Here is a 55,020-nt window from a genome sequence, read left to right as displayed (position 1 = left end):
ATACATCCCGCCTCCTTGTTTCTCCTTTGGTTTGGGAGGCGGTTTAGGCGCCCTAGTGGCGCCTTTTTTACGTTCAAAATGAGCTATGTCCTCTGCACTGCCATGACCCTGACCATGCAGGAACAAGATTAGAAGATCAGTTTCCGGGGTATTCAGCAATGACGTGGTCTGTGCCTGCTTTGGACAAGCCGATTACCTTATAAGCGTCATGTTTCCCGTCCACTTCCATTCCTGGGGAGCCGGCCGGCATGCCAGGAACGGCGATCCCGAGAAGGTCGTCACGTTTGCTCATCGCAATGATTTGCTCGGCGGGCACGTGACCTTCAACAAACTTTCCATTGATCATTGCTGTGTGGCAGGACGAGAGTCGTGGAGCAACACCGAGATCCTGCTTGACCGCGCTCATGTTGGTTTCTACATGATCAACGACGGTGAAGCCGTTAGCTTCAAGGTGCTGGATCCACTTCTTGCAGCATCCACAGTTAGCGTCACGATGGACGTCGATCGTCAGCGACTCTGCTGCATGACCAGCTGAACTGATAAACAGAGCCGCAAATGCAGCGAGGCGAAGTGCCCGACCGGGACGAAGAAAGTTATTTCGCATGGGTATGTTCCTTCCCATCAGCGTGGGTATGAGTTTTTGGCTGAGTGGCCGGAGTTTCAGGGGCGTCATGTGAAGCCTCCACAACCTGAGGATGGGCGTGTTCGGTACTTTCATCCTGAGAAGGCGCTGCGGCCGCCTCATGGGCATGAGCGCTGTTTCTCTCGCCATGATGGTCGCCTGCTTCGGCTATCTCTTCGGCTGCACTCGCGTCATGATGCCCCGCGACAACGCCTTTTTGGCCCTCATGCTGGCCTTCATGGTTATGCATTTTGCTCTCACCGCCACCGTGTTGATGACCACCGCTGCTGGTTGCTAGAGCTTTGTATTGCTCTGCATCCAATGAAGGCAGTTGCTGGAGAAAAGCGACCATTCCCCATATGTAGGGATCGGCCATGCTTTTACCCCAAGCGGGCATGCCTGTGGATTTGATTCCATGCTTGATGATCCAGAAAGCTGCGGCAGGGTTTCCATCAACGCCCAGTTTTGAAAGATTCGGAGGTGCAGGGTAAAGGCTATTACTTAACTCGGTTCCTGCAATACCCGGAGCCAGATGGCAACCGATGCACATAGAGTTGTAGTTGCCAGCACCTGCGCGGATGAGAGCTTCTTCGCTCAGGTCGGGGACTTTAATGTCGCGTGAGCGCACTTCGATCGAGCGATCCCGAGCGGTGGAAAGTAGCGCGTAAACGGGATCGGAATGTGGTTCATCCGCCCCAACATTGATCACACCAAAATAAACCACGCCGGCACCTGTTATTGCGGCAACCACCCCGGCAGCAGTCAATGTTTTCAATGTTCTTTTCATGTCAGGCCCTCAAAACCACATCCGAATACCGGCGACAAACCGGGCCTCGTTGGCATCCTCTCCTTCATCGCTGGCCAGATCTGCCGTATTGCCGTAGGAGCGGCTCCAGCTAACACCAATGTAAGGGGCAAATTGGCGAACAATCTCATAACGCAATCGGAGCCCTACTTCGGTGTTTGCCAATCCAGACCCAATGCCGCGCTGGGGATCATTTTTTCCGTAAAAATTGGCTTCGGCCGTCGGCTGCAAGATCAGGCGATTGGTCAGCAGAATGTCGTAGTCGCCTTCCAATCGAGCAGCGGTTTGACCGTTCTCACCGATGTAGGCGGTCGCTTCGGCTTCAAAGTTATAGAGGGCCATGCCCTGAATACCGAGCGCTCCCCAAGTTTGTGGTGACCCGGGTTTGAAGTCTTGTCGTACGCCGGTGACGACATCCCACCATGGACCGATGGAGTGCCCCCAAAGTGCTGAGAGTTCAGCGTTTTCCGTTACGCCATTGGTACGTTCGCCTTCCGAGCGCAACCACAGTCGGTCAACGTCACCGCCGATCCATCCTTTTGCATCCCAGGCCAATGCACTACCGTTGTCAGCATCCTGGTACTCAAATTTATCCAGCAGCATGAAGGAATTTAGTTTTTTGTCGTGGACACCATGACCAGCGACATCTGGAAAGGCGGCTGCACGGTCAGCGTCGGTAAGTACGGGGACTGGGGTTCGACTGGTGGTAGTCGCCCCTCCATCCATACTTTCCATTCCGTCCATTTGCCCGTCATCCATACTCATCTTGCTGTGATCCATAGCCCCCATCTTGCTATGGTCCATAGCTCCGATTGAGCCGTGGTCCATCTTGGAGTGATCCATCTCTTCAGCGGCGTGAACCACGACAAAGAAAGCAGGACTGGTAGAGACTGCCAGTGCTATCAACGTTGGGCGTAAAAACTTACTGGTCATGATCTCAATCTGCCTTTTTGGTTTTTTGGTCATGATCCATCGACTCATGGCTCATCTTGCTGTGATCCATTGACCCGTGATCGGGCTTTGACTCGTTTGTCGCAGTTGGAGGCTTGCTCGTTGCTTCCGCAGGAGTAGCAGGTGAATGAACACTACTATCTTCGACTGCCAGCGCCACGGACGAGAGTCCACCCATCAAGCCGACGGCAAAGAGGCAACCGACCAGCGATTTACGATTTAGGTATGTGCTCACAGATCGTCTCCTTTACTCATCAACCCGTACTTCACGGAACATGCCCATTTCCATATGGAAAAGCAGGTGGCAGTGATAGGCCCAGCGACCTAAGGCATCGGCGGTGACTCGATAGCTGCGCTTGGTACCTGGTGGCATGTCGATTGTGTGCTTGCGCACCATGAACTTGCCGTTCTCATCTTCAAGGTCGCTCCACATGCCGTGAAGGTGGATGGGGTGGGTCATCATGGTGTCGTTCACCAGGGTGATACGCAGACGCTCCCCATACTTCAGACGAAGCGGCTCGGCGTCAGAGAATTTGATGCCGTTGAAGGACCACGAAAACTTCTCCATGTGACCGGTCAGATGAAGCTCAATGGTGCGATTGGGCTCGCGACCGTCAGGGTCTTGGAAGGTGCTTTTCAGGTCTGAGTAGGTGAGCACTCGACGACCATTGTTTCGTAACCCGATGCCTGGATCGTTTAGCTTGGGCGTTGGGTTCATGGCTTGCATGTCAACCAACGGGTTGTTGGTTTCGGACGCTGGGTGAGTTTGCATTTCGCCACCCATACCGCCCATCCCTGCCATCTTGCTGTGGTCCATGCCAGCCATGTTGGACATGTCGCCTTTGTCCATTCCCGCCATCTTGCTGTGGTCCATGCCGGCCATGTTGGACATGTCGCCTTTGTCCATTCCCGCCATCTTGCTGTGGTCCATACCGGCCATGTTAGTCATGTCACCGCTGTCCATGCCGGTCATCCCGGTCATGTCACTTTGGTCCATTCCCGCCATTTTGCTGTGGTCCATGCCCGCCATGCCTGACATGTCACCTTGTTTCATATCGCCGCCGCCCATACCAGCCATGCTGCCATGGTCCATGCCCGCCATACCGCCCATACCCATGTCATCCATGGTCAAAAGCGGCCGAGGATCGATCGCAGGTACCTGTGCCTTTAATCCTTCGCGAACTGCCAAGGTTCCACGTGCATAACCGGTTCTATCCATGGACTGGGCGAAGATTGTGTAAGCTTCTTCGCTGGCAGGTTCTACGATCACGTCATACGTTTCTGCCACGGCGATGCGGAATTCATCGACGCTGACTGGTTCGACATGTTGGCCGTCAGCCGCCACAACGGTCATTTTCAAACCAGGGATGCGGACGTCGAAATAGCTCATAGCTGAGCCGTTGATAAAGCGCAGGCGCAGCTTCTCGCCCGGCTTGAAAATACCGGTCCAGTTACCGTTAGGCGCCTGGCCATTCATGAGATAGGTGTAAGTATCCCCACTGACGTCTGCGAGATCAGTGGGGTTCATTTTCATTTCAGCCCACATCTTCCGGTCGGCCACGGCAGCAGACCAACCTTGCTTGCTGACGTCGTCGATAAAGTCGCCCACGGTACGTTTGTGGTGATTGTAGTAGTCCGATTGCTTCTTGAGCTTGGCCATGACGCGACTAGGATCTTCATCGGTCCAGTCAGTCAACATCACCACATAATCGCGGTTGTATTGAAAAGGTTCAGGCTCTTTCGAGTCGATGACGATTGGACCGTAAACGCCTGCCTGCTCCTGCAAACCAGAGTGGCTGTGGTACCAGTACGTACCGTTCTGATGCACCTTGAATTTGTACTCGTACATGCCATCGGGCGCGATGCCATGGAAACTCAAACCCGGTACACCGTCCATATTGGCGGGCAGAATGATCCCGTGCCAATGAATGGAGGTGTCTTGGTCTAGGCGATTTTTCACACGCAGTGTGACCGTCTCGCCTTCGCGCCAGCGCAGCAAAGGTCCGGGCAACGAACCATTGATGGTCATGGCTGTGCGCGGCGAGCCAGTTATGTTTACAGGGGTTTCACCAATAAACAGATCAAATTCGTTACCGGTGAGAACGCTCGGCAGACCAGGACTGGTCACTGCCCATACAGGAGTGCGCCACAGACCCAGGCCGCCGAGAATGCCACCAGCGGCCAGGCCTTTAACGAATGTCCGCCTAGAGGTTTTGGAATGCATGCCGTTTATGTCCGATCAGTCAAAAGGGAAGCCGTGCGAAACAACCAATGAGTTGCTCAAACAGGTGAAGGCACTCTCTCGGGGGGTGTAATGAGCCCGAATGAGCTCGCTCGCCGTCACTAAAAACGAGTTCTTACGGCAAGCGAGCTCAGAAATTGCCACATTTGAACCACCACAGTGATTACATTTCTGTCAGCTTGGGAGCGCAGCAAGCTATTCAGCAATTCTTGTGGTCCGTCGATTTGGCTTGGCTTTCTGCGATGGGAGGTTGGGTGCTTTGCTTTTGGGCTACTTGATACGATTCCATTGAATTATTCCTAGCCGCTTCCATACGTGCGAACGCCCGGTCACCACCGCCTTCAGCCATTGCCAAAGAAGAGACGGTCAGGGCTGCGATGACGAACAAAGTTTTGATGGGGTTCATTTGAATTTCCTCGGATGAGTATTGGTAACCCCCGAATCCACATCAAGTGATGATTCTTAGGGGTGAGCTTAAGGCTCAATAGGACTATAAGACTCATCCCCTGTCAGGAACCTTAGGTGAATATTACAGTTGTGTCAGGTTGCGATATTTCTCTTGAGGAACACGCTATTTAATCCGTAAGGTCTCGATCTTCCAGCGTCACACCGCTATTTACTGAGTATCAGTTTGAGGTGCGTGACTTTGTAAGTTTCCGTTAACTTTCAAGGGGAAGATGTTTTTTTAGTTTCTTTACTGGAACTGCATATCTGAACCTGGATGCACCGCGTCAACACTTAAGTGTTCGATGTTCATGGGAAATAGTAGCGCTACTGAGGGTGATTTAGCGTGAGTATTAATTTTGAGAAAGCGCTTGGCTTCGCAGAAAGAGCGTTAATTTATCGTAGTCAAAGAGCTGAGATCCTGAGTAACAATATCGCAAACGCTGATACGCCGAACTTCAAGGCCCGAGACTTAGATTTTTCTACTGTGCTTGCAAGCCAGACAACAGAAACTCCTGCTACTCCGTTTTATTTGAAAACAACAAATGTAAAACACGTTACCGAAAAAGAATCAGCAGGTGATATTTACGGAGGTGCGTTGCTTTACAGCACACCAGCTCAACCTGCCATTGATCAAAATACTGTCGATCAGCAGGTCGAGGTCGCAAAATACACAGAAAATGGAATACGTTTCGACGCCGCTTTTACTCGGTTGAATGGAGCATTCAAAGGTTTGCTCAAAGCTCTGCGAGGTGATTAGTAGCGCAAGGGCTTGCGAGCGGTAATTGTGGCCGACGCGGCTGCTTCGGTACTCCCTGAGGGTTCACCAAGGGGAGCCCCCTGCATACGGGGCTCTGACTAGGGGCAGGTGTCAGCATTCAAGCGCTGATCTGAGAAGGAAAACCTAACGCCTCGACAGCTTTACGAATCTGCTCTGGGCTTTCGCTGCTTTCAACACTCACCTTACCGGCTGACCGATCCACGGAAACCGTAGCTTCGTTGTCCAGTGACTGAATCGCTTTGGTAATTTTGCTGACGCAACTGCCGCAACCAATGCCTGATACATCTAAGACGAACATGGTTATTCCTCTCGTGCTGAGCGGTCTCTTTTCACCGCACCGACAGCATCAACGTTGACACGATGGCAAGGTCAATAGTTATCTGTTTCGGGTTGTGAGCGTCATTCATGGGTAATTGCACAGTCTGGACCACCCTTTTGCATTTGACCTAACCAGCCATTTGCATCGGATTCGACCAGTACGCTTCTTGGCCATGACCGGCAGAGAACGGCCAAAACCGGACGCTCATCACGAACGTCTGAAGCTTGAAAGCCTGACTGACAGGCCAACACGCACAGCACCTATTAACCCTGCCTTCGCAACCCCTTCTCCAGTTGGTCTCGCCAAAACCCTAGCTCTATAGGGCGGCTTTCCAAACGCCAAGATTAGGAGTAATGTAATACTGACTACATATTAAATAGCTATCTCTACATGAAAAATTGGCTGACTCTGATTCTTGGCTTACCCACCGCTAATGCCACCGAACGCATGCGGGCTTGGCGCGCTTTGAAAGCTTCAGGTGCGGCAGTTTTGCGCGATGGTGCTTACCTGCTGCCTGATACCGGTGTCTGTCGTGAAGCGTTAGCGTCTGTCGAACGCGACATCCTGGCCATCAACGGCACCGCTTACGTCTTGCCCGTCGTCGATTCTCACGGTGAGCGCTTTGTCGAGCTGTTCGACCGTAGCGAGGACTACACCAAGCTACGCACTGAGATCGAAGCATGCCGTGCACAGCTCAATGCTGAGAACGCACTGGCCACCACCAAGCAGATTCGCAAGCTGCGCAAAGCCTACGAACAACTGGTCAACATCGATTACTTTCCAGGTAAGCCGAAGCAGCAAATTAATTTGGCTTTGCAGGAGCTAGAGACAGCGGTTAGCAGGGCCCTGTCTCCGGATGAGCCACACAGCAGCAACCAAACAATAACGACACTCTATGTTGATGATTATCAGGGACGCGTCTGGGCAACACGCAAGCGTCCCTGGGTCGACCGACTGGCGTGTGCCTGGCTCATTCGTCGCTTCATTGACGCGCAAGCTCAGATCCTCTGGCTGAACACGCCACAGGACTGTCCAGTCGGTGCCCTGGGTTTTGATTTCGATGACGCAACCTTCAGCCATGTTGGTAACCGCGTCACCTTCGAAACCCTACAAGCCAGTTTTGAGCTTCAAGAGCCCGGCCTAAACCGTATCGCCGCATTGGTGCACTACCTCGATATCGGAGGTATCCAGCCGGTGGAGGCTGCCGGTATCGAACGGGTGCTGGCAGGGCTACGTGAAACCATTACCCATGACGACCATCTGCTGGCAGCTGCAAGTGCCATCTTCGATGGCCTGCTCGCCGGGTTCGTGAAAGAGGAGCAACCCAATGAGTAAGGTTTTGGCACCAGAGGTTGAAGAGGATATGTCGAGGCCTGAACCGATTAGTCTGCGTGAGGCGTTCTGGTTCTGGCTGAAGCTCGGCTTCATCAGTTTCGGCGGGCCAGCCGGACAGATCTCGATCATGCACCAGGAGCTGGTGGAACGGCGACGCTGGATTTCCGAGCGCAGATTCCTGCATGCCCTCAATTACTGCATGTTGTTGCCTGGGCCTGAAGCTCAGCAGTTAGCAACCTACATTGGCTGGCTAATGCATCGAACCTGGGGCGGAGTTATTGCGGGTGCTTTGTTTGTACTGCCCTCACTTTTCATCCTGATCGCTCTTTCGTGGATGTATATCGCCTTTGGCGATGTCCCCGCGGTGGCCGGACTTTTCTATGGGATCAAACCCGCCGTAACGGCCATCGTGGTGCAGGCGGCACATAGAATCGGCTCTCGGGCATTGAAGAACAATTGGCTGTGGGCAATAGCGGCGGCTTCATTTACCGCGATCTTTGCATTCAATGTTCCGTTCCCGCTGATCGTCTTGGGGGCCGCGTTAATCGGCTATGTCGGAGGTCGCCTGGCTCCCGAGAAGTTCAGAGCTGGGGGGCATAGCGCCGCCAAAAAGTCCTTCGGCCCAGCCTTGATCGATGACGACACTCCGTCCCCGGAACATGCCCGGTTCAGCTGGTTGAAATTGGCATCGCTCGCACTGATCGGCGCCGTGCTATGGGCTTTGCCGATGGGGATTTTGACCGCCCTCTTTGGTTGGGAAGGAACCTTGACCCAGATGAGCTGGTTCTTTACCAAGGCGGCATTACTGACCTTTGGCGGAGCCTACGCAGTGCTCCCATACGTCTACCAAGGCGCGGTCGGTCACTATGGCTGGCTAACCCCGACGCAGATGATCGACGGGCTGGCTCTGGGGGAAACCACGCCAGGGCCGCTGATCATGGTGGTGGCTTTCGTCGGCTTTGTCGGGGCCTATGTCTTGCAAGTATTCGGTGCCGATCAAGTATTTCTGGCGGGAGCTGTGGCCGCCGCCCTAGTGACCTGGTTCACCTTTCTACCATCGTTCCTGTTCATCCTCGCGGGTGGCCCGCTGGTGGAGTCGACCCACAACGAACTCAAGTTCACGGCACCCCTTACCGCCATTACGGCGGCGGTGGTGGGAGTTATCCTCAATCTGGCGTGTTTCTTCGGCTATCACGTACTTTGGCCGAAAGGCTTCAGCGGTAACCTGGACTGGCCCTCCGCGTTGATCGCGATTGCTGCGGCGATTGCCTTGTTCCGCTTCAAGCGAGGCGTCATTCAGGTACTGATGGCCTGCGCGCTCGTCGGGTTGGCTGTGCATTTGCTGCGCTAGAAAGCATGAATTGATTAGCAATCTTTGGCGGGCATTGGGCTCGCCTGACCACCCAGCCTATTGAGCTAGGCAGGAGGTGTTCCATGAGGTGGATTACCCGTGAACGACCCAAGATCGATCGGGTTGCTTGTCCTTGGCTGATCACTCGCTTTATCGATCCACAGGCCGAGTTCTTGTACGTACCCAGCGGTGATGTGCTGCGGATTGCAGCTGAGAAAGATGCGACACCCTACGACATTCCGGGCGTAGAGCTTACCCATGAGGGTGAGTTGTGCAGCTTCGACGCGTTTGTGAAGAAGTACCAGCTCAATGAGCCCGCCTTGCAGCAGCTCGCGAAGATCGTGCGGGGAGCAGATACCTCTCGTCTGGATCTGACGCCACAATCGGCTGGGCTGTACGCCATCTCACTGGGGCTGTCGCAGCGATATTCCGATGATCATGAAATGCTTTCGCATGGACTGATCCTGTACGACGCGCTTTATGCCTGGTGCAAGGAATGCCAAGGTGAATCGCACAACTGGCCTCCTCAAATGTAAAGAGACCAGCTCGCACTGAAGCCCAGCCTAGCGCTGGGCTTTTGCCGTTTAGTGGCAGTGGTAGTCGTTCGTTTTATGGTTGCGATGGCAACCTTTTGAATCAGTACCACCACTATGCGCGAAGGCAGCAGCGGACGAAATCGAAAGTAAAGCGGCGATCAAAAGGGCAGACAGTTTCATCAGGGCTTGCTCCATGCTCATGTTTTTATACTCGTGAGACCTCTCACGCCTTGCAGAGTATGGCCAATTGCCTTCATCGAGCAAGCAACTTCCTCGCTGTTTCCCTGACATTCGATGAAAGGCTGAGTGCCTATTTCTTGAGCTGTCCCCGCCTCTAGTTTAGGATGTTGTGATATCCCCCTAGGGAGGATATAAGAACATCTATAAACGAGAAACTCGTTGCTCTCTTTCTTCGAGAAATGCTCGACAATCTAGTGGTCACACGCCTCTCCATGTGAGATTTCTCATGCTGAAAATCCTAGCCAACCGCACCTACCGTCATCTCTTTCTCGCCCAAGTAATCGCGCTCGTAGGGACTGGACTCGCCACCGTCGCGCTGGGGCTACTGGCATTCGATCTTGCGGGCGCCCAAGCGGGCGCCGTCCTCGGTACAGCCTTGGCGATTAAAATGACGGCCTACATCGGCGTGGCGCCGATTGCCGCCGCTTTTGCAGAACGCCTACCCCGTCGAGCGATGCTGGTCTCGCTGGATTTGATACGTGCCGTGGTTGCACTGGCGTTGCCGTTCGTGACCGAAGTCTGGCAAATCTATGTGCTGATTTTCGTCCTTCAGTCCGCCTCGGCAGCGTTCACTCCGACGTTCCAGGCGACCATTCCAGACATACTGCCGGATGAGGACGATTACACCCGCGCCTTGTCGCTATCACGTCTCGCCTACGATCTTGAAAGTGTCGCCAGCCCAATGCTCGCCGCCGCGTTGCTGACCGTGATCAGCTTCCATAACCTGTTCGCCGGCACCGTCATCGGGTTCCTTGCCTCAGCGGCCTTGGTCGCCACAGTACTCCTGCCAAAGGCGAAACCGACGCCACGACGCAGCATCTACGAACGAACCACTCGTGGCCTGCGCATATTCCTGGCCACTCCTCGCTTGCGGGGGCTGCTGGCTCTCAATCTGACGGTAGCGGCTGCTAGTGCAATGGTCATCGTCAACACCGTAGTGCTGGTGCAGTCGCGCTTCGCTCTGCCTCAGAGTTCTACGGCATTAGCGCTGGCTGCGTTTGGTGGCGGCTCGATGGTCGCTGCCCTGGTCTTGCCTCGATTGTTGAAAAACATCAAAGACCGAACGGCCATGCTGTTTGGCGGAGGCATATTGGTCGCAGGCTTAGCGGTTGGCATCAACCTGACCACCTACAACTTTCTGCTGCCGCTGTGGATGGTGCTTGGGGTGGGCTACTCCTTGGCCCAGACTCCGAGCGGTCGACTGTTGCGTCGCTCTGCACATGCCGAAGATCGCCCGGCGTTGTTTGCCGCCCAATTTGCGCTATCCCATGCCTGCTGGTTGATTACCTACCCATTGGCGGGATGGCTGGGTGCCAACATCAGCCTCACGGCCTCGTTTGTTGGGCTCGTTGTCGTGGCAGGTAGCGCATTGGCGGTCAGCATCGTGATCTGGCGTCCGGCCCATGATCAAGAGAGTATCAGGCACAGCCATGAGAATCTGTCGGATGACCATACTCACCTGGACGGACACAGCGGCACCGATCATGAACATCCATATGTCATTGATGATCAACATCGTCGCTGGCCGAATAGGTAACCGCGTCAACACCTGCTTTAAGGCTGCTCCAGGCAAACTGCATGATTGGCCGCCAAAATCTGAAGAGACCAGCTCGCCCTGAAAGTCAGCCTGGAGCAGGCCGGTTCCTCGAAGCACTGCCGTGGGAGTACTGCGTGCTGCAAAGCAACGGCAGATATGCACTCCATCGCTCAATCCAGAATTCACGGATCGACTTGAACATGCCGGCTGATCGGTATGTTATTATGTAACTATAAAAATCAATGAGTGATGCCGCCTTGCCTCGCCTCTCTTCCCTTTTGCCCGCCGTGACCCTGACTTGGTTGGTGGCCGCCTCGGCCTTCGCCGAACCCCGTGTTCTAACCAGCATCAAACCGCTGCAACTCATTGCTGCGGCCGTGCAGGACGGTGTCGGGACACCTGATGTGTTACTACCAGCCGGTGCTTCACCTCACCATTACACGTTACGTCCTTCGGACTTGCGTCAGGTAAAAGAAGCAGACCTGGTTTACTGGATCGGGCCAGACTTGGAGGGCTTTCTGCCTACCGTACTTGAGGGCCGAAAGGGCAAGAGCGTGGCTGTGCAGGACATGCAGGGGCTGCACCTAAGGCATTTTGGCGAGGAGCATCGACATGACGACGAGCCTGTCGGAGATCAATCTGAGGGGCATGATGCAAAAGAGCAGGCAACAGAATTGCAGGTCGATAATCATGACCAACTTCATCGACCCGGTGCACTGGATGCCCACCTCTGGCTGAGACCTGAGAATGCACGGTTGATCGCCAAACACATGGCTTCGGATCTGGCTCTTGTCGATCCAGGCAATGCCGCTCGCTACCAAGCAAATCTGGATGCCTTCGAGCAACGCTTAAAAACCCTCGATATCAAACTAAAAGCGCGCCTCAAGCCGCTGGAAGGCAAACCGTTCTTCGTCTTCCACCAGGCTTTCGACTACTTTGAGGAGGCCTACGGATTGCAGCACACTGGAGTTTTCGCAATCAACGCCGAGGTCCCGCCTGGTGCACGCCACGTCGCAGAGATGCGAGAGCGCCTCAAGGCTGCTGGACCTACCTGTATATTTAGCGAACCACCCATGCGTCCACGTCTGGCGCAAACCTTGAGCGATGGCCTGCCAGTGCATTTTGCCGAACTAGATGCGCTGGGCTTTGGTCTAAAACCCTTGTCCAACAACTACGAGCAATTGCTGATGAATCTCAGCGATGGTCTTGCTGGGTGTCTTGATCAACTTTGAAATGGAATTATGCATACGATTGAGCCGAACTGGATGATGATCGGCACAATATTTCGGGCCATAGGTCATCGCCTTTTCAGTGAAGATACGCATCTATGGCTTTGATGGGATTGCCAGACATGTCCTGCGTCAGCTTCTGCGCGGCCTCAATCTCTTGTGGCGTCATTGAAGCGGTAATCCTATCGCGCTCTTCTAACGCAATGCTGTCAGGAGCGCTCGCGGCCGCCAGGCTAAAGAGCGCATAAGCTACCACGTGATTCTGCGGCACCCCATAACCATTGGCGTATAGCACTCCGAGGTTGGATCGAGCGAGGGCTGCCCCCTGCTCGGCAGCGAGGCGATACCACTTGATGGCCTCCTTGAAGTCCTGCGGCACGCCTTTGCCCTGGACGTACATCATTCCGAGGTTGGATTGTGCGGCAGCGTTGCCCTGTTCAGCTAAAGGTCGCCATTCACGTAAAGCGGCGGTGAAATCTCCTCGCTGAAAAGCCGAGAAACCTTCATCGAAACCTGCATAGACCGTGTTCAGAACACCAAGCAGCACAAGGTAAACTGGTACATGGCGGGCGTGCATGGCGAATCCTGATTTTGTCTTGGAGCACTATCGATAATCCTAGCAAAGAATCCACCCGTCACCTTTAAGCCATGATCCGTATACCTACTTAAGGGATGTGCTGGCGTGGCCTCCTCTACCGCGAGCGAGTGAAATTGAAGAATTGCCGCCGCATAAGTGCGAACCACAAGGGCGGCCCAAGGTTGCCGTGCGCTCAGGTACTACTAAATTGAGGTTTTTGGCCAGACCAGTAAATTCGGTTCATGGGCGAGTGCCTTTCCCTTAGCGGCCGAGTCAAAGTTCAACTATGACGCCATACTTTTACCGAGGAAATCAGGAGAATGGCGGCGAGCAACGGGAGGAGATATGTTGTCGGGATCAGACCTAGTAATTGCCCGCCGATGAATGTTCCTATGATGGAACCCGCTGCCATGACCAGTATGAATGGCCGTTGAGCGCGGATTATCGAAAAGCTCTGGTCGCGGCTGTATCGCGTGAAACCCACAATCATTGTGGGCAGGCTCACAGCAAGTGAAAGACTGCCAGCGAGCTTGATGTCAGCACCGAATAGTAGAACGATTGTGGGTATTAACAACTCACCGCCAGCAACCCCCATCAATGCAGCAACTACTCCGATACCGAAGCCAACCACGATCCCGACTATAGCCAGTGTCTCGCCTTGAAGCAGGGCGACCCCAGTTGCGCTTGCCTCATGGCCGAACAGCAAAGCAACAGCGATGCCTACGAGCAGCACTGCCAAAACGCGGTACAAGGTTTTACTCTTGAGCTTGGTTGCCCATCCCGCTCCAAACCAAGCACCCGCAAGGCTTCCAGCCAGAAGCGTGACGATGATGTCCCACCGTTCAAAGACCGCAGAGTAGGGAACGCTGAATGCGCGAAATGGAAGAGCTGTGGCTACCACCACGAGGCTCATGGCCTTGTTGAGAATGACAGCCTCCAACGCACCGAAACCAAACAATCCGATGAGTAGTGGCAGCCTGAACTCTGCGCCACCCAAGCCAATCAGCCCACCTAGGGCACCGATAATAGTGCCGCTACCAAATACTATTGGTTTGTTTTTTTCTCTACTTGAGGTCATTGCTCATTTTTCTTTTCAGCGCCCTGAAACTACAAAGCTAGACTAGGATCTTTCCTGGTCCTTCTGCCAAGCTAGATAAGTGTTCACTGGAGGGCGTCGGCTGAAGTGTTGCCGTAGCCCATCAAACAAAGAGTTCGCCAACGCTTGCTGATGGCGTGCGCTGACTAACCGCTGGCAGTCCTGTGCGTTAGGGATGGTCTGAAGTAGCCATGTATTTCCCCGGCATACCACCTAGCGCAACTTTTAAACTCGCCAAATGATCAAAAAACAATCAATTCGACGAGTATTTCTTACGTTTTCGCCACCCGGACCCCACTCCGGTGGCCATTTCCCGCATTACAGGCGCACCTCTCCTGCATTCGTCAGTAAATGTCGGCGCGCCATCCACAGGTTCGACAGAGCGAACAGTGTCACCAGTTGCGCCGTGTTTTTGGCCAAGCCGCGAAAGCGCACCTTGGTGTAACCGAACTGGCGCTTGATTACCCGGAACGGATGCTCGACCTTGGCGCGCACCTGAGCCTTGGCCTTTTCAATCTTGCGCTTGGCTTTGTACAGCACGCTGCGCTTATCGAGTTTTTTGTAGGTGCTGCGGCGTGCCGCCACCTGCCAGATAACTTCACGTCCTTCATGCTCGGGCCGCTTTTCGACACCGGTGTAGCCTGCATCGGCGCAGACCACGTTTTCGTCGCCATGCAGCAATTTGTCCACCTGGGTGACATCCGCCACATTGGCCGCCGTGCCCACTACGCTGTGCACCAGACCCGATTCGTCATCGGCGCCGATGTGGGCCTTCATGCCAAAATAATACTGGTTTCCCTTCTTGGTCTGGTGCATTTCCGGGTCGCGCTTGCCGTCCTTGTTCTTGGTCGAACTGGGCGCATTGATCAGCGTTGCATCGACGATGGTGCCCTGGCGCAGCGACAGGCCGCGGTCGCCCAGATAGCCATTGATGACAGCGAGGATGCCGGCCGCCAGCTCGTGTTTCTCCAGCAAGCGGCGGAAGTTGAGAATGGTGGTTTCGTCGGGGATGCGCTCCAGGTTCAGCCCGGCAAACTGGCGCAGGATCGTGGTTTCGTACAGCGCTTCCTCCATCGCTGGATCGCTGTAGCCGAACCAGTTCTGCAGCAGATGCACACGCAGCATCGCCATCAACGGGTAGGCCGGACGGCCACCTTCACCTTTCGGATAATGTGGCTCGATCAAAGCAATCAAGCCCTTCCACGGCACCACCCGATCCATCTCGATCAGGAACAACTCCTTGCGGGTTTGCTTGCGCTTGCCAGCGTACTCGGCGTCGGCGAAGGTCATCTGCTTCATCGGGAAACTCGGTGGGTGGGGTCGCGGTATTTTGCCAAATCAGAAAGTCTTTTTCAGAGTTTCCCTAGGCTGACAAGCCAAGCGCTGGATCGCAACCATCCATCACCTTATCCAGCTAGATCTGCCTCCTCCAATAAGTGCCGCACAAATCCCGGCGGGTGCAGATTTCCGGGAGGTTTGCGCCAGATCAGTTGGAGACGCTTTTCAAGCCCCGGGATGGGAAGAGCTACCAGCGCGCCACTGCGAACTTCGTCTTGTACTGCGGAAGCCATCACCAACGACACGCCGAGTCCCGCCCTCACTGCTTGTTTGACTGCCTCGGTGCTGCCTAGCTGCATACCGCTGCGAGGCACGCCCAGTTCGCCAAAGTATTCGGTCAGAAGCCGTCCGGTACCGCTACCCGGTTCACCTCCCAGCATCGGCAGGTCCACCAGACGATCACGTTCTATGCACCCTGCTTCAGCCAGCGCATGGTCGGGGCTGACGATAAGCACCAGCGGCTCGACCCGCCAGAGGCGGTGTTCGAAGTCGGGGTGAGGTAGCCACCATTCCATGATCGCGGCGTCGAGCTGGCCCGCCAGTAGCTGGTCGGCCACATCCGGGTTGGCGGCGATGCGCAGATCCACCTCGCCCCTCTCATTTGCGGTCGTCAGATAGTTGCGCACGAATGGCTGGAGAAGGTAGGTGCCGATGTTGGAGCTGGCCCCGACGCGCTCACGATTGCCATGCAGGGCTTCTAGCGCCCGGGCGTGCATGTCGAGCAAGGCGGTCGCATGCGGCATGAAGGCCAGCGCCCGTGTGGTAGGCTGGCAGCCGCTACGACTGCGCTGCACCAGCGTTACGCCGACCTGCTCTTCAAGCTTCTGCAAGTGCTGCGACACCGTCGGCTGGGCCAGCCCCAACGCCCTCGCCGCGCTCTGAAAACTGCCTGTTTGAACGATCGCTACCAGGCTCTTCAGCCAGACCGGATTCAACATGCGGCAGGCTCGGCCTTGGGCAGACGGTTCGCAGCGTTGATTGGGCGCGCACCTGCCAATACCTGGATGATGTTCTGCGCTGCACAACGTTCAATCTCCAGGCGCACCGCGCGCACTGCCGACCCTATGTGCGGAGTGAACAGCGTATTCGGATGCGCGAGCAGCGCAGGATCGATCAGCCGCGGCCGGTCCGCGCGAGCCCAGTCTTCCATTTCGAATACATCCGCCGCATACCCGCCGAGCTGGCCTCGCTCAAGCGCCGCGAGCACGGCGGCTTCATCCACTACCGAACCACGACAGGGGTTTACAAGCAGAGCGCCCGGCCGTACGAGGGCAAGCAGCTCGGCGTTGACCAGATGCTGGGTATCGGCATTCAAGGGAAGCGCCAGCAGGATGAAGTCCGAGCTGGCGAAGAGTTCGCTGCACGCCACCTGGCGCAGGCCGAGCCGTTGCTCGGTTTGTGTATCCAGAGCCTTCGCCTCGTGGTACTGCAGGGTCGCGCCCCATCCCTGCAAGCGATCAGCCATGGCCAGTCCGATGGCGCCCATGCCAAGGATGCCGACCGTAGCGTTATCCAGCCCCGTGCCGTAGAACTGTGGTTGCCAGCCCTGGAACTCGCCAGAGCGGACGAACGCATCTGCTGCCCGCAGATGCCGCCCCAGCCCCACCGCCAGTCCGATCGCCAGCTCGGCAGTCGGGACCGTCAACAGATCAGGCACGAAGGTCAGCCAGACCCCGCGGGCAGTACAGGCGTCCACATCGAAATTGTCGAAGCCCTTGAGCGCGCAGCCGACTACACGCAGCTCAGGGCAGGCTTGAAGAAAGTCTGCATCGACCCGATCGGGCATGAACGCCATCATCGCCTGAGCATCGCGGCAGCGGCGCAGAATTTCCTCGCGCGTCAGCGTGCTGTCGGTCTGGTTGGTCATCAGCTCGCAATGTGGCGCCAGCAGTTGCAGGATCTCATCGTGTACTCGGTGAGTTATAACGAGTTTCGGCAGCATGGTTTGTCCTATTTGAAACGTTTGCGCAGCACGCCACTGAAGGCGTCTACTAGCGTGACCATGGCCAGGATGACCAGCAGGATTGCTGCAACCTCCTGGTACTGCATGATGCGCAGCGAGCCCATGAGTTCGAAGCCGATACCGCCGGCGCCAACCATGCCCATCACGGTGGAGGCGCGAAAGTTGTATTCCCAGCGGTAGATCGCCACGTCGGCGAACTGCGGCGTCACCTGTGGCAAAACCGCGTGCAGCAGCACTTGCATCGGCGTAGCCCCCGCCGCCCGAGCGGCTTCCACCGGCGCTTCGTCGACGTGCTCGATGGCCTCGGCGAAGAACTTGCCGACCATGCCGACCGAATGCAGACCCAGGGCAAGCACGCCCGGCAAGGCGCCGAACCCTACGGCTGCAACGAAGATGATGCCCATGATCAGCTCCGGCACCGACCGCAGGGCATTGAGCAGCACCCGGGCAACACCGAACACAAGGGGGTGCGGCGCCGTATTGCGCGCTGCAACGAAGGCCACCACCAGCGAGAACACCACTGCGATGGCCGTACCGGCGATGCTCATCGCCAAGGTGTCGATCAAGGGGCGAATCCAGCTTCGATAGCCCGAAAAGTCTGGCGGCATGGCCTCGCCTGCCAGGGTCGCGATGGAGGGCAGCCCGTTCAGCAGCGTGGTGGCATCGAGCAGCCCCACGTACCAGCAGGCCAACAGCACCACTCCGAATACAATCGCCACCTGCCCCAGCTGGCGCCACCAACCGAGGCCGAAGCCTCGAAGGATGTGCTCGCGTTGCTCTGCAGGCAGCGCCTGCACGTCGTAATGAGTAGACATATCGGTGCTCACATCGTGGCGAAGTCGAGGCCGAGCAGCGATCCCATGTTGCGGATCACATCGTAGTCGGCGTCGGTGATTGGCGCGAAGGCCTCGGCCTTGAAGTTGCGCAGCACTTCGGGATCGTCGATACCGACGAATACATCCCGCACCTTGGTTTTCAGCTCGGGGCTCAGGTTCGAGCGCATCGCCCAGGGGTACTGGGGGTATTCGCCGCTGTAACCAAGTACTTTCACCTTGCTCGGATCGATTAGGCCACGTTCGGCTACGTGATTGAAAATTACCTCCGACAGCCCACCCGCATCGGCGTTGCCGTTCGCCACGTTGACGGCAACGGCGTCATGCGTGCCCACAAAATGTTGTTCGTAGTCCTGCCCACCCGTCAAATCGGCCGTCTCAAGAAGCACGGTTTTGGGAATCAAATGGCTGGACGTCGATGCCCGGTCACCATAGGCCATCTTCTTGCCCTTAAGGTCGGCATACTCATTCACGCCTGACGCCACATTGGCGATAATCACCGAGCGATAGGTCGGCTTGCCGTCGATGACCATGGCAGCGAAGGGCTCGATGTCGCTTTTGCTTTTGGCCATGACGTAGGACAGCGGACCGAAATACGCCAGGTCGATACGGCCAAAGCGCATCGCCTCAATCATCGAGGAATAGTCGGTGGTTACGATCAGCTGCACCTTCTTGTCCAGATGCTCTTCCAGATAATCCTTCAGCGGCTGGTTACGCTTGATCAGCTCGGAGGCGTTTTCGTCCGGCAGCAGGGCAACCTTTAGCACATCCGGATCGGCATCGGCCGCTAGGGCGGACAAACTTGAAACAGCGGACAGCAAGCAAGTCAATAAGAGCGCGGATAAGCGTTTCATCGGGACATCTCCAGTGAAGGTTCGAGCATGACAGGTGGTTCAGCCGGAGCATTCGCTGGCTGAGTCGTAGAGCGGCCTGCATAGATGCGCTCAAGCTGCGCATCGGTGAGTTCCGAGGGCGCGGCATCGAAAACGATCTGAGAATCGGCCAGCCCGACGACGCGATCGGCGAAGCGGCGGGCATATTCGAGTTGATGCAGCGAAACGATGGCGGTGATGCCGTCTTCCTTGCAGATGTCGCGCAGCAATCCGAGAACACGGACCGAAGTGGCCGGGTCGAGACTGGCTACCGGCTCATCGGCCAGAATGATCGCCGGCTGTTGCGCTAGCGCACGCGCGATGCCTACCCGCTGCTGCTGGCCACCGGACAGTTTGTCCACCCGGCTTAGCGCCTTGTCTGCCAGACCGACCCGAGCGAGGCAACTGAGCGCAATCTCCTGATCGGCACGCGGCAGAGGAAACAGCGAGCGGAGCGTGTTGTGAAAGGCCAGCCGACCGGTAAGCACATTAGCCAGTGCGCTTTGACGTTCGATTAGCTGGTGGTGCTGAAAGATCATGGCGGTACGCCGACGATGCTGACGCAAGGCCGAGCCGCTGCCGAGTTCACCGAGTTCGCTGGTGACACTGCCGCCAGTGGGCGTGACGAGTCGATTGAGACTACGGAGCAAGGTCGACTTGCCTGCGCCCGAGAGACCAAGCAGCACGGTGAACTCACCACGCCGAAATGCAATCGAGGTATCGCGTAGGGCTGTCACGCCGCCTGGATAGACGACGCTCAACCGGTCGACCCGCAGCACGGCGTCCTGTATCGGATGGGGCGTCATTTGATCACCTTTCGCAATATTGCTGGCCGCACAATTGCGGTTCGCGATGCAAAGGGTAGAAATTCCTTGTTACCGCACTGCTTCTAAAGGATGACATTTCGATGAATACTTCGAATCTGCCGTAGCGGGGCGGCAAGCGAAGCCGTGGAAGAACGGGCGCAACGTAGCGTCTTTCTTCACGCGGGATACAGGAGGCTTTGATTGATACTGCTGCGGATTCGCTACAGTAACGTTGGGCCAGAACGTAATGCCATCCAAGCAAGAGAGCGCACACTAGCGGACTATAGGAGACATTCTATTCTTGCCCGTCGATTGACCTAGGCCGTTATGTGGCTGGTCGAAACCTTCAGGTGCCGCCCAACTAGACGTCTGTTGTCGCGCCCAGCTTAATGCTAGGGAAACTCTGAAGAAGACTTCCAGATTTTGGCAAAATACCCGGATTCCACCCACCGAGTTTCCCGATGAAGCAGATGACCTTCGCCGACGCCGAGTACGCCGGTAAGCGCAAACAAACCCGCAAAGAGTTGTTCCTGATCGAGATGGATCGGGTGGTGCCGTGGAAGGGTTTGATTGCCTTGATCGAGCCGCATTATCCCAAGGGTGAAGGCGGTCGTCCGGCCTATCCGCTGATGGCGATGCTGCGCGTGCACCTGATGCAAAACTGGTTCGGTTACAGCGATCCAGCGATGGAAGAGGCGCTGTACGAGACCACCATCCTGCGCCAGTTCGCGGGGCTGAGCTTGGAGCGTATCCCCGATGAAACCACCATCCTCAACTTCCGTCGTTTGCTGGAGAAGCACGAACTAGCCGCCGGCATCTTGGCTGTCATCAATGGCTATCTGGGCGACCGAGGGCTGTCGCTGCGCCAAGGCACGATCGTCGATGCCACGCTGATCAATGCGCCGAGTTCGACCAAGAACAAGGACGGTAAGCGCGACCCGGAAATGCATCAGACCAAGAAGGGTAACCAGTACTGTGTGTCACGAACACAGGTCAGATGACCTGTGCTGCTGTGCCGAAGATGGAAGTAGGCCTTCCGAAGTCGGCTTGCAGGAGCGGACTTCAAACCACCCGGTGCTGCTGCATCCAAAAGGTGTGGTGGTGAGCGACCGAGGAAAAGTCATCCCTGAGGATGGCAGGTGAGTATGGAGAAGATGAGCGAAAGCAAACCGTCCGATGACGCATCGTTATGCCCAAGGTGCTGCCGAAACTGAGGTGGAGTACTGGCTTCAGGACAAGTCGGGGCGTTACCTGCTTACGGACCCGATGGCAGCCGGTGTATAGGCGGCATGATCTTCATACAGGCTTTGGTACGGAACGTGAGAACCTTGTTCCAGATGCGAAGGAAAATGACAAATGGCCAACACCATGAGGAAGAATACCGATGCTGGAACGAGGGGCGGAGCCTCCCGTAGTAGCGATGAAGCCTCTGTAATGGAGGTGGAGCGAAGGGGCGGCGTTATCCGGCCGACGAGCGTTGCCAACCTCCGGGGATGAGTGGCGTGAGCTCGGCGAAACCTTATGACATAGCGAAACGCACGGTATGGGACGCCTACCAGCAGGTCAGGGCCAACCGCGGTGCTGCCGGCATCGACGATGAAACCATCGCCGATTTCGAGCGGGATCTGTCTAAGAATCTCTACAAGCTGTGGAATCGGATGTCGTCGGGGTCGTACTTCCCGCCTCCGGTCAAGCAAGTAGAAATTCCCAAGGCATCGGGAGGCACGCGCAAGCTGGGAGTGCCCACGGTTGGTGATCGTGTCGCGCAAACCGTGGTCAAGCTTCTCATCGAGCCGGAGCTGGACTCGATCTTCCACTCGGACTCCTATGGGTACCGGCCGGGACGATCAGCGAAGCAGGCGGTGGCGATCACGCGTGAGCGCTGCTGGCGATACGACTGGGTGGTGGAGTTTGATATCAAGGCAGCCTTCGATCAGATCAATCATGGGTTGCTGATGAAGGCGGTGCGCCTGCACATCAAGGAGGACTGGATACTTCTGTACATCGAGCGGTGGCTGGTTGCGCCGTTCGAAACGGATCACGGTATGCGCGTCCGACGCGAACGCGGCACCCCGCAAGGTGGAGTGATCAGTCCCCTCCTGATGAATCTGTTCATGCACTATGCCTTCGACACCTGGATGCAACGTACCAGCCCCAACTGCCCGTTTGCCCGCTACGCCGATGATGCGGTGGTGCACTGCCGCAGTCGAAAGCAAGCGGAGTACGTGATGCGCTCCATTGCTTCACGGCTGGCTGCCTGTGGCTTGACGATGCACCCCGAGAAATCGAAGGTCGTGTACTGCAAGGACAGTAACCGTCGCGCAGGTTATCCGCATGTGAGCTTTACCTTCCTCGGCTTCACCTTTAGGCCGAGGAAGGCGCTCAGCAAACAAGACCAGCTCTTCACGAGCTTCCTTCCGGGAGCGAGTGCGGATGCCTTAAAGCGGATGCGGCAAGCGGTACGCAGGTGGCGACTCAATCGCCAAACCCACGTGACGCTGGTCGACGTGGCTCGGCTCTACAATCCAGTGATACAGGGGTGGTCGCAATACTATGGCTCGTTCTATCGGACAGCCATGCTTGGCATCTTCCAGCACATTGACCGCGCGCTTGAACGCTGGGCCCGACGAAAATACAAGGCTCTTCATAGGCGCAAGCGGCGCATTAGCCAATGGCTGGACAAGATGCGGACTGTGGTACCCCGGCTGTTTCATCACTGGCGAGTGACCGGGCAGCAAGGTTGGATAACGGGAGCCGTATGACGCGAGAGTGTCACGTACGGTTCTGCGAGCGGCTGCGGGGGCAGTTCCCGCGGCCGACTCACCACTTCGGCATGAAGGCGCACATCGGTGTCGATGATGAGTCGGGCTTGGTGCACAGCGTGGTGGGCACGGCGGCCAACGTGGCCGATGTCACCCAGGTCGATAAGCTGCTGCACGGCGATGAGAACATGGTCGGTGCCGACGCGGGTTACACCGGCGTCGAGAAACGCCCTGAACATGAAGGCCGGGGGGTCATCTGGCAGATCGCCGCCCGCCGTAGTACTTACAAGAAGCTTGATAAGCGCAGTGCTTTGTACAAAGCCAAGCGCAAGATTGAGAAGGCCAAGGCTCAGGTACGAGCCAAGGTCGAGCATCCGTTCCGGGTGATCAAGCGCCAGTTCGGTTATGTGAAGGTGCGCTTCCGTGGTCTGGCGAAGAACACGGCGCAACTGATGACGCTGTTCGCGCTGTCGAACCTGTGGATGGCGCGCCGACATTTACTGGCGAATGCAGGAGAGGTGCGCCTGTAATGTGGAAAATGGCTGCCGCGAGGTGCTCGCGGCGGCTAAAAACACAGAAATAAGCGGGTGATCTGAGCGTTTTTGATCGATTTGCCGCTTTTAAAATCGGCAGGGGCTGAAGTCAGCCAGAAATACACAACTACTTCAGACCATCCTTAGAGATGAATCCAGTTTCAACCAGGATTGACGGTACGTCTGGCGACTTAAGTACGGCAAAGCCCGCCTGCTCCACACGCTTCTGGTGCAAAGTGGTGATGCCCGCCAAACTTCTCAGTACGGAGTGGCCCAGTTCCAGGCTCGTTGCGACTGTAGCGCTCATCGACATGTCGAGAATCACTCCTGCCAGCATGGGGTCCTTATCTTTGAGTGCGAGGCTTTTGGTCGTACCGAGTAACTCGGCGCCGTTCTCCTTCTGCGCGAGCCAGCGCGCAGTAGTGGACGTGGCTCCACCTTCCGATAGCGCATAGATCGACGCTCCGGAGGCCGTGCGCCGAGGCGCGGCGTCCGCGTGTATGGAAATGAAGATATCGGCATTGTGTTGGCGAGCAATCTCCACCCGCTTGCGTAACGGTACGTAAACATCGCTGTCGCGTACGAGTCGCACGGTAAACCCCTTTTCCCGCTCGATCCGTTTGGCCAACTGCCGAGCAATTGACAGCACCACATCTTTTTCCCGCTCGCCATTGGCCCCGACTGCTCCAGGGTCTTTACCGCCATGCCCTGGGTCTACCACGACGATGATGTCGCGCTTTGGATGAGCCGAATCATTAAGCACAACCTGCGGTGCAGCCGGCTGTATTGCCGGGGATGCCGAGTTGGAAATATCCAGCACTAAGCGATGCCCCTGTGCCTGTTCAGGTGCCAGCATGAAGGTATTCAACTGCACGGGACCTATCAGGTCCAGGACAATCCGCGTTCCTGTACCTTGAGGCCCTGAACGTATAGCGCGGATTGGCATGTTACCCAGTTGCAGTTTGCTCAAATCAAAGGCAAGGCTGGTTCCCATCAGATCGAGAATCAACCGATCCGGCGCCGTCAGGGAGAAGGTCTTGTACTGTGCTGGACCACTTAGGTCTAGCACCAGCCGAAGCTTGTCGTCGGTGTTCCATAGCCGAACATTTAGGACTTGTGCGGCTTGTAAGCCCAAAGGTAAAGCAAAGGCAAAACCGGCCAAAAATAGATTGAGTAATGAACGTCTGTGCATCTCGTTTACCGTTTTTGGGGAGAGTCCTTTCTCTGCCATTCAGATTAAGAACCGTAGAGCTTGCAGAGCGGCAAGGTGTCCCGGATAAAACCAGTAGCCCCATTGCCGCACCGGCCAGACGTTGAAGGTGAACTTCTGATGCAGCAGCCAGAGTCCGATCAGCGGAGCGGCAAATGCAGTGCTCAAGGCCAGCAATGAGTGAATTTCAAGATCCATAGCCCTGGTCACGATGCTACTGCGGGTGTTGCTCAACAGGCATAGAACTGCTGGCAGCAACCAAAGAGCACCGGGCCTCTTGATCGCTAACAAGACAGCCGCAGGAACGAGCGCGCCGTATAGCCCGTACATCAACGGGTCATCCAGCACGTAGGCAATCGCGGCAGCCATCAAGGCCATAGCGCTGCTCAACAAGGTGCGATGTTGCCATCCCCAGGCAATCACCAGCCCCAATGCCAGGGTAACCAACACGTTGAATGATCCCGAGGTGCTGATATAGCGATAAGGCACTTCTGAAATGGCGGCGAACACCAGCATCAAGGCGAGGTAGCGTCCATTCGCGGCAGTCAGTAATTCGCCCGGTTTGGAGCGCGCCACGTTGGCAGCAATGGCGACACAGAACAGCGGAAAGGAAAGCCGCCCCAGAATGAACAGATTGCTCATCTCCGGCCACACCAACCGCAAGTGATCGATGACCATGGTCAGCATCGCCAGCCACTTGATCAGATCCAGGCTACTGCTTCGGCTCTTGAGTGAGGAATGCTGGGTTGTATGAGCAGTCGTCATGTCCACCCCAGTGTGACGGCGGTCAGCAAGAGATAACGCACGCCCTTGGCCATGGTGACGATCAGCAGGAAACTCCAGAATGGCTCGCGCATGACTCCGGCGACGACCGTCAGCGGATCGCCAATGATGGGCACCCAGCTCAGCAGCAACGACCAGCGCCCGTAGCGCAGGTAAGACTGCTGGGCCTTTTCGAGCTTGCTCTCGCTCACCGGGAACCATCGCTTGTAGCGAAATCGCTCGATAGAGCGACCCAGAATCCAGTTCAGCGCAGAGCCAAGAACGTTGCCGAAGGTGGCGACCGCCAATAGCGCAGAAGCAACGTATTGGTTGGAGAGCAACATCCCGACCAACACAGCTTCAGACTGCATGGGCAATAACGTGGCGGCACCGAATGCCGCCAGAAATAGACCAAAATAGCTGGCGAGTTCGAACACTTAAACGACGCCTTGGGCGCTCAAGCCGATCCAACCATGGAAGCCTACGTACAGACCAACACCGATTATCAACACGCTGGACAGGTACGGTGCACGACGAGCCACGGTGCCCAGCCACGGCCAGCGGTTGGAAGCCTGTTTAGCACCAATAGCCGCAGCAGCTCCCACCGCCACCAAGGTGATCGCCAAGCCGATGCTGAAGCACAGGACGAGTATGCCTCCCAGCGCGACTTCTTTAACCTGAAGACACAGCAACAGAACGGTGATGGCAGCCGGACAAGGAATCAAACCACCCGTCAAACCGAACATGACGATCTGGCCCGTGGTCACCTCACGATTCGTGAAGCGCTTACGGATATCGTTGGCATGTGCGCGTTCATGCGCATCCTGATAGCCATCAATTGACAACTCCAGACCTTCCAGTTCGGAATGCGCGTGCCCGTGATCATGCTCCTGGAACGCCAGATCGTAATCATGGGAGTGGCCCGCATGCCCAAGACTCAAGCGCGCACTGAACTCATGAGGCTCCGGGATATCGACTGCCGACTCCAGAAAGCCTTCGCGCTCGACGAAAGAGAACGATTGAGTGCTGCCGTCCGGACGAGTCGTCATTAGGCGAACATCCGATGTAGCCCAAGCGTGTCCGGTCAATGTTTTCAGGCGCCAATGCGGTGGCATACCTACTTCAAAAATCGACAGTTCGATGCGCCCGTGGCCGGTATCGATTCGATGGGTTTCATCATGATGGCCATGGTCATGCTCACCGTGGTGGTGGTCATCACCTTGCTCGAACTTGAACATCTGCTCACCGCGCCAGGTACGCCACAGCATCCAAAGAGCAACTACGATGATCAGTGCAGAGGACGCAAGCTGGAAGTACGGCTCAGTGGTTTGAGCGTCCAGACCTTTGCCCAGGTACATGCCGCCGATGGCGACCAACCACACCACGGCGGTGTGCGACAGCGTCGCGGCCAGACCCAACAAAACGGCCTGTTTAACCGAACCACGAATGGCCACGATGAAAGCGGCCATCATGGTTTTTGAATGGCCCGGTTCCAGGCCATGCAAGGCACCGAGCAAGATAGCGCTCGGGAAATACAGCCAGGCGTGTGTACCGCCCTGTTGCAGCAGTTCAGCAAAGTTGGGCATGTCAGACCTAGAGGTACTTGGTGATTTGTTTGAAGGCTTCCAACGGTGCGCGCTCGCCATTGTTCAAGGCTGAGACTGTGTCCTCCAGACAGTGATCAATGTGATCCTGGATGAGCGTGCGCTTCGCTTGACATACGGCTTTTTCGACCGCATGCAGCTGCTGAGCGATGTCCACGCACTGACGCCCCTCTTCAATCATGGTGATGATGCCGCGTAAATGGCCGTCCGCCCGTTTGAGACGCTTGATGATCGCCTCGTGACTTTGGTGAGTGTGGGGATGGCTGTGTTCGTTTTCACTCATGACTTGAGCCTCGGGCCTTAATGAATTACGCTGGCATCCTATCCCCCCTTAGGGGATGCGGTCAAACGCATCAAAGCCCTGAAAAACGAGTTGAAGCCCGATCACGATGTTCAGCAGAACACTGACAACAACGGTGGTATTCGCGCTTGTCCTCGCCATGTTTGTGGCCTGGGCCGGGCATACCTATACGTTGTCAGTGACGTCGAAACAGCCTGCTTGGGAGGTTGCGCAAGACGCCCATCACTCTCATGAAGAGCTGACTGAGATGTCGTGTGCGAGCTGCTCGGATCACTATCACTCCCCGCTGACCCCTGACCATCAGCACGAAACACCGCAGCTCACTTCACTGTTGATTTTGGCCGAACAACCCAAGCTATCGGTGCGGGTTGATGCCCCGCAATATGCAGTTCCCCCTCCGCCGATATTCTTGATCAAGCGTCCACCCCGTCCTTCGTTCGCATCCTGACCATGGCCGCGCAGCGGCCTTTGATCCCTCCAACGTAGGATTTATCCATGCATTCGCACTCGATGAGCGGCGTGGGCGCATTCACTGCGCCATCGCACCGCCCGCTACTGCTGTTGTTTTTACTTGTCGCTGCACTTTTCCTCGGGATGCCCGAGGCGATGGCTCACGCCGTCGCGGAAGGTGACAAGGGCTTTATCCAGGAAAGTTCCGGCGTCATGTTGCTGCCCTTCATCTACATGGGCGCCAAGCACATGATGACGGGCTACGATCACCTGCTGTTTCTGTTCGGGGTGATCTTCTTCCTTTACCGCCTGAAGGATGTGGGGCTCTACGTCACACTGTTCGCGGTAGGCCACTCGGTGACGTTGCTGCTGGGCGTGCTGACCGAGATCAGCATCAGCTCGTACATCATCGACGCCATCATCGGTTTTTCGGTGGTGTACAAGGCACTCGATAACTTGGGCGCGTTCCAGCGCTGGTTCGGTTTCCAACCCAATACCAAAGTGGCCACGCTGATTTTCGGCCTGCTCCATGGTTTCGGCCTGGCCACCAAAATCCAGGAGTACGAGATCTCGCCCGACGGGCTGATCCCCAACTTGCTTGCGTTCAACGTCGGCGTCGAGATCGGCCAGTTGCTGGCCCTTAGTGCGATTCTCATTCTGATGGGGTATTGGCGGCGCACCGCCAGTTTCTGGCGCCACGCCTATACCGCCAACGTCGCCATGATGAGTGCCGGTTTCCTGCTGATGGGTTACCAGATCACCGGCCTGTTTATCTCCGCCTAAGGAATTCTGACCATGTTCAATACTCCGCTTCCAACTGTTAATGAATTGCCCAGCACTCGCAAACTGGTTCGTTCGACTGTCATTGCACTGCTGACTGCTATTGGCCTGCTGATGACCGTTGTCATGCCTTCGGAATACGCCGTTGATCCTACGGGTGTGGGCCGCGCACTGGGTCTGACCCAAATGGGCGAATTGAAGATCATCCTTGCCCAAGAGGCGTTGGCGGATACAGCGCCGCCGCAAGCATTAGCTCCTAGTTCAGCTCCAGCTCCAGCTCCGCAGATTGCGCAAATCCAACCTGCTGCAATACCTGTGGCCCAATCAGCGTCGGCACCGACCCCAGCCATGAAGACGAATCAAATGACCGTCACGCTCAAACCAGGTGAAGGGACAGAGATCAAACTGGAAGTGCTGAAGAACAAGACTGTGAGTTATGAATGGACAGCGGCTGGTGGGCTTGTGAACTACGACACCCATGGCGAGCCCTACAACGGTGAAAAGGGTTACTTCCACAGCTACAACAAGGGCAAGCAGGTCAAAAGTAATAAAGGCGAATTCACCGCCATTTTTGACGGCACCCATGGTTGGTTTTGGCGTAATCGCAGCAATAACGACGTGACCATTTCGTTGAAGACGAGTGGTGATTACCTGAACGTCAAACAGTAATCCGACACAGAGACGGCTGTCCTACTGCCGAAAACGCGGACTTCAGCCTGACCACAGACCATTTATTTCATCCACTTTTGAAGAGTATTCCCATGAAATCCCCAACCACTCTGATTCGTTCTGTGCTGCTGTTCTGCTTCCTGGGCTTGATGACGGCATGCGGCGGTGGTGAGAAAGGCACAACCTCCGAGAGCGCTGAGCACGGACATTCGCACGAGTAACACTCTAAAAAAACAAGGCCGCGATTGCGGCCTCGTTTTTCTGCATGACGAAAAGTTCTAGCCTATATCCCGCAAACAAATGACTGCTTTGGGTCGTCCTCTGCCGGTCATGGCCACGAAGCCTGCAGGTCAAATCCGAAGCAAATTACTGGTCAAATCGAATGCAAATGGCTGGGCAAGTCTGTGCAATTACCTAACGGATAGGCTCTCGACAGAACTGGTATAGCATCCCTTGATTCTTCTATGCCATCATCGATGCTTGTAAAATCGGAGGCTAAGGACATGGCAAACGATTTACCACCAGATTACATAGAGTTCGCGAAACAGCTGGGGTTCTCGTCACCAGAGCAGTGGGACGTGACCAGGGGAAATCTGAAAGATGGCTGGAAACGAATTCATCGTCGCATTGTGACAGGGCGGTCTCTTCGGGGGACGATTCTGGACTTTGTAGCTAGAATGAATTCGTCTGACGATCACTTTAGGCGCAAGTCCGGTGAGGTCGGGGTAACTAGGGTAACTCCAGTATCCGCGCAGGTTCAGCTTTTTGAGGATCTATACCCACAATTTGCGCCTTATGTTCCCCCTCAGACGTCGGTAGGATCTGAACACCGGATCAAAAAACCGAAAGCTCCCAAAGTCCGAAAGCCGAAAGTTAAGACGCCAATGTTTGTACAAATTGGATTTGGCTTAGTAAAGCACCTTCCGGCCACGGAAAATCGAGAGGGACAGCGTGATTCTCGACGAACACACTACACCAATCGAAAAAGCCTCAAAGAGCATAATTTACGTGCCAGGTTGGTCGCTAAGCGGATCACATGGGGATAGCGATTAATCCTGATATTTCTAAGATCTCAGTTGTTGCGCTAGATTTGTCAATTCGTATACTGCTCAATCATTTTATAAAGGTCATCTCATGTCCCGTCTTGCTGAGTTCCGTCAACTCGAAAAACACTTGGCCGAACAACTCGCTGCCCTTGAAGCCATGAAAGGCGACGAAGGCCTGAAAAAAGAAGTTGAATTCGAAACTAAGCTGCGGGCTTTGCTTGCCGAGTACGGTTATAGCCTCCGCAACGTCATCGCTCTCCTCGATCCCCAGGCAGCAAGCCGTGCTTCTACTACCGCTGCCCCGAAAAGTGTCCGCAAAGCACGTGACGTCAAGATCTACCAAAACCCAAATTCGGGCGAGTTGATCGAGACCAAGGGCGGGAACCATCGCCAGCTCAAGGAATGGAAAACTGAATTCGGCGCGGACATTGTTGAGTCCTGGCGCACTCAGTAAGATCGGTTTGAGTACAAATGAGGGCCCGGTGGGGCCCTTTTTCGTAGCCACATGCGGGGTAATCATGGATCGACATCTCTACAGGTTCAGGACAGCGGATCGTCTGCTCGGAAAAGACGCCACCGAGACCAAGGAGGCTGTGCCCGGTGAGCTTGAGAAGCTTGAGATTTACTTCGCACCGCCTGAGCAATTGAACGATCCTCTAGAGGGGTACAAGGAAATCTACTGGGCGGGTGATGAAATCGTCTGGGCGAATTTCTTTAGGCATTACCTATTGATACTAGCGCTTCGAAGCTGGGAGATTGATGACGCGGTAATGAGCGGCGTGCCACTTCCTAATGAGCTCCCAATTGGCCAGTATCCTGCTAATCTCCGGGGTGTGTACCTCTTTGCTTTCCAGGAAATGGATTACCTGCTCCAAAGTAGTGAGATATTTCAGGGGTACATCAAGGCACTCTCTAAAGCCGAGAGAAAACACTACAAGCCACAGTTGTTGCTCTACCTCAGTTCTCTGCATACGCGCTTCTTAACAATCGTACTTTCAGTAAGTTACAAGTACGAGTTAACCGGTGCACATCATCCTGAGAATCCTGGAGACCCACTAGGGGACAGTGACTTTCATCTGAAGATAATATCAAATATCGAAGCAGATGATGGCCAGCATCGTGATTTTGAGTCATACATGTTGCCGCTGACCGAAAACTGACCCAGTAAAGGCTGTTCTGCCGACTGAAAACTGACCCAGGTGTTCAACTGCTTCTGCTCATTTTCCGAGCAGGAGAACACAGGGTGATCAGCATGGAAATGTTGGGAAAAATCCGGCGGATGTACTTCCGCGACAAGCTCTCGCTGCACCAGATAGCCAAGCGTACCGGGCTGTCGAGAAACACCATCCGAAAATGGGTCAGAGCGCCCGAAGCCACTCAGCCGGCGTACCAGCGGTGCGCGACCTTCAACAAACTCAGCCCATTCCACGACACGCTGGAACAGGCGCTGAAAGCCGATTCGTTCCGGGCAAAGCACAACCGCAGAAGCGCTAAAGCACTTTTCGAGCAGATCAAGGCCGAGGGTTATGACGGCGGCTATAGCCAGCTCACGGCGTTTGTACGCTCGTGGCGAGGTGAGCAAGGCAAGTCTTTACGCGCTTTTGTACCGCTGACGTTTGCGCTCGGTGAGGCCTTTCAATTCGACTGGAGCGAAGAAGGTCTGCTGATCGGCGGCCTGTTCCGGCGTATCCAGGTCTCTCATATGAAGCTGTGCGCCAGTCGCGCATTTTGGTTGGTTGCGTATCCCAGCCAAGGCCACGAGATGTTGTTCGATGCCCATACCCGCTCATTTGGCGCGTTAGGTGGGGTGCCGCGTCGTGGCATCTACGACAACATGAAGACCGCTGTCGACAAGGTCAACAAGGGTAAAGGCCGCACGGTCAATGCCCGGTTTGCCGTGATGTGCGCGCATTACCTGTTCGATCCGGACTTTTGCAACGTGGCCTCCGGCTGGGAAAAAGGTATTGTCGAAAAGAACGTCCAAGACAGCCGACGGCGCATCTGGCTGGATGCTCAAAACTGCATGTTCCACACCTTCGAGGAACTGAATGCCTGGCTCGGCCAACGCTGTCGTGCGCTGTGGAGCGAGCTGCTGCATCCGCAGTACAACGGACTTACTGTGGCGGAAGTTTTGGAGCTGGAACGGGTCGAAATGATGCCGATGCCGACGGCCTTTGATGGCTACGTCGAGCGCACCGTTCGGGTCTCCAGCACCTGCCTGATCAGCGTGGCGCGAAATCGCTATTCGGTGCCTTGTGAGCGAGTCGGCCAGTGGGTCAGCAGCCGTCTTTACCCATCCCGGATCGTGGTCATCGCCGATGACGCAATGATTGCCAGCCACGAGCGCCTCTTTGATCGAGATCAGGTCAGTTTTGACTGGCAGCATTACATCCCACTCATCGAACGCAAGCCGGGTGCACTGCGCAATGGCGCACCGTTTGCCGATCTGCCCAATCCGTTGCAGCTTCTCAAACGGGGCCTGAGACGTCACAGCAATGGTGATCGAATCATGACGCAGGTGCTCGCTGCCGTGCCCATCGCCGGTCTCGACCCGGTGCTGGTAGCGGTAGAACTGGTGCTTGAGTCGGGAAGTCTGAGCGCCGATCACATCTTAAATGTTCTCGCCCGACTCACCGCTACTGCACCACCGCCTTCCGTAGAAACCAGCCTGCAACTCAAGGTGGCTCCCGTTGCCAACACGGCCCGATATGACCAACTCCGTACAACAGATGAGGAGAGCCGTAATGCGTGACTTGATGGCAGAACTTAAAGAACTGCGTCTGCATGGCATGGCGCAGGCTTGGGAAGAACTGGCGGCCCAGGGAGAAGCTTCGACGGCATCCTCGAAGTGGCTGCTTGAGCATCTGCTCCAACAGGAGCAGGCAGATCGCGCCGTGCGCTCGGTGAATCATCAGATGAACATGGCAAAGCTCCCCATGCACCGTGATTTAGCTGGCTTTGACTTTAGCGCTTCCAGCGCTGATGCCCGTCTAATCAAGGAATTATCCAGCCTTGAGTTTACGGAGACTGCGCAAAATGTCGTGTTCATCGGTGGGCCTGGAACCGGAAAAACACACCTGGCCAGTGCCTTGGCCGTGTCCGGAATCACTACTCATAACAAACGAGTACGGTTCTTCTCCACGGTCGATCTCGTCAACCTGCTGGAGCGTGAAAAGTACGATGGTAAGGCAGGCCGAATCGCCCAGGGACTGCTTCGGACAGACCTGGTGATACTCGATGAGCTTGGGTATTTGCCCTTCAGTCAGAGTGGTGGCGCGCTGTTATTTCACCTGCTTTCAAAACTGTACGAGCACACCAGCGTGGTCATCACCACCAACCTCAGCTTCTCGGAATGGTCGAGTGTGTTTGGCGACGCCAAGATGACCACAGCGTTGCTGGATCGGCTGACACACCACTGCCATATCGTCGAAACGGGCAACGAGTCCTACCGCCTGCAACACAGCACCTTGGCCGCTCAGACAAAGATCAAATCGCGTGAACGAAAGCGCAAGGACGAAGATGGTATTGAGGACGATGAGCCGTTTTGATCTGCACCGTAAACACCCTTCCGCATGCCTGCATGCGGTGGGGCCAGATGCGTCTTCAACTAGGACACTACTGCTAAGCTTATCCACAATTGCTGGGACAAAAATCAGCAATCCGCCCTGGGTCAATTTTCAATCGGCAGGGTGGGTCAGTTTTCAATCAGCGCCAACATTTGTGTTGGCGTTGGCTCGTTAGGCAGTGCGGTGGCAATACAATTGGCACGATCCGGTGTCGGCCACCTTACCCTCATCGATCCTGACACTTTGGTGTCAGCCAATCTGGGGAGGCACGTTCTGGGAGCGGATAGCCTAGGTAGACTGAAAGCCTCCGCGTTGAGGGACAAGATTCTGTTAGATCTTCCGACGACAGAATGCACCGCTTATGCGACTTTTGCCGAAGTGGTGATGAGCAGCAAACCAGAAGTGTTTGATAACGCAGATCTGGTGGTGATCACGACAGCAGACTGGCAGTCGGAGGTCACTGTATGGCGAGCCAAATCAAGCGGCGCTCCTTGGGGGCTTTTACAAGCCTGGAGCGAACCGTATACCCAGGTAGGCCATGCGCTATTCGCACCAGCCGGCACCTTTGATGGCCGTCAGTTGTTCACGGACGTCGGCGATTTTCTGCATAGATTTACAGAGTGGCCGGGAGGCGGTGTTGTTCCACTGCCCGCGTGTGGCGAGAGCTTTATCCCAGGCGGCTCGCTGGGAATGACCAATATCGCCTCTATGGTGTCGCACACGGCCTTACGCGCATTGACCGGCAACATCGCCACTGCATCTTGGGTCAGCAGTATCTACAGGCCTGAAGATGTTCTGAGCCTAGGAGGCCAATACCATGGTCCCAAACTGCCAGAGGGAGCGCAGCAAATCTTACTCGAGCGCGGATGGCCGGAAGATAAGGACGAAACGGTATGACGGATATCGCATGGCGCTGGCGATGGCCGGAGGTGAATTCCGAGCTATTGGTGTCCCAAGCTGTCGCGGACATCTTGGATAGTCATCGGCAGGGCCTTTTTGGCGTGGAGCGAGGGGGACAGTTATTTGTCAACCCGGTTGATCCGAAAGGGTTGCTGCTGGCCTTGGCCACGTTGCCTCATCGCGCCGATCGGTCAGGCTGGTCTTGGCTAGAGTTGGATGCGGAGCGGTGCCGTCAGGAAATCCAGGCTGCCAACGAACAAGGGTTACGTCTGGTGGGCTATTGGCATACGCATCCCCAATCCGTTCCGGTGATCTCTCCGGCAGACATCGGAAGTTTCTCCAAATTTGCTGCACGTTACACGCAGGATCTGCCGCACCCAATAGCCGTTATTGTCGGCAAGTCCGAAAAACCAGAAGGTATCAAGGCGTGGTCGTTCAGGGACGGCAGATATGTTGAGGCAACCTGTATCAGATGAGCTTCGAGTCAGTGCGGTGGAAGGTAGGTCAGCGTTTACCTTTACCCGCTAGCATTAGTGCGAAGAGCTCTGCCTGAAAGCGGGCATCATCCAATGCGTTATGGTTCGGTTCGCTGAGTGGCTTCAGCGCAGCGGTCATTTTGGATGATTTTGTTTCCTGCCAGCTGCAACCTACAGCGCCCATAAAGTAGGCCTTCATGTCGATAGCGGTAAAACCAAAGGGGTTGGTTTCCAGGTATTTGTGGAAGTAGTAATTGACGAATGACCAGTCAAACGGTGCATTGAGTCCTACGAAAATGACCTTTTGCCCCGGTTGGCAGGACGATTTCAGCCATTGATCAAATGTCAGCATCGCCTGTTGCGGAGCGAGGCCCTCGCGCTCCAGCTTCTCCAGACTCAGCCCCGATACTGCCAGTGCTTCCGGGTCGTGTTTTGGACTGTCAGGTCGTAGTTCAAGATAGATGGACGTTACAGGTTGGGCTACAAGACAGGCTCCAATGGAAAGCAGACTGTATTCGCCTGGTATAGGCCCAGAAGTCTCGACGTCGACGGAAACATAAAGCTCATCAGGGTGCATGTCATATCCTTTCGTGTAGTTACCTGATCACGCTCAGGCTCTTAGCCATGTGAAGGTGGAAAGGCAGGTATAGCCATTGCCCCATTTTTTGCTGTTTCACTCGCTATCCGGCGTTCGAGCAGCGGCAGTGCCTGTCTACCAGCGGATTGCGCGTTCCTTTGGTCAGCTCTGGGCCCAAGCATAATGATGTGTGTCATTCTCTGATGGCGGATGAGGGCCGGACGATCATGAGTGAAACTGAGCGCTGGATAGTAAAATGCCAGAAAACTGAGGACGGTACTGGCGACATCATCATTGATCTGCCTCAAGAGTTGCTTGACCAAATGAGGTTAGGTGTTGGGGACGACCTGGAGCTAACGGTAGTGAATGGCACATTAGTCCTGACGCCCGTGTGCAACGCAACATCAGTGCGGCCCATGTTTGCTGGCGTCCTGCGTCAGGATGTCTATCATGCTTACCGCATGCGTCTGGAGACGCTTCTTCATATCTCTGTCAATGCTTCGGATCTGGACATTCACGACATGATAGTAGCTGGCTTCTCGGTCAGCCTGATCAAAATGCTTTGTGATGATGGAACCCTCAGCGACGAAGAACGCGACAGAATCATTCAACCCAAAACGCTCAAAACAAAACTGTCAGCCAATCAGCTTTTAACGTTGCATGAGAGCGATCGCCTGTTCCGGTTTGCACATATTACCGCCATGGCCGAGGTGATCTTCGGTGACAAAGGGAAGGCCAAACAATGGCTTTCCAAACCCAAAGCCCGTTTTTTGGGAGAAAGCCCATCGGCGATGGTCACTACAACCTTTGGCACACATCTAGTCGAAGAAATGCTGATTCAAGTGTCTGAGGGCATGTCATTTTGATTCAGCCGCAGCCAAACGGCTTCTACCGCTCCTTGAGTAACATGGATTTCATGCGCCTATACCGGCGTCGCCTTGCCGAATACGACATGCACGGGCATCCATGAAGCACTAGGTTTCACCCACATCGGCACCTACCGCTAGGTAGGGTTCACGCACGGCAATGGCATAGCTGGGTACTGGCGAAAACCCACTTTATCCGGTGACAGCTAGATAGAAATCATCCCGTTCAGTGGGATGAGGGGAGAAGACGGACCAGCTGTGAAATGGCCCAGTCTTCGGCATCGGAACCTCGTGTGTCGATGGGAGCTAAGCTGATTGATGCTTCTCGTTCGAATCGTTTTTTTGATCGGCCGGAGGTACAGATGAATCTGGCAGATTTTGTCTCAGTGCTTTCTGCGGGTGAGAAAATAGATGGGTGCCAACTCACCACCTCAGATGCTGTGGCCCTCGCCAGTCTGCATTTTCCTTCCCATGCCTATTGTCTTGTTGCTGATTGGGCAATATTGGATCTCGACATTCCAACACGTCAGCGAAAAGCCATTACGGATAGACAGCTAATTCCTGCTCTCGTTTACGCTTTGACCGTTATCCAAGACAGTAAAGGCCGCTTCCCGCCTGGTGATTGGGTCCGAACAACGCTGGGTGTTTCCTTCACCCATGACTGCTTATTTCGAACAAAAAACACAGTTTATGTGCTGATGGGGACTGGTCGAAGGTTGCACACGGATTTAGACATCGCACTGAGCCTGTGCTGAAAAAAGACTATTTCCGCACAGGTGAGTGACCGGTCGCGCTCACATAATATTTCGGCCTGAATGAACGCTCTCGCTGTTGTGTCAATCTATGTTGTTACCAATCGAGCCCCGTATTTGAAGTGCGACCCGTCTGTGTCAGTCTATGTTGCTGTCGTGTGGATCCCGGATCATCCTACAGGCCCCGATTTACGAGAGGGGCTGTGTCAAACTATGTTGTTGGTAACCAAGGGGCTGTTTTCAACAGCCCCTTTTTTCGTTTTGGATTCGCTCAATTCAAGGATGCGTATTGATGCAAAACCCTTCTGCCACTGTCCAAGCACGTTTGCACAATCGTCGGTTCGTGGTCGCGAATAACGCCCAAGGGGTGTCCGGTACCGGCACCGTGTTTCATTACCAAGTCGAAGACGGGGTGATTTCGAGCACTTACCAGGGGGGCCGAATTCGCCTGGGAACGCAGGTCGGGCGGGTGGCCGGCCCAGATACCATCGAGCTGCTTTATCAGTGCATAACCCTGGATGGGGAACTGCTCGCGGGCTGGTCACGTGGCACGGTAGGTGTGGATCACGCCGGGCTCACAACGCTGAGTTTCGTTTGGGGCTGGCTGTCAGGTGCGACAGGCGGCGGGGAGTCCAGCTATGTCGAGATCACTGCTTAAAGAGCCCGCAGCCGCATTTACTGTAGGAGCGAGCTTGCTCGCGAAAAACGTCAACGATAACGCGTGCTTTCTGAATAAACGCGGTGCCTGTGAGTTTTTCGCGAGCAAGCTCGCTCCTACATGGGGCATTGGGTTTGAGAAAGGTGTGGGTCAGGTCCACCAGTAGCGTACAAGGTGGAAGAAGATCGGCGCCGCAAAGCACACCGAATCCAGCCTATCCAGCATCCCGCCGTGCCCTTCGATCATATGCCCCCAATCCTTCACGCCGCGGTCGCGCTTGATCGCTGACATCACGATCCCGCCGGCAAACCCCAGCAAGTTGATCAGCAGCGCGATCAAGAATGACTGCCAGGGATTGAACGGTGTGGTCCACCACAGCGCTGCGCCGATCAGCGACGACAACAGGATCCCGCCGACAAAACCTTCCACGGTTTTCGACGGCGACAGGTTGGGCGCGATCTTGTGTTTGCCGAACAGCTTGCCGCATACGTACTGCAGCACGTCCGACAGTTGCACCACGATCACCAGATAGGCGATCAGCAGCAGGTTACGGCCTTCGTAGCCCGGTATGTCCAAGGTCAGCAGCGCCGGGACGAAGGACACGCAGAACACGGCGATCATCAATCCCCACTGCACTTTCGACGCACGCTCCAGGAAGTGCGTACTGTCGCCGCCCAGAGAGGCGAGGATCGGTAGCAGCAGGAACACGTACACCGGAATGAAGATCGAGAACAGCCCATACCAGTCGGCGTAGATCAGCAGGTATTGCAGCGGCAGGGCCAGGTAAAACGCGGCCACCAGGGCCGGATAGTCGCTGCGTCGAGTGGGCGTGAGGGTAAGAAACTCGCGCAGGGCGTAGAACGACACCGCGTAGAACAACAGGATCACCGCGCCGGTGCCGAGCCAGAAGGCGATGCCGATCACCACCACCATCACCCACCAGGCGTTGATGCGGGCGTTGAGGTTGTCGATCACAGCATTCGGGTTGCCGCGGGTGCGCAGCTTGAGGATCAGGCCGATCAGCGAGGCGATCACCAGGATCGCGCCGATGCCGCCAAATAACATCAGGGTTTGGCTATCCATCTCAGGAATGCTCCGGGGCAAGGGCGAGCAGGGCGTCGCGGCTGCGGGCAAGGAAGGCGGCTTTGTCTTCGCCTTCTTCCAGTTGCAGGGGCGCACCGAAGCTGGTGGTGCATAACAAGGGAAGTGGCAATACGCGACCCTTGGGCATGACCCGGTTCAGGTTGGCTATCCACACGGGGACCAGCTCGGCCTGTGGGTAACTCTTTGCCAAGTGATACAAGCCGCTTTTGAACGGCAGCAAGCCATCCTCCAGATTGCGCGTGCCTTCGGGGAAAATGATCAGCGAGTCGCCGCCCTCCAGCGCCGCAAGCATGGGCTGCAAAGGGTTATCCACAGGGTCCTTGCGCTCACGGTCGATCAGCACGCCATTAAACACTCGATTGATGATGTAGCGGCGCAGCGCACTCTTGTTCCAGTAATCACTGCCGGCCACCGGGCGTGTGAATTTGCGCAGGTTCTGCGGCAGCGATGCCCATACCAGCACGAAGTCACCGTGGCTGCTGTGGTTGGCGAAGTAGATGCGCTGCACCGGTACCGGCGCGCACCCCAGCCACAGGCTGCGGGCGCCGGTGACGGTGCGGGCCATGGAGGTAATCAGCGTGGCGACCACGGGTTCGAACATGGGAATTCCTTATCCGGAGAAAGGTAGCCAAGGGCTGGCGAGGATGACGCCCAGGGTCAGCAGCGCTTGCGCGCCCAGCAGCCAGGCTTGTTTACGCAACAGTTTGAGGGCGCCACGGCGGCGTTCAGTCCAGGGGCGACCGGCTCGTTTGGGCGATTGCAGGCCAAGCGTCTGCAGGGCCTGGTCCAGGTCTGGCGTGCGGGTAACGTCGCGAGCCAGCAGGGCGAACAAGTCGGCGTCGAAGGCCACCCGCAGCGCCCAATACTTTTGCAACAGCCCCAGCACAATCATCCACAGGGCCAACAGCAAGCAAATGGTGGAAATACTGGCCAGCAACAATTGGGCGAGGCCGAACAGCACACCGAGCAGCGTCAGCCCTGTGGATAACTGATCCAGTGATCGGCCACGGCGCAACAGGCTGGCGACGACCTGAAGTTCCATATCAGCAGGCATTTGGCAAACCCTCCAACGCTTGACGGTGTGCGGGGTGCAGGACCACATCGGCCCGCGCTGTACGAATAATAGCCAGTGCTTGCTCAACCGTGGCGGCGCGCCCCGTGTTCAACAGCCAGGCGGCGACGGCGGTGGCGCTGCGTGAGTAACCGAGGGCACAGCACACCAACAGCGGGCCGCTCGCTTGCAGGCGTTCAATGGCGTGGGCGGCTTTCAGGCATTCATCGGGGGTTGGGGCGATCAGGTCCAGCACGGGCACGCAGACGTAAGCACGGCCTTGTGGATCCATCGGCAGTTCGGCGCATAAGTCGACGATGCTCGCGAATGAGCGCTGTTCACCGGTTGTAGGAATGCGCCCAAGCCAGACGTTATCCACAATCAGGTCCGGCTGTGGATGTTTGCGTGTCCACGCCCGCGAATTGATCCACGCGCCCGCCAGATAAGGCGCATACAACCAGCGTGCGGCAGGCGTCAGGCGACCATCGTCGCGTTTCTGAAAGCCCGGCGCACCGAGTGCAAGGTAATTGGCCGTAATCAATCCCAAGGAAACCGCTGGCCATAGCAGCCATAGCCACCCGCCACCGAGTACCCAGGCCAGCGCCGTCAGGACCAAGGCACCTAACCCATAGCGCATCCCCAGCCGCCAGCGCTGGGAATCGCGCGTCAACCGCGCGTTCAGTAATGGGCTGGGATGCGCTACAGGCCATAACCACACGCACAGCCATCCCGCGAGGGCGCCTGTGGGTAAGTCGATAAAGTGATGTTGATAAGTAGTCAGCACCGAAACGCCGATCAGCGCGAACCAGCCATGCACCACCCAGCGCCAGAATCCTTGAGTGTGCCGCTGGTACATCACCCACAAGATCACCAGCAGGGCGATATGCAGCGAAGGCGCCTGGTTGAAGGGCTTGTCAAAACCGGCCAGCACTGCAAACAACCAGCCGAACATACCGTCCAGTTCCGGCCGCTCAAACGTGAAGCGCAGTGGCCAGATCAGGAAGCAACTCACGGCAATCACCTGCGCACTCAGCAGGCGCAGCGCATGCTGCTTGAGCTCATGGCGCGTGTTGGGTAGCAGCAGGGAGAAGCCGTAAAGCAGGTCGATGGACCAGTAGGGCACGATGGTCCAGGCCCAGAACGGCATGTGGCTTTCCCAGCCGAACACCAGCGTGCCGACGTCACTGCGCTGGCTGGTGACCCAGGTGGCAAAGCCATAGGTGCTGAAAAACAGCGGTGCCAACAGCAGCAGCCAGAGCACCGCTGGTTTCAATAAACCGGGTTCGCGCATGTTCAGATCTTCTGTGCCAGGGACACGGTGAAAATGCCCCACTCATCCACGCGCTGGGTGATCTTGCGAAAGCCCGCCGCTTCGACGAGTTGGTCCATTTCCGCCTGGCTGCGCCGGCGCATCACCCAGGCCTGGCCCTGGCGGTGGCTGGTGAGCGCGCGGGCAATCAGCTCCAACTGCGGGTGCCACGGTTGGCCGGTGTAGACCAGGTAACCACCTGGCTCCACAGCTTCGGCCAGGCCCGCCAGCGAGCCGCCGACCATGGCGTTGTCGGCAAACAATTCGTACAGGCCAGACACCACGGCCAGTGTCGGCTTGGGGTTCAGGGCAGCCAGGTCAGCGCGGTCGAACGCATCGCCTTTGACGAACTGGGCGATGTCCCCCAGGCCCTTCTCGCGAATCAGCGCGCCACCGTCGCGCACGTTGATGTCGCTGTAGTCGCGCAGCAGGATCGACTCCGGCAGCGGCGATACGCCTTGCAAGGCTTCCAGGATGTAGCGGCCGTGACCGGCGGCGATGTCGACAATGCGTACTTCGCGTTGGTCGTCACGCAGCTTGGCCATCGCCAGGCGCAGCAATTCCTCGACGTTCAACTTGCGCTGGCGAATACCGCGCCAGCCAATGGAATTGAGGTAATTGGTATCGATCATCCGCCCCAGCCCGCCCTTACCGGTAGGCTTATTGCGATACACGTAGTCGAGCGTGCTGCCGGAGTCGAAACCGGTATCGAAGCCCAGCTTCACCCCGTCCGACAGGTTTTTACCCAAGCCCATGCTGGCGCGGGTCATGCGCCAGTACAGGTCGCGCAGGGAATTGCGCGGCAGCGGTGCGGCCAGGGATTCGGATTCGGCGCAGGTAGCGCCCAGTTTGTCGGCGTCCAGCAGGCTGGCGCGGTCCAGCGGGTGAGTGAAGTTCTGCAGGATAAAGCGTTTGGCGCTGTTCACGGCCACAGTACGATCACGTTCGCCGAGGGTGTCGTGGAAAAAGCCGGGAAGGATATGCAGCTCTTTTTTCAGGCTGCCGAGGCGGTCGAAAAACTGCTGCTGGGGTTTACGGTGCACCACAAAGTCGGAGCCCGAAATAAGCAGTTGGGTCGGCACCTGGATCGCCTGGGCGTCGGCGACAACCCGGTCGGCCGCTTCGTACAGGCCCAACAGCACATTCACTGAAATGGCCTTGGTGATCAGCGGATCGTTGTCGTAGGACGCCACACGTTCCGGGTCATGGCTGAGGAACTTGGCCTTGACGTAGCTGTTGACGAAAAAGTTGCCCTTGAACTTGCGCATCAAGGCCAGGCCGGGGCGGGCGAAGGGCACGTACAGCTTGACCTTGAAGGCGGGCGAGGCGAGCACCAGAGCGCGGATTTTTGGCGCGTAATCATGAACCCAGGTGGCCGCGATCACCGCGCCGACGCTTTGGGCGATGACGGCGATGTCTTCCTCTTCGATGCCGTAGGTGGCATTGATGTGGTCACAGAACGTCTGCACGTCGCGGGCGCTGGTGGCAAAGCTGGGGCTGTCGCCGCGCTCGCCAGGGGATTGGCCGTGGCCACGGGCGTCCCAGGCGAAGAAGTCGAATTCAGGCAGGCCCAGTTCATCCACCAGGTGGGCAATACGCCCCGAGTGCTCATGGCCGCGATGGAACAACAGGATCGCCTTGCGCGGCCCGGCGCCTGCCGTGGCCGGCCAGTGCCGGTAGAAAAGCTCGACGCCATCATGGGTACTGAAGGTGTGCTGTTGCTGTTCGCGCATCGCAAAATCCTTATGCAGAAGGGGAAGTTTGTTGTTCTTTGAGGCCCTGACGCACTCGGTTGACCAAGGTATAGGCGAGCAGGGCGGCCACCAGCCACATCACTGCCTCAACCCAACCGGCGCCGAGCCAGCCCAGCGCCACGCCAGTGGCCAGCACCCCGAGTACGAACGCCCGATCACTCTTGCCCATGGGCCCGTCATAACGGCGCGACGCGCCCACCATCGGCCCCAGCACCCCGGCGTACTCGCTGAATACCGCCAGCAGCGTCACCAGCAACACCGGCGCCAGGCTCACCTCGGGGATCAATGCAAAGGGCAGGATCAGCGCGCTGTCGGCGATCACGTCGCACAGTTCATTGAGATAAGCACCGAGGCGCGACTGCTGGCCGAATTCCCGGGCGAGCATGCCGTCGATGGCATTGAGGGCCATGCGCACAATCATCCACAGCGGGATCAGCGCAAACAGCCAGAGGTGTTGGGCAAAGCCCGCGATCAACAGCCCCACCAGCACGGAAACAACCCCGGCCAGCACGGTGATCTGGTTGGCGGTGGTGCCGTTGTCATAGAGGCGCTGCACGAGAGGGCGCAGCAGGTTTTGAAAACGCGGTTTGAGTTGGTAGATGGAAATCATGGGGGGTGGCGCTTCCTTGTCCGTGAACCCGCGAAAAACTGTTCTGAAGTGTGCCGACTAATCGCAGCCGACACCAGTGATGGCTCGTGTTTATAGGGGGTTAGTCACATTCTCAGCACAACGAGGGGCCAATGTAGGAGCGAGCTTGCTCGCGAAAAACTCACAGGCGCCGCGTTTATTCAGGAAGCCCGCGTTATCGTTGACGTTTTTCGCGAGCAAGCTCGCTCCTACCGGGGTTTCGAACAAAAATTTCACGCTTCGTGTTATATCGTAACGAATTGTGTACAAGTGGGCGTTGAGCAGATGCAAGTGGATCTAGAGGCTGACGGGGCTTCGGTTGAAGGCCTCGCGCGTTTTCAGCAGGGGCTGTTCCACGCCCGTCGATTGCGCCAGGCCGGTATCGGCCTGACAACCCTGGCCCTCAGCGGTTGGATATTGGCGCTGTTCGTAGCGTTGTTTGCACCCCTGTCGATCTGGCCGGTGGTATTGATCAACTGCGCCTCGGCCTTGCTGCTGCTGGTGGCCGGGTTGCAGTCGGCCTGGTGGGTAGCCGACTGGCGCGCCCAGGCGCTGGAGGCGCCAAGCGGCGAGTTGATCGAACCTGACAGCGAGGCCATTTCTTGGCACAAGGGCCTGATCAACCGATTCGGCAATGGCCTGTTGGCGCAGATTGGCGCGCCGGTGCTGTGGTTGGGCGGCTGGTCGCTGTTGGCGCTGGTCAGCATCCTGCAGTTCTGGAACCTGGGCTTGCCCGCTGCCGCCATCGGGCAATCGGCAAGTATTGGCGCAGCGCTCGCATTGGCCCTGGCGTTTGGCCTGCTGGTATTCGAACGCCGCCTGGCCCAGGAAACTGCCGCCCAATGGCCGGAAGCCTCACAGTTGGCGCAGTTGAGCCGGATGGCAATTATCTGCCTGGTGCTCAGCGCGATCTGCCTGCTGTTTGCCAGTGCAGAGTCGGTCTGGCCGTTGCGCCTGGCCACTCTCATGGGGCTGTTGCCGGCGTTGGTGGCGTTGGAGTTCCTGCTCAGGGGCGTGCTCTCGCTGTTCAGCCCGCGCCAGCCGCGCCTCGAACCGCGCCTGATGGCGCAGAGTTTTATCGCCGGCCTGCTGCGTTGGCCGCCGCAGCCCTTGCTGGCGTTGCAGCATGAACTGCACAACCGTTTTGGCATCGACCTGCGTCAGATCTGGGCCTTTACCTACATGCGCCGGGCGTTTTTCCCGGTGCTGCTGGTGGTGCTGGCGGTAGGTTGGGCGCTGACCGGTGTGCATGAAGTGCCCCTGCAAGGCCGTGGGATTTATGAGCGCTTTGGTAAACCGGTCGAGGTGTTCGGCCCCGGCCTGCATGCGGGTTTGCCCTGGCCGTTGGGCCGCGTACTGAATGTTGAAAACGGCGTGGTGCATGAGCTGGCGACCAGCGTCAGTGACGCCGCCACACCGCAGTTGGCTGCCGCGGAAGGCCCGGCGCCGTTGATCGCCAACCGCCTGTGGGACGCCAGCCATGTGAATGACAAATCCCAGGTCATTGCCAGCAGCAGCGGCGACAAGCAGGGCTTCCAGATCGTCAATATGGACGTGCGCTTTGTCTACCGCATCGGCCTCACCGATCAGGCTGCGCTTGCTGCCACCTACAACAGCGCGGATATCCCGACCCTGATCCGCAGCACCGCCAGCCGCATCCTGGTGCACGATTTTGCCTCGCGCACCCTGGATGAATTGCTCGGGGAAGAGCGCACCAGCCTCGCCGACGAGATTGGCCGCAGCGTGCAAGCCGACCTGCAAACCCTCGACAGCGGTGTGGAAATCCTTGCCACGGTGGTCGAGGCGATCCATCCGCCGGCCGGTGCCGCTAACGCTTACCACGGTGTGCAAGCCGCGCAGATCGGCGCCCAGGCGCTGATCGCCCGTGAACGCGGTGCCGCCAGCGAACAGACCAACCAGGCGCTGCTTCAAGCCAGCACTGCCCGCGATCAGGCCCAGGCCAGCGCCCGCGAAGTGAACGCTGGCGCCCAAGCAGCAAACCTGCGCTTTGCCGCCGAACAAAAGGCCTACGCCGCTGCGGGCCAAGCCTTCGTGCTGGAACAGTACCTGGGCCAACTGAGCCAGGGCCTGGCCCAGGCCAAGCTGCTTATTCTGGATCATCGTTTGGGCGGCGACAGCGCGCCGACGATCGATCTGCGTTCTTTCACCTTGCCCGCCGACCCGTCGGCGCCGCGCAAAGCCGTTCAATAAGGAGTCTGTCTGTTGAGCGCTCATTCCCACGATCATGATCACGGTCATCACCACCATCACGGCCACCATCACCACCATCACGGCGATGAGCAGGCGGCCGGGCCTTTTCCCTGGCGCCGCATGGCGTGGGCGGTGTTGCTGGTGCTGTTTGCCGTGGCAGCGGCGAGCCTGGTGCAAGTGCGTTCCGGCGAGGCCACGGTGATTACCCGCTTCGGCAACCCTGCGCGTGTGTTGCTGGAACCGGGCCTGGGTTGGCGCTGGCCGGCACCGTTCGAAGCGGCGATCCCGGTGGACCTGCGCCTGCGCACCACGTCCAGCGGTTTACAGGATGTGGGCACCCGCGATGGCCTGCGGATTATCGTGCAGGCCTACGTGGCGTGGCAGGTGCAGGGCGATGCCGACAACGTGCAGCGCTTTATGCGCGCGGTGCAGAACCAGCCCGATGAGGCGGCGCGGCAGATTCGTACCTTCGTCGGCTCGGCGTTGGAAACCACAGCAGCCAGCTTTGACCTGTCCAGCTTGATCAATACCGACGCCAACCAAGTGCGCATCGCCGATTTTGAAGCGCAGTTGCGCCAGCAGATTGATCAACAATTGCTCACCACTTATGGCGTGCGCGTGGCGCAGGTCGGCATCGAGCGCTTGACGTTGCCGTCGGTGACCCTCACCGCCACGGTTGACCGCATGCGCGCCGAGCGTGAAACCATCGCCACCGAACGCACTGCCGTGGGCAAGCGCGAAGCGGCGCAGATCCGCTCCGCTGCCGAGCGAGATGCGCGCATCATGCAGGCCGATGCCACCGTGAAAGCTGCCGATATCGAAGCGCAGTCGCGGGTTGAAGCTGCGCAGATTTATGGCCGCGCCTACGCTGGCAATCCGCAGCTGTACAACCTGCTGCGCTCGCTGGATACCTTGGGCACGGTGGTCACGCCGGGGACCAAGATCATCCTGCGCACCGACGCCGCGCCGTTTCGCGCCCTGGTGGATGGGCCGAAGGACCTGCAGCCATGAGCGAGCCTGAAAGCCCGGACAGCCCGTGGATCCAGGCCGGGCGCCTGACGTTCCTGGCACTCTACGCGGTCACCGTATTAGCGGCGTTGGCCTGGGCCTTTTCCAATGTGCGCCAGATCGACCCGCAGAATCGCGCCGTGGTCCTGCATTTCGGCGCCCTTGATCGCATTCAGAATGCCGGGCTGTTGCTGGCCTGGCCGCAACCCTTTGAGCAAGTCGTCCTGCTGCCAGCGGCCGACCGGGTGATCGAACGCCGGGTGGAAAGCCTGCTGCGTTCCGATGCGGCGTTGCAGGCCGATCGTGTGGCCAGTTTCGCCACGCCGTTGAGCGATGCCCTGGCCGGTTCCGGCTACCTGCTGACCGGTGATGCCGGGGTGGTTCAACTGGACGTGCGGGTGTTCTACAAGGTGACCGAGCCCTACGCCTTTGTGTTGCAGGGCGACCACGTACTGCCGGCCCTGGATCGTCTGGTGACGCGTAGCGCCGTGGCCCTCACCGCTGCGCGGGATCTGGACACCATCCTGGTAGCGCGTCCGGAACTGATCGGCAGCGACAATGGCGCCGCCGAACGCCGTGAGCGGCTGCGCGGCGACCTGGTGCAAGGCATCAACAAACGCCTGGCGGAGTTGGCGGCCAGCGGCTTGGGGCTGGGTATCGAAGCCACCCGCGTCGATGTGCAATCGAGCCTGCCTGGGCCTGCGGTGAATGCCTTCAACGCCGTACTGACCGCCAGCCAGCAAGCCGATAAAGCCGTGGCCAACGCCCGCACTGAAGCGGAAAAACTCACCCAGACCGCCAACCAGGAGGCTGACCGCCAAGTGCAAGTCGCCCATGCCCAGGCCAGCGAGCGCTTGGCCAATGCCCAGGCGCAAACCGCTACCGTTGCCAGCCTGGCCCAGGTCAAAGACCCCGGTTTGCTGTTGCGCCTGTACCGCGAACGCCTGCCGAAGATTCTCGGCCAGGCAGGTTCGGTAACCACCGTCGATCCCAAAGACGACTCCCGCTTGATCATCCAGGGAGCCGAACAATGAGCGCACCCATGCTGACCTCCGCCGAACAGCGCAGCGCTGCCCGGCAATTGACCTTGGCGATGCTCGCCCTGGGCTTGCTCGTGCTGGGCCTGGTGTGGCGCTGGCTCGCGCCGGACCAGAGCGGCGTCAGCCAGTTGTTGCTGGGCGTGGCTTCGCTGTTGGTGGCGGTGCCGGTGATGCGTTCAGCCTGGTACAGCCTGCGCTTTCCGAGCCTGCACGGCATCACCGACCAACTGATCGCCCTGGCCATGCTCGGCGCCTGGGCCACGGGCGATCTGCTCACCGCCGCGTTGCTACCGATCATCATGATCTTTGGCCATGTGCTGGAAGAACGCAGCGTGATCGGCTCCCAGGAAGCGATCCATGCCCTGGGCAAACTCACCCGCAGCCACGCACGCCTGGTGCAGGCAGACGGGACCATCACCGAAGTGGATAACGGCACCTTGAACACCGGCGATATCGTCGAAGTGCGCGCCGGCGACCGCGTGCCGGCCGATGGCGTGGTGTTGTCCGGCCAGGCGAGCCTGGACACGGCGCCGATCACCGGCGAGTCGGTGCCGTTGGAAGCCAGCGTGGGCGTGCAGGTGTTTGGTGGGGCGATCAACCTCGATGGCCTGCTGCGCCTTGAGGTCACGCGTACCGGTAACGAATCGACGTTGGGCAAAGTCATTGCACTGATGCAGAACGCCGAGCGCTCCAAGCCGCCGATCACCCGGCTGCTGGAGCGCTATGCCGGCAGCTACATGGTGCTGGTGTTGCTGCTGGCGGCCGTCACCTGGTTTGTCACCAATGACGCCCAGGCGATGCTCGCGGTGCTGGTAGCGGCGTGCCCCTGTGCCTTGGTGCTGTCGGCACCGGCCACGGCGATTGCCGGGATCGCCGTGGCGGCGCGCCATGGCATCCTGATTCGCAGCTCGGCGTTCCTGGAAGAGCTGGCCGACCTGACATCACTGGTGGTCGACAAGACCGGCACGCTGACCTTTGGCACCCTGCGCTTGCAGTCCATCGAGACCACCGCCCCGGATCGCCAAAAGCTGCTGAACCTGGCGGCCAGCCTCGGTTCGGCAAGCAGTCACCCGGTCAGCCGAGCGTTGGCGGAGTTGGCGAGCCAGGAGCAGATGCTGGTGCTTAGCGACATCCGCGAGCGTCAGGGCCTGGGCGTGGTCGCCCAGACCGAGCAGGGCGAAGCGGCGCTGGGACGGCCGGAGTTGTTTGAACAGTTGGGCATCGTCACCACCGACGTGCCCACCCACGATGGCCCGATTGCCGGGTTAGCGTTGAACGGCAAGTTCCTCGCCTGGATGCTGTTGGCTGATAGCGTCAAGCCCGAGGCACGCCAGGCCCTGCAAGAATTGCGTGACTTGGGCCTGGGCCGCCAACTGCTGCTGACCGGCGACCGCCAAAGCGTGGCCGACAGCCTGGCGCTGGACGTGGGCATCAGTGATGTCGAGGCCCAAGCGCTGCCGGAAGACAAGCTCAACCGCGTGCTGGGGGAAATCAGCAGTGGCTTCAGGCCAATGGTGGTGGGCGATGGCATCAACGACTCTCTGGCGCTCAAGGCCGGCGTGGTCGGCGTGGCCATGGGCGCGGGCGGTGCAGACATCGCCCTGGCCTCGGCGGACGTGGTGTTGATCGGCAGCGACTTGCGCCGCCTGGGCACCTGTGTGCGCTTGAGTCGCCAGTGCCGGCAGACGTTGCAGGTCAACGTGATCATTGGCTTGGGCTGGACACTGGCCATTGTGGTGTTCGCCGCATTCGGCTGGTTGGGGGCGGCGGGCGCGATGATCGCGGCGGTGCTGCATAACCTCAGTACCTTGCTGGTGTTGGGTAATGCCGGGCGTTTGCTGCGCTTCCAGGAGCCGCTGTTGAAGCTCGATGAATAATTTCAAAAATATTTGCTTACGGCTGTAACGCCGATAGGGGACCTCACTCTAGTGCTGTGTCGAGACTGAACAATCCGTTCAGACCGGCTCCACTACTGATCATGAGGAATACAACAATGAGCATTAAATCCGCTGCTGCTGGTGCCGCCCTCGCAATGGCCGCTGCTTCTCTGTTCGCGGGTGTGGCCACCCAGGTACAAGCCGCAGACGCCACCGTGCACTGCTACGGTGTGACCTCCTGCAAAGGCATGAACGACTGCAAAACCAAGGACCACGCGTGCAAGGGCCAGGGCGAGTGCAAAGGGATGGGCTTCAAGGCCATGACCAAGTCGGCCTGCGACGCCGCTGGCGGTAAAGTCGGCGAGTAACCGGCACACGAGTGCAACCGCGGCGGCTGCCTGCCACCGCTGCGGACACTTTGCCCAGGAGTGAGTCATGTCCGCGTCCCTTCCAAGTCTGGGTTACGGCCTGGGTTTGCGCAGTGAGTACTACCACCAGATCCTTGAACAGTCGCCGGCCGTGGATTGGTTCGAAGTGATCTCCGAAAATTACTTGGTACAGGGCGGCAAGGCCTTGTACTACCTGGATGCGATAGCCGAGCGTTACCCCTTGGTGATGCACGGTGTGTCGTTGTCCATCGGCGGGCCGCATGCCCTCGATACCGATTACCTGAACCACATCAAACAGCTCGCAGAGCGCATTCAGCCGGCGTGGATTTCCGATCACCTGTGCTGGAGCCGCGGTAGTGCGCATCAGCTACACGATTTGCTGCCCCTGCCTTACACCGAAGAAAGCCTCTACCACGTGGCCGGCCGCGTGCGTCAGGTGCAGGACGTGCTGCAGCGCCCGCTGGTGCTGGAAAACGTCTCCAGCTATGTGCGTTCCAAGGCGGATGAATTCACCGAGTGGGAGTTCCTCAACGCCTTGGCGCACCTGAGCGGCTGCCAGTTGCTGCTGGACGTCAACAACGTCTACGTCAGCGCACGTAACCATGGTTTTGATGCCTGGACCTTCATTCGCAACCTGCCACCCGAAAGCATTCGCCAGCTGCATTTGGCGGGGCATATGGACTATGGCGACTATGTGGTCGATACCCATGACCATCCCGTGTGCGACCCGGTGTGGGCGCTGTATCAGCAAACTCTGGAGCATTTGGGCCCGGTGTCGACGTTGCTGGAACGCGATGACCATTTTCCGCCCTTCGAAGAGTTGCTCACCGAGTTGAACAAAGCCCGTGAATTGGGTGCCAGCGCCTTGGCCCGGAGAGCGTTATGCGCCTGATCGACTGGCAGTTGGCGTTTGAACAGCATCTATTATCCGAAGCCCCCGCGGCCAACAGTGGCTTTGCCGCCACCTTGCTGGGAGGGCCGACGTTGGATGTGGACACTGGCCTTGCGATTTACCACAACGCTTACCTGTCACGCCTGCAGGAGGTGCTCCGCCATGACTTCGGTGCCATCTGGTATTGGCTGGGAGATGAGGCGTTTTGCTCACTGACCGAGGCCTACATCCGCCGTTATCCCTCGGCCCATTACAGCGTGCGCTGGTTGGGCGAGCGCTTTGCGATGTTTATCGTGGAGCATCTGATGGCTGCGCAAAGTGCGCCTTTGGCTGAGTTGGCACGCCTGGAGTGGGCGTTCACCTTGGCGTTTGACGCACCCGAAGGGGAGCCGCTGACCTTGAATGACATGGCGCACCTGGCGCCTGAAGATTGGCCCACCTTGCAGGTTGCGCTGGCGCCTTCGGTACAGCAGCTGCTTTGCCGTTTCAACACAGTGGCAATCTGGCGAGCCAGTAAGGATGAATCAGACTTCCCTGGCAGCCAGGCGCTGGACCCGGCGCAAATCTGCCTGGTGTGGCGCAACCAGAACCGCTGCCACTACCGCAGCCTGGAAGCCGCTGAAGCCTGTGCGCTGTCGGGCATGGTGACCCTCGGGTGGAATTTTTCAGAACTGTGTACTGAGCTGGCGGTCACTTATTCAGAGGGGGCGTCGCTGCAAGCGGCCACTTGGCTGAAACAGTGGGTCCAGGAGGGTTTGCTCGAGCGCCGAGCGCCATAGAAGGGGGGGCTATTGATTCGATAGCTTCCTACTTTGTTTGGCATGGTCTACCCTCACAGCAGACGTCTGAAACAAGGGGGGATTACTCATGCTCGCGCAACTTCCACCGGCCTTACAGAATCTTCAGCTACCGCTGCGTCTTCGACTCTGGGACGGCCATGAATTCAACTTGGGCCCTGAGCCCAGCGTCACCATCGTGGTCAAGGACCCCACGGTTGTATCCAGGCTGACCCATCCAACGCTCGACTCGCTGGGCGAAGCCTTCGTTGAGGGAAAACTGGAGCTGGAAGGCTCCATCACCGAAGTGATCAGGGTATGTGACGAGTTGAGTCACGCTTTGGTCGATGACGACGAGGAGAGTCGTCCGGTGCGCTCGATTCACGACAAGGCCACCGACGCCGCTTCCATTTCCTACCATTACGACCTGTCCAACGAGTTCTACCAGCTATGGCTGGACCAGGACATGGCGTATTCCTGCGGTTATTTCGAAACCGGCAGCGAGTCGATCGACCAGGCCCAACAAGACAAATTCCGCCACCTGTGCCGCAAGTTGCGGCTGCAGCCGGGTGAGTATCTGCTGGATGTGGGCTGTGGCTGGGGCGGGCTGGCGCGCTATGCCGCGCGGGAGTTCGGGGTCAAGGTGTTCGGCATCACCTTGAGCAAAGAACAACTGGCGCTGGCCAAGGAGCGGGTGAACGCCGAAGGGCTGGAAGACCAGGTCGACCTGCAATTACTCGACTACCGCGACCTGCCCCAGGACGGCCGTTTCGACAAAGTGGTGAGCGTGGGCATGTTCGAACACGTCGGCCACGCCAACCTGGCGCAATACTGCCAGACCTTGTTCGGCGCGGTGCGTGAAGGTGGCCTGGTGATGAACCATGGCATTACCGCCAAGCACACCGATGGCCGCCCTGTGGGCCGTGGCGCCGGTGAGTTTATCGAGCGCTACGTATTCCCCAACGGTGAACTGCCGCACCTGGCCATGATGACCGCCCAGATCAGTGAAGCAGGATTGGAAGTGGTCGATGTCGAAAGCCTGCGTATGCATTACGCCCGCACATTGGACCATTGGAGCGAACGTCTGGAAGACAACCTGGAAGCAGCGGCGAAGATGGTACCGGAACAGGCGCTACGCATCTGGCGGCTGTACCTGGCCGGTTGCGCTTACGCGTTTGCCCGAGGCTGGATCAACCTGCACCAGATACTGGCAGTCAAACCCCATGCCGATGGCGGGCATGAACTGCCGTGGACGCGGGAAGACCTCTACCGCTGAGCTCGTTCAAAACCGTAGGAGCGAGCTTGCTCGCGAAAAAAGTCAACGATAACGCGTGCTTGCTGAATGAACGCGGCGCCTGGGAGTTTTTCGCGAGCAAGCTCGCTCCTACATTATTGGTTTTGTGTTGGCGGTTAGAGGATGGGTGAGATCAGGCGCGCCACGCGCATGCCCAGTTGCTGCAGGCGACGGGTCTCGCGGCTTTCTTCCTGGCTGACTTCATGGGCCAGGGCAAAGTCGTCCAGCAGCATCTGTTCAACCTGGCTGGCGAAGGCTTCATCCACCGTCAGCAGCATCACTTCAAAATTCAGCCGGAACGAACGGTTGTCCATGTTGGCGCTGCCAATGGCGCTGATTTCGCTGTCCACCAACACCACCTTCTGATGCAAAAAGCCCGGGGTGTAGCGAAACACCCGCACGCCCGCTCGCACCGCTTCGTTGGCGTACAGGCTGGATGCGGCATACACGATGCGATGGTCGGGCCGTGACGGCAGCAGCAGGCGCACATCGACCCCGCGTAACACCGCCAGGCGCAGGGCGGCAAATACTGCCTCGTCGGGGATGAAGTACGGGCTGGTGATCCACACGCGCTCGGTCGCGGCATGGATGGCCTCGACGAAAAACAGCGAGCAGGTTTCATAAGGGTCCGCCGGGCCGCTGGCGAGTAACTGGCAGAGCACGCCGTCCTCGGGGTAGGCATCCGGCAGGATCAGCGGCGGCAGTTCCCGTGCCGCCCAGAACCAGTCCTCGGCAAACGACTCCTGCAGGCACGCCACCACTGGGCCGGTGACTTGCACATGGGTATCGCGCCATGGCGCCAGCGGCGGTTTTTTACCCAGGTATTCATCGCCTACGTTGTGCCCACCGACAAACCCGGTGATGCCGTCTACCACTACGATCTTGCGATGGTTACGGAAGTTGACCTGGAAACGATTGAGCCAGCCACTGCGGGTGGCGAACGCCTTGACCTGCACGCCAACGTCACGCAGAGCCTGCACGTAACGATGGGGCAGGGCGTGGCTGCCGATGCGGTCGTACAGCACGTAAATGGCCACGCCTTGGGCGGCTTTTTCCTTCAACAGGGCCTGCAACTGGCGGCCCAGCTCGTCATCGTGAATGATGAAAAACTGGAACAGCACGGCGGTCTTTGCGTGACGGATAGCCTCGAAGATCGCGCCGAAGGTGGCATCGCCATTGATCAACAGGCGCACTTCATTGTTGGCCAGGCACGGCATACGGCCCAGCTTGGGCATGGCGCGCAAGGAGGCATAGGCGCTGGAATTGCGCGCTGCGAGCGCTTCCTCCACCCACGGGCGCCAGTTCAACTCGGTGATGGCCGTGTGCATTTCCTGGTTAGCCTGGCGACGGGCCTGGATGTACGCGTCGAAGGTGCTGCGGCCAAAAATCAGGTAGGGGATCAACGTCAGGTAGGGCATGAACATCAGTGACAGCGCCCAGGCGATCGAGCCTTGTGCGGTGCGCACGGTCAGTACCGCGTGGATCGCGGCGAGCGTTCCCAGAAAGTGCAGCGTGGCAATGACGTAGGCGAGCAGGTGCGGGCCAAAGAAATCCATGAATGACGTAACTCCAGGCAGTCCAGTGCGTAACAGACCATGAACGGCTGTGAATGTCGCTATTTTATTTGCCATGCAACACTGGCTGCTTTGCGACGTCTAACGCCCACAATTACCCAGGAGTTACCCGATGAATGCTCGTCTGCTTGGTTTGGCCATGGTTGTTGGTTTGTCGCTGCCTGTGGCGGCGCAGGCGCAGATGCTGGCGCCGGGCTTGTGGGAATTGACCACCAGCAATATGAAAGTCGATAACCAGGACCTGCCGGACTTGTCGCTGATCCTCGGTCAACTCAAGCAACAGATGACCCCTGAACAGCGCGCCATGCTCGAAAAGCAAGGCAT

The 55,020-nt window shown here is 57.6% G+C and carries 56 protein-coding genes and 2 pseudogenes (1 of these 58 cut by a window edge); 29 read left to right on the top strand and 29 right to left on the bottom strand.

Going from position 1 to position 55,020, the window contains the following annotated elements:
• Positions 1 to 136 precede the first annotated feature (136 nt).
• The 6 genes from ACWHXD_RS31575 to ACWHXD_RS31550 form a co-directional block, all read right to left on the bottom strand.
• Positions 137 to 604, bottom strand: a complete 468-nt coding sequence (locus ACWHXD_RS31575) for a DUF411 domain-containing protein (RefSeq protein WP_024078245.1) — start codon at positions 602 to 604, stop codon at positions 137 to 139.
• Positions 594 to 1,409 carry a c-type cytochrome gene (locus tag ACWHXD_RS31570; protein WP_024078244.1) on the bottom strand — a complete coding sequence of 272 codons (816 nt, stop codon included), beginning with the start codon at positions 1,407 to 1,409 and terminating at the stop codon, positions 594 to 596. The genes ACWHXD_RS31575 and ACWHXD_RS31570 overlap by 11 nt, the downstream gene beginning before the upstream one ends.
• Before the next feature lie 9 nt (positions 1,410 to 1,418).
• The gene (locus ACWHXD_RS31565; RefSeq protein WP_019821351.1) at positions 1,419 to 2,393 is read right to left on the bottom strand and encodes a copper resistance protein B; all 975 of its coding nucleotides are present in this window, start codon (positions 2,391 to 2,393) and stop codon (positions 1,419 to 1,421) included.
• Complete coding sequence (locus tag ACWHXD_RS31560) at positions 2,365 to 2,613, bottom strand: hypothetical protein (protein ID WP_154502361.1); 249 nt, start codon at positions 2,611 to 2,613, stop codon at positions 2,365 to 2,367. Before ACWHXD_RS31560 ends, ACWHXD_RS31565 begins: the two co-directional genes overlap by 29 nt.
• 12 nt (positions 2,614 to 2,625) lie before the next feature.
• The gene (locus tag ACWHXD_RS31555; RefSeq protein WP_024078243.1) at positions 2,626 to 4,602 is read right to left on the bottom strand and encodes a copper resistance system multicopper oxidase; all 1,977 of its coding nucleotides are present in this window, start codon (positions 4,600 to 4,602) and stop codon (positions 2,626 to 2,628) included.
• A gap of 217 nt (positions 4,603 to 4,819) precedes the next feature.
• Positions 4,820 to 5,026 (bottom strand): co-regulatory protein PtrA N-terminal domain-containing protein, encoded by a 207-nt coding sequence (locus ACWHXD_RS31550; RefSeq protein WP_019821356.1) that lies wholly within the window; start codon positions 5,024 to 5,026, stop codon positions 4,820 to 4,822.
• 384 nt (positions 5,027 to 5,410) lie between these two features.
• Here ACWHXD_RS31550 and flgB point away from each other — a divergent pair, with 384 nt between their 5' ends.
• The gene (gene flgB, locus ACWHXD_RS31545; protein ID WP_019821357.1) at positions 5,411 to 5,824 is read left to right on the top strand and encodes a flagellar basal body rod protein FlgB; all 414 of its coding nucleotides are present in this window, start codon (positions 5,411 to 5,413) and stop codon (positions 5,822 to 5,824) included.
• 118 nt (positions 5,825 to 5,942) lie between these two features.
• Here the strand turns inward: flgB and ACWHXD_RS31540 are convergent, their stop codons facing one another.
• On the bottom strand, positions 5,943 to 6,143 hold the full coding sequence (locus ACWHXD_RS31540) for a heavy-metal-associated domain-containing protein (protein ID WP_019821359.1): 201 nt from the start codon (positions 6,141 to 6,143) through the stop codon (positions 5,943 to 5,945).
• 411 nt (positions 6,144 to 6,554) lie between these two features.
• Here ACWHXD_RS31540 and ACWHXD_RS31535 point away from each other — a divergent pair, with 411 nt between their 5' ends.
• The 3 genes from ACWHXD_RS31535 (at position 6,555) to ACWHXD_RS31525 (ending at position 9,386) form a co-directional block, all read left to right on the top strand.
• Entirely contained in the window at positions 6,555 to 7,499 is a 945-nt protein-coding gene (locus tag ACWHXD_RS31535) for a chromate resistance protein ChrB domain-containing protein (RefSeq protein WP_024078242.1), read from the top strand.
• Positions 7,492 to 8,850 (top strand): chromate efflux transporter, encoded by a 1,359-nt coding sequence (gene chrA / locus ACWHXD_RS31530; protein ID WP_019821362.1) that lies wholly within the window; start codon positions 7,492 to 7,494, stop codon positions 8,848 to 8,850. Before ACWHXD_RS31535 ends, chrA begins: the two co-directional genes overlap by 8 nt.
• Before the next feature lie 83 nt (positions 8,851 to 8,933).
• Entirely contained in the window at positions 8,934 to 9,386 is a 453-nt protein-coding gene (locus ACWHXD_RS31525; protein ID WP_019821364.1) for a chromate resistance protein ChrB domain-containing protein, read from the top strand.
• 48 nt (positions 9,387 to 9,434) lie between these two features.
• On the opposite strand, the gene ACWHXD_RS31520 is transcribed toward ACWHXD_RS31525, so the two are convergent.
• Positions 9,435 to 9,566: a YHYH domain-containing protein gene (locus ACWHXD_RS31520; protein ID WP_094030665.1), complete on the bottom strand. Its 132-nt coding sequence runs from the start codon at positions 9,564 to 9,566 to the stop codon at positions 9,435 to 9,437.
• Positions 9,567 to 9,852: 286 nt separating this feature from the next.
• Between ACWHXD_RS31520 and ACWHXD_RS31515 the strand changes: the two genes are divergently transcribed.
• Positions 9,853 to 11,163: an MFS transporter gene (locus tag ACWHXD_RS31515; protein WP_019821365.1), complete on the top strand. Its 1,311-nt coding sequence runs from the start codon at positions 9,853 to 9,855 to the stop codon at positions 11,161 to 11,163.
• Positions 11,164 to 11,405: 242 nt separating this feature from the next.
• The gene (gene znuA, locus ACWHXD_RS31510; protein WP_019821367.1) at positions 11,406 to 12,395 is read left to right on the top strand and encodes a zinc ABC transporter substrate-binding protein ZnuA; all 990 of its coding nucleotides are present in this window, start codon (positions 11,406 to 11,408) and stop codon (positions 12,393 to 12,395) included.
• Positions 12,396 to 12,471: 76 nt separating this feature from the next.
• On the opposite strand, the gene ACWHXD_RS31505 is transcribed toward znuA, so the two are convergent.
• From ACWHXD_RS31505 to phnC, 8 genes are all read right to left on the bottom strand, one after another.
• Positions 12,472 to 12,969 (bottom strand): tetratricopeptide repeat protein, encoded by a 498-nt coding sequence (locus tag ACWHXD_RS31505; RefSeq protein WP_019821370.1) that lies wholly within the window; start codon positions 12,967 to 12,969, stop codon positions 12,472 to 12,474.
• Between the two features lie 280 nt (positions 12,970 to 13,249).
• Positions 13,250 to 14,047: a sulfite exporter TauE/SafE family protein gene (locus ACWHXD_RS31500; protein WP_019821372.1), complete on the bottom strand. Its 798-nt coding sequence runs from the start codon at positions 14,045 to 14,047 to the stop codon at positions 13,250 to 13,252.
• 336 nt (positions 14,048 to 14,383) lie between these two features.
• Complete coding sequence (locus tag ACWHXD_RS31495; protein ID WP_010466230.1) at positions 14,384 to 15,364, bottom strand: IS5-like element IS1384 family transposase; 981 nt, start codon at positions 15,362 to 15,364, stop codon at positions 14,384 to 14,386.
• Between the two features lie 107 nt (positions 15,365 to 15,471).
• On the bottom strand, positions 15,472 to 16,341 hold the full coding sequence (locus ACWHXD_RS31490; RefSeq protein WP_010466239.1) for a LysR family transcriptional regulator: 870 nt from the start codon (positions 16,339 to 16,341) through the stop codon (positions 15,472 to 15,474).
• Positions 16,335 to 17,345, bottom strand: coding sequence for a phosphonate dehydrogenase PtxD (gene ptxD / locus ACWHXD_RS31485; RefSeq protein WP_003118429.1), 1,011 nt, complete (start codon positions 17,343 to 17,345; stop codon positions 16,335 to 16,337). Before ptxD ends, ACWHXD_RS31490 begins: the two co-directional genes overlap by 7 nt.
• Positions 17,346 to 17,353: 8 nt before the next feature.
• Positions 17,354 to 18,181, bottom strand: coding sequence for a phosphonate ABC transporter, permease protein PhnE (phnE, locus tag ACWHXD_RS31480; protein WP_010466252.1), 828 nt, complete (start codon positions 18,179 to 18,181; stop codon positions 17,354 to 17,356).
• A gap of 8 nt (positions 18,182 to 18,189) precedes the next feature.
• Positions 18,190 to 19,053, bottom strand: a complete 864-nt coding sequence (gene phnD / locus ACWHXD_RS31475; RefSeq protein ID WP_010466255.1) for a phosphate/phosphite/phosphonate ABC transporter substrate-binding protein — start codon at positions 19,051 to 19,053, stop codon at positions 18,190 to 18,192.
• Positions 19,050 to 19,877 (bottom strand): phosphonate ABC transporter ATP-binding protein, encoded by an 828-nt coding sequence (phnC, locus tag ACWHXD_RS31470; RefSeq protein WP_003118432.1) that lies wholly within the window; start codon positions 19,875 to 19,877, stop codon positions 19,050 to 19,052. Before phnC ends, phnD begins: the two co-directional genes overlap by 4 nt.
• Positions 19,878 to 20,338: 461 nt before the next feature.
• Here phnC and ACWHXD_RS31465 point away from each other — a divergent pair.
• From ACWHXD_RS31465 to ACWHXD_RS31455, 3 genes and pseudogenes are all read left to right on the top strand, one after another.
• Positions 20,339 to 20,851 (top strand): annotated as a pseudogene (locus ACWHXD_RS31465) (IS5-like element ISPre1 family transposase); the annotation flags it as partial.
• 519 nt (positions 20,852 to 21,370) lie between these two features.
• Positions 21,371 to 22,639: a group II intron reverse transcriptase/maturase gene (gene ltrA / locus ACWHXD_RS31460; protein WP_010466266.1), complete on the top strand. Its 1,269-nt coding sequence runs from the start codon at positions 21,371 to 21,373 to the stop codon at positions 22,637 to 22,639.
• A complete protein-coding gene (locus ACWHXD_RS31455; protein WP_498247407.1) occupies positions 22,549 to 23,169 on the top strand; it encodes an IS5 family transposase in 621 nt (206 codons plus the stop codon). Before ltrA ends, ACWHXD_RS31455 begins: the two co-directional genes overlap by 91 nt.
• Before the next feature lie 130 nt (positions 23,170 to 23,299).
• Here ACWHXD_RS31455 and ACWHXD_RS31450 read toward each other — a convergent pair whose 3' ends face one another.
• From ACWHXD_RS31450 to ACWHXD_RS31430, 5 genes are read right to left on the bottom strand one after another with little or no spacing between them, the layout of a single operon-like run.
• Positions 23,300 to 24,364: an N-acetylmuramoyl-L-alanine amidase gene (locus ACWHXD_RS31450; protein WP_041161326.1), complete on the bottom strand. Its 1,065-nt coding sequence runs from the start codon at positions 24,362 to 24,364 to the stop codon at positions 23,300 to 23,302.
• 39 nt (positions 24,365 to 24,403) lie between these two features.
• Positions 24,404 to 25,147: a TraX family protein gene (locus tag ACWHXD_RS31445; RefSeq protein ID WP_024078238.1), complete on the bottom strand. Its 744-nt coding sequence runs from the start codon at positions 25,145 to 25,147 to the stop codon at positions 24,404 to 24,406.
• Positions 25,144 to 25,581, bottom strand: a complete 438-nt coding sequence (locus ACWHXD_RS31440) for a YqaA family protein (RefSeq protein WP_024078237.1) — start codon at positions 25,579 to 25,581, stop codon at positions 25,144 to 25,146. The genes ACWHXD_RS31445 and ACWHXD_RS31440 overlap by 4 nt, the downstream gene beginning before the upstream one ends.
• Positions 25,582 to 26,730, bottom strand: a complete 1,149-nt coding sequence (locus ACWHXD_RS31435) for a nickel/cobalt efflux protein RcnA (RefSeq protein WP_024078236.1) — start codon at positions 26,728 to 26,730, stop codon at positions 25,582 to 25,584.
• Positions 26,731 to 26,737: 7 nt separating this feature from the next.
• Positions 26,738 to 27,031 carry a metal-sensing transcriptional repressor gene (locus ACWHXD_RS31430; protein ID WP_024078235.1) on the bottom strand — a complete coding sequence of 98 codons (294 nt, stop codon included), beginning with the start codon at positions 27,029 to 27,031 and terminating at the stop codon, positions 26,738 to 26,740.
• Positions 27,032 to 27,544: 513 nt separating this feature from the next.
• Here ACWHXD_RS31430 and ACWHXD_RS31425 point away from each other — a divergent pair.
• From ACWHXD_RS31425 to ACWHXD_RS31390, 8 genes and pseudogenes are all read left to right on the top strand, one after another.
• Positions 27,545 to 28,282 carry a HupE/UreJ family protein gene (locus ACWHXD_RS31425; RefSeq protein WP_024078233.1) on the top strand — a complete coding sequence of 246 codons (738 nt, stop codon included), beginning with the start codon at positions 27,545 to 27,547 and terminating at the stop codon, positions 28,280 to 28,282.
• Positions 28,283 to 28,294: 12 nt separating this feature from the next.
• Positions 28,295 to 28,948 carry a hypothetical protein gene (locus tag ACWHXD_RS31420; protein ID WP_024078232.1) on the top strand — a complete coding sequence of 218 codons (654 nt, stop codon included), beginning with the start codon at positions 28,295 to 28,297 and terminating at the stop codon, positions 28,946 to 28,948.
• 1,134 nt (positions 28,949 to 30,082) lie between these two features.
• Positions 30,083 to 30,448 carry a histone-like nucleoid-structuring protein, MvaT/MvaU family gene (locus ACWHXD_RS31415; RefSeq protein ID WP_024078231.1) on the top strand — a complete coding sequence of 122 codons (366 nt, stop codon included), beginning with the start codon at positions 30,083 to 30,085 and terminating at the stop codon, positions 30,446 to 30,448.
• A 64-nt stretch (positions 30,449 to 30,512) separates the two neighbouring features.
• Complete coding sequence (locus tag ACWHXD_RS31410; RefSeq protein ID WP_069556886.1) at positions 30,513 to 31,154, top strand: hypothetical protein; 642 nt, start codon at positions 30,513 to 30,515, stop codon at positions 31,152 to 31,154.
• Positions 31,155 to 31,246: 92 nt separating this feature from the next.
• The gene (istA, locus tag ACWHXD_RS31405; protein WP_126589213.1) at positions 31,247 to 32,746 is read left to right on the top strand and encodes an IS21 family transposase; all 1,500 of its coding nucleotides are present in this window, start codon (positions 31,247 to 31,249) and stop codon (positions 32,744 to 32,746) included.
• Positions 32,739 to 33,542, top strand: a complete 804-nt coding sequence (gene istB / locus ACWHXD_RS31400; RefSeq protein WP_069556884.1) for an IS21-like element helper ATPase IstB — start codon at positions 32,739 to 32,741, stop codon at positions 33,540 to 33,542. The genes istA and istB overlap by 8 nt, the downstream gene beginning before the upstream one ends.
• A 168-nt stretch (positions 33,543 to 33,710) precedes the next feature.
• Positions 33,711 to 34,457 (top strand): annotated as a pseudogene (locus ACWHXD_RS31395) (ThiF family adenylyltransferase); the annotation flags it as partial.
• Complete coding sequence (locus ACWHXD_RS31390; protein WP_017341627.1) at positions 34,454 to 34,936, top strand: Mov34/MPN/PAD-1 family protein; 483 nt, start codon at positions 34,454 to 34,456, stop codon at positions 34,934 to 34,936. The pseudogene ACWHXD_RS31395 and the gene ACWHXD_RS31390, both read left to right, overlap by 4 nt.
• Before the next feature lie 28 nt (positions 34,937 to 34,964).
• Here the strand turns inward: ACWHXD_RS31390 and ACWHXD_RS31385 are convergent, their stop codons facing one another.
• A complete protein-coding gene (locus ACWHXD_RS31385; protein ID WP_017341626.1) occupies positions 34,965 to 35,513 on the bottom strand; it encodes a 3'-5' exonuclease in 549 nt (182 codons plus the stop codon).
• Positions 35,514 to 35,740: 227 nt separating this feature from the next.
• Here ACWHXD_RS31385 and ACWHXD_RS31380 point away from each other — a divergent pair, with 227 nt between their 5' ends.
• From ACWHXD_RS31380 to ACWHXD_RS31370, 3 genes are all read left to right on the top strand, one after another.
• Positions 35,741 to 36,379: an antitoxin Xre/MbcA/ParS toxin-binding domain-containing protein gene (locus ACWHXD_RS31380; RefSeq protein WP_228758830.1), complete on the top strand. Its 639-nt coding sequence runs from the start codon at positions 35,741 to 35,743 to the stop codon at positions 36,377 to 36,379.
• A 362-nt stretch (positions 36,380 to 36,741) separates the two neighbouring features.
• On the top strand, positions 36,742 to 37,134 hold the full coding sequence (locus ACWHXD_RS31375; protein WP_074059250.1) for a DUF6957 family protein: 393 nt from the start codon (positions 36,742 to 36,744) through the stop codon (positions 37,132 to 37,134).
• A gap of 289 nt (positions 37,135 to 37,423) precedes the next feature.
• Positions 37,424 to 37,789, top strand: a complete 366-nt coding sequence (locus ACWHXD_RS31370; protein WP_138762531.1) for an avidin-fold protein — start codon at positions 37,424 to 37,426, stop codon at positions 37,787 to 37,789.
• A gap of 150 nt (positions 37,790 to 37,939) precedes the next feature.
• Here the strand turns inward: ACWHXD_RS31370 and ACWHXD_RS31365 are convergent, their stop codons facing one another.
• The 6 genes from ACWHXD_RS31365 to ACWHXD_RS31340 are packed head-to-tail and all read right to left on the bottom strand — an operon-like array spanning position 37,940 to position 43,617.
• On the bottom strand, positions 37,940 to 38,872 hold the full coding sequence (locus ACWHXD_RS31365) for a phosphatidate cytidylyltransferase (protein WP_057710628.1): 933 nt from the start codon (positions 38,870 to 38,872) through the stop codon (positions 37,940 to 37,942).
• A 1-nt stretch (position 38,873) separates the two neighbouring features.
• Positions 38,874 to 39,494 carry a lysophospholipid acyltransferase family protein gene (locus ACWHXD_RS31360; RefSeq protein WP_003195812.1) on the bottom strand — a complete coding sequence of 207 codons (621 nt, stop codon included), beginning with the start codon at positions 39,492 to 39,494 and terminating at the stop codon, positions 38,874 to 38,876.
• Between the two features lie 9 nt (positions 39,495 to 39,503).
• Positions 39,504 to 39,947: a hypothetical protein gene (locus tag ACWHXD_RS31355; RefSeq protein WP_032894390.1), complete on the bottom strand. Its 444-nt coding sequence runs from the start codon at positions 39,945 to 39,947 to the stop codon at positions 39,504 to 39,506.
• A complete protein-coding gene (locus ACWHXD_RS31350) occupies positions 39,937 to 41,235 on the bottom strand; it encodes a phosphatase PAP2/dual specificity phosphatase family protein (protein ID WP_138762532.1) in 1,299 nt (432 codons plus the stop codon). The genes ACWHXD_RS31355 and ACWHXD_RS31350 overlap by 11 nt, the downstream gene beginning before the upstream one ends.
• A 2-nt stretch (positions 41,236 to 41,237) precedes the next feature.
• Positions 41,238 to 42,986, bottom strand: coding sequence for a bifunctional alpha/beta hydrolase/class I SAM-dependent methyltransferase (locus ACWHXD_RS31345; RefSeq protein WP_138762533.1), 1,749 nt, complete (start codon positions 42,984 to 42,986; stop codon positions 41,238 to 41,240).
• Between the two features lie 10 nt (positions 42,987 to 42,996).
• Positions 42,997 to 43,617, bottom strand: a complete 621-nt coding sequence (locus tag ACWHXD_RS31340; protein ID WP_138762534.1) for a CDP-alcohol phosphatidyltransferase family protein — start codon at positions 43,615 to 43,617, stop codon at positions 42,997 to 42,999.
• Positions 43,618 to 43,920: 303 nt separating this feature from the next.
• Here ACWHXD_RS31340 and hflK (ACWHXD_RS31335) point away from each other — a divergent pair, with 303 nt between their 5' ends.
• From hflK (ACWHXD_RS31335) to cfaB, 8 genes are all read left to right on the top strand, one after another.
• Positions 43,921 to 45,846, top strand: a complete 1,926-nt coding sequence (hflK, locus tag ACWHXD_RS31335) for a protease modulator HflK (protein WP_138762536.1) — start codon at positions 43,921 to 43,923, stop codon at positions 45,844 to 45,846.
• Positions 45,847 to 45,855: 9 nt separating this feature from the next.
• On the top strand, positions 45,856 to 46,857 hold the full coding sequence (gene hflC / locus ACWHXD_RS31330) for a protease modulator HflC (RefSeq protein WP_161794309.1): 1,002 nt from the start codon (positions 45,856 to 45,858) through the stop codon (positions 46,855 to 46,857).
• On the top strand, positions 46,854 to 47,888 hold the full coding sequence (hflK, locus tag ACWHXD_RS31325; protein WP_138762537.1) for a protease modulator HflK: 1,035 nt from the start codon (positions 46,854 to 46,856) through the stop codon (positions 47,886 to 47,888). Before hflC ends, hflK (ACWHXD_RS31325) begins: the two co-directional genes overlap by 4 nt.
• Positions 47,885 to 49,771: a cation-translocating P-type ATPase gene (locus ACWHXD_RS31320; protein ID WP_138762538.1), complete on the top strand. Its 1,887-nt coding sequence runs from the start codon at positions 47,885 to 47,887 to the stop codon at positions 49,769 to 49,771. The genes hflK (ACWHXD_RS31325) and ACWHXD_RS31320 overlap by 4 nt, the downstream gene beginning before the upstream one ends.
• Before the next feature lie 116 nt (positions 49,772 to 49,887).
• A complete protein-coding gene (gene bufA2 / locus ACWHXD_RS31315; RefSeq protein ID WP_003195792.1) occupies positions 49,888 to 50,139 on the top strand; it encodes a BufA2 family periplasmic bufferin-type metallophore in 252 nt (83 codons plus the stop codon).
• A 67-nt stretch (positions 50,140 to 50,206) separates the two neighbouring features.
• Complete coding sequence (bufB, locus tag ACWHXD_RS31310) at positions 50,207 to 51,052, top strand: MNIO family bufferin maturase (protein ID WP_034134115.1); 846 nt, start codon at positions 50,207 to 50,209, stop codon at positions 51,050 to 51,052.
• Complete coding sequence (locus ACWHXD_RS31305; RefSeq protein ID WP_098949985.1) at positions 51,043 to 51,831, top strand: HvfC/BufC N-terminal domain-containing protein; 789 nt, start codon at positions 51,043 to 51,045, stop codon at positions 51,829 to 51,831. The genes bufB and ACWHXD_RS31305 overlap by 10 nt, the downstream gene beginning before the upstream one ends.
• Positions 51,832 to 51,919: 88 nt before the next feature.
• The gene (gene cfaB, locus ACWHXD_RS31300; RefSeq protein ID WP_138762539.1) at positions 51,920 to 53,104 is read left to right on the top strand and encodes a C17 cyclopropane fatty acid synthase CfaB; all 1,185 of its coding nucleotides are present in this window, start codon (positions 51,920 to 51,922) and stop codon (positions 53,102 to 53,104) included.
• Positions 53,105 to 53,238: 134 nt separating this feature from the next.
• On the opposite strand, the gene cls is transcribed toward cfaB, so the two are convergent.
• Positions 53,239 to 54,678, bottom strand: coding sequence for a cardiolipin synthase (gene cls, locus ACWHXD_RS31295; RefSeq protein WP_098949987.1), 1,440 nt, complete (start codon positions 54,676 to 54,678; stop codon positions 53,239 to 53,241).
• A gap of 130 nt (positions 54,679 to 54,808) precedes the next feature.
• Between cls and ACWHXD_RS31290 the strand changes: the two genes are divergently transcribed.
• On the top strand, positions 54,809 to 55,020 hold the beginning of the coding sequence (locus ACWHXD_RS31290) for a DUF3617 domain-containing protein (RefSeq protein WP_003195781.1). The gene runs 310 nt beyond the window's last position; 212 of the gene's 522 nt are visible here — the first part of the coding sequence; the start codon lies at positions 54,809 to 54,811; the stop codon falls past the right edge of the window.

The sequence above is a fragment of the Pseudomonas fjordensis genome (genome assembly GCF_976987115.1).
This window is presented reverse-complemented; position numbering and strand designations above follow the sequence as displayed.

What these genes read in the sequence shown, in the direction of transcription:
- ACWHXD_RS31350 (WP_138762532.1), bottom strand. Translation starts at nt 41,235, where the DNA reads ATGCGCGAACCCGGTTTATTGAAACCAGCGGTGCTCTGGCTGCTGCTG.
- istA (WP_126589213.1), top strand. Translation starts at nt 31,247, where the DNA reads ATGGAAATGTTGGGAAAAATCCGGCGGATGTACTTCCGCGACAAGCTC.
- ACWHXD_RS31570 (WP_024078244.1), bottom strand. Translation starts at nt 1,409, where the DNA reads ATGAAAAGAACATTGAAAACATTGACTGCTGCCGGGGTGGTTGCCGCA.
- ACWHXD_RS31415 (WP_024078231.1), top strand. Translation starts at nt 30,083, where the DNA reads ATGTCCCGTCTTGCTGAGTTCCGTCAACTCGAAAAACACTTGGCCGAA.
- ACWHXD_RS31525 (WP_019821364.1), top strand. Translation starts at nt 8,934, where the DNA reads ATGAGGTGGATTACCCGTGAACGACCCAAGATCGATCGGGTTGCTTGT.
- istB (WP_069556884.1), top strand. Translation starts at nt 32,739, where the DNA reads ATGCGTGACTTGATGGCAGAACTTAAAGAACTGCGTCTGCATGGCATG.
- ACWHXD_RS31555 (WP_024078243.1), bottom strand. Translation starts at nt 4,602, where the DNA reads ATGCATTCCAAAACCTCTAGGCGGACATTCGTTAAAGGCCTGGCCGCT.
- cls (WP_098949987.1), bottom strand. Translation starts at nt 54,678, where the DNA reads ATGGATTTCTTTGGCCCGCACCTGCTCGCCTACGTCATTGCCACGCTG.
- hflK (WP_138762537.1), top strand. Translation starts at nt 46,854, where the DNA reads ATGAGCGAGCCTGAAAGCCCGGACAGCCCGTGGATCCAGGCCGGGCGC.
- ACWHXD_RS31435 (WP_024078236.1), bottom strand. Translation starts at nt 26,730, where the DNA reads ATGCCCAACTTTGCTGAACTGCTGCAACAGGGCGGTACACACGCCTGG.
- ACWHXD_RS31550 (WP_019821356.1), bottom strand. Translation starts at nt 5,026, where the DNA reads ATGAACCCCATCAAAACTTTGTTCGTCATCGCAGCCCTGACCGTCTCT.
- ACWHXD_RS31410 (WP_069556886.1), top strand. Translation starts at nt 30,513, where the DNA reads ATGGATCGACATCTCTACAGGTTCAGGACAGCGGATCGTCTGCTCGGA.
- bufB (WP_034134115.1), top strand. Translation starts at nt 50,207, where the DNA reads ATGTCCGCGTCCCTTCCAAGTCTGGGTTACGGCCTGGGTTTGCGCAGT.
- ACWHXD_RS31495 (WP_010466230.1), bottom strand. Translation starts at nt 15,364, where the DNA reads ATGAAGCAGATGACCTTCGCCGACGCCGAGTACGCTGGCAAGCGCAAG.
- ACWHXD_RS31345 (WP_138762533.1), bottom strand. Translation starts at nt 42,986, where the DNA reads ATGCGCGAACAGCAACAGCACACCTTCAGTACCCATGATGGCGTCGAG.
- ACWHXD_RS31445 (WP_024078238.1), bottom strand. Translation starts at nt 25,147, where the DNA reads ATGACGACTGCTCATACAACCCAGCATTCCTCACTCAAGAGCCGAAGC.
- ACWHXD_RS31425 (WP_024078233.1), top strand. Translation starts at nt 27,545, where the DNA reads ATGCATTCGCACTCGATGAGCGGCGTGGGCGCATTCACTGCGCCATCG.
- ACWHXD_RS31380 (WP_228758830.1), top strand. Translation starts at nt 35,741, where the DNA reads ATGAGTGAAACTGAGCGCTGGATAGTAAAATGCCAGAAAACTGAGGAC.
- ACWHXD_RS31540 (WP_019821359.1), bottom strand. Translation starts at nt 6,143, where the DNA reads ATGTTCGTCTTAGATGTATCAGGCATTGGTTGCGGCAGTTGCGTCAGC.
- znuA (WP_019821367.1), top strand. Translation starts at nt 11,406, where the DNA reads ATGAGTGATGCCGCCTTGCCTCGCCTCTCTTCCCTTTTGCCCGCCGTG.
- chrA (WP_019821362.1), top strand. Translation starts at nt 7,492, where the DNA reads ATGAGTAAGGTTTTGGCACCAGAGGTTGAAGAGGATATGTCGAGGCCT.
- ACWHXD_RS31355 (WP_032894390.1), bottom strand. Translation starts at nt 39,947, where the DNA reads ATGCCTGCTGATATGGAACTTCAGGTCGTCGCCAGCCTGTTGCGCCGT.
- ACWHXD_RS31385 (WP_017341626.1), bottom strand. Translation starts at nt 35,513, where the DNA reads ATGCACCCTGATGAGCTTTATGTTTCCGTCGACGTCGAGACTTCTGGG.
- ACWHXD_RS31360 (WP_003195812.1), bottom strand. Translation starts at nt 39,494, where the DNA reads ATGTTCGAACCCGTGGTCGCCACGCTGATTACCTCCATGGCCCGCACC.
- ACWHXD_RS31450 (WP_041161326.1), bottom strand. Translation starts at nt 24,364, where the DNA reads ATGCACAGACGTTCATTACTCAATCTATTTTTGGCCGGTTTTGCCTTT.
- ACWHXD_RS31375 (WP_074059250.1), top strand. Translation starts at nt 36,742, where the DNA reads ATGAATCTGGCAGATTTTGTCTCAGTGCTTTCTGCGGGTGAGAAAATA.
- phnD (WP_010466255.1), bottom strand. Translation starts at nt 19,053, where the DNA reads ATGAAACGCTTATCCGCGCTCTTATTGACTTGCTTGCTGTCCGCTGTT.
- ACWHXD_RS31430 (WP_024078235.1), bottom strand. Translation starts at nt 27,031, where the DNA reads ATGAGTGAAAACGAACACAGCCATCCCCACACTCACCAAAGTCACGAG.
- ACWHXD_RS31535 (WP_024078242.1), top strand. Translation starts at nt 6,555, where the DNA reads ATGAAAAATTGGCTGACTCTGATTCTTGGCTTACCCACCGCTAATGCC.
- ACWHXD_RS31305 (WP_098949985.1), top strand. Translation starts at nt 51,043, where the DNA reads ATGCGCCTGATCGACTGGCAGTTGGCGTTTGAACAGCATCTATTATCC.
- ACWHXD_RS31565 (WP_019821351.1), bottom strand. Translation starts at nt 2,393, where the DNA reads ATGACCAAAAAACCAAAAAGGCAGATTGAGATCATGACCAGTAAGTTT.
- ltrA (WP_010466266.1), top strand. Translation starts at nt 21,371, where the DNA reads ATGAGTGGCGTGAGCTCGGCGAAACCTTATGACATAGCGAAACGCACG.
- ACWHXD_RS31365 (WP_057710628.1), bottom strand. Translation starts at nt 38,872, where the DNA reads ATGGATAGCCAAACCCTGATGTTATTTGGCGGCATCGGCGCGATCCTG.
- ACWHXD_RS31490 (WP_010466239.1), bottom strand. Translation starts at nt 16,341, where the DNA reads ATGTTGAATCCGGTCTGGCTGAAGAGCCTGGTAGCGATCGTTCAAACA.
- ACWHXD_RS31320 (WP_138762538.1), top strand. Translation starts at nt 47,885, where the DNA reads ATGAGCGCACCCATGCTGACCTCCGCCGAACAGCGCAGCGCTGCCCGG.
- ACWHXD_RS31520 (WP_094030665.1), bottom strand. Translation starts at nt 9,566, where the DNA reads ATGAAACTGTCTGCCCTTTTGATCGCCGCTTTACTTTCGATTTCGTCC.
- hflK (WP_138762536.1), top strand. Translation starts at nt 43,921, where the DNA reads ATGCAAGTGGATCTAGAGGCTGACGGGGCTTCGGTTGAAGGCCTCGCG.
- phnE (WP_010466252.1), bottom strand. Translation starts at nt 18,181, where the DNA reads ATGTCTACTCATTACGACGTGCAGGCGCTGCCTGCAGAGCAACGCGAG.
- ACWHXD_RS31420 (WP_024078232.1), top strand. Translation starts at nt 28,295, where the DNA reads ATGTTCAATACTCCGCTTCCAACTGTTAATGAATTGCCCAGCACTCGC.
- ACWHXD_RS31370 (WP_138762531.1), top strand. Translation starts at nt 37,424, where the DNA reads ATGCAAAACCCTTCTGCCACTGTCCAAGCACGTTTGCACAATCGTCGG.
- ptxD (WP_003118429.1), bottom strand. Translation starts at nt 17,345, where the DNA reads ATGCTGCCGAAACTCGTTATAACTCACCGAGTACACGATGAGATCCTG.
- ACWHXD_RS31575 (WP_024078245.1), bottom strand. Translation starts at nt 604, where the DNA reads ATGCGAAATAACTTTCTTCGTCCCGGTCGGGCACTTCGCCTCGCTGCA.
- ACWHXD_RS31340 (WP_138762534.1), bottom strand. Translation starts at nt 43,617, where the DNA reads ATGATTTCCATCTACCAACTCAAACCGCGTTTTCAAAACCTGCTGCGC.
- ACWHXD_RS31500 (WP_019821372.1), bottom strand. Translation starts at nt 14,047, where the DNA reads ATGACCTCAAGTAGAGAAAAAAACAAACCAATAGTATTTGGTAGCGGC.
- ACWHXD_RS31515 (WP_019821365.1), top strand. Translation starts at nt 9,853, where the DNA reads ATGCTGAAAATCCTAGCCAACCGCACCTACCGTCATCTCTTTCTCGCC.
- ACWHXD_RS31390 (WP_017341627.1), top strand. Translation starts at nt 34,454, where the DNA reads ATGACGGATATCGCATGGCGCTGGCGATGGCCGGAGGTGAATTCCGAG.
- cfaB (WP_138762539.1), top strand. Translation starts at nt 51,920, where the DNA reads ATGCTCGCGCAACTTCCACCGGCCTTACAGAATCTTCAGCTACCGCTG.
- ACWHXD_RS31505 (WP_019821370.1), bottom strand. Translation starts at nt 12,969, where the DNA reads ATGCACGCCCGCCATGTACCAGTTTACCTTGTGCTGCTTGGTGTTCTG.
- ACWHXD_RS31455 (WP_498247407.1), top strand. Translation starts at nt 22,549, where the DNA reads ATGGCTGGACAAGATGCGGACTGTGGTACCCCGGCTGTTTCATCACTG.
- bufA2 (WP_003195792.1), top strand. Translation starts at nt 49,888, where the DNA reads ATGAGCATTAAATCCGCTGCTGCTGGTGCCGCCCTCGCAATGGCCGCT.
- phnC (WP_003118432.1), bottom strand. Translation starts at nt 19,877, where the DNA reads ATGACGCCCCATCCGATACAGGACGCCGTGCTGCGGGTCGACCGGTTG.